This window comes from Streptomyces sp. HSS9-12, assembly GCF_054963655.1.
The window spans coordinates 57,672-111,239 of sequence record NZ_JBUEGC010000018.1 but is presented as its reverse complement, the minus strand read 5'-3'; the positions used below and the strand labels follow the sequence as shown (position 1 = coordinate 111,239).

The window sequence follows — 53,568 nt, the reverse complement described above, 5'->3', positions numbered from 1 at the left end:
GCCGGATCGTCACCGGCGGTGTTCGGGTGGTGCTGGCCATGAACAGGCGGTCCTGCTCACGGTCATGCGCCGCCGCCGCATCACCCACGCGTACTAAGACGTCGTTTCCTTGGGTGCGTGCGGCGTGCGAAGGCGTTCTTGTTTGGGTGTGATCCCTGGGTGAGGATCGGATCCATGAGCCGTGTCTATGACGATGAGCGACTGGCTGGCGCCTACGAGCGTGGCAACGAGATGCCCGAGGCTTCGCTGCGGGCCTGGGTCGAGCTGATCGCTTCCTACGTGCAGCGGTCATCGCCGTCCATCGTCGAGATCGGATCGGGAACGGGCGTCTTCTCGGCCGGGATGGCTCGCTGGATCGAGGGAAGTGAGGTGGTGGCCGTCGATGCGTCCGAGGTGATGCTCGCTGAGGCCCGACGGCATCATCCGCATCCCGCGGTGCGGTATCTGTCGGGGGAGGCGGACGCGGTGCCCGCCGCTGCGGGCGTCTTCGACCTGGCCTTGATGTCCCGCGTGATCCATCACATCCCCGATCGCGCGCGAGCAGCCCGGGAACTGGTCCGCGTGCTGCGCGTCGGCGGGAAAGTGGTCGTTCGCACCACGTTCCGCGAACGGCTGGACGCGCTGGTGTACGATCACTGGCCGCAACTCCGGGCAATCGACGAGCGGCGTTTCCCGGGTGAAGAGGAAGTGGTCGCCGACTTCGTCTCGGCCGGATTCACCTTGGACGAGGTCAACTCCTTCACCCAGCCGATCGCAGCAAACTTGGCGGAGTACCACGCCAGGCTGGTCAGCCGTCCGCAGTCGAAGTTCACCCATCTCACCGATGAGGAGTTCCACCGGGGGCTTGTCCGCCTGGAGGACGCGGCCCGGAGCGAGGCGTTGGACAGGCCCCGGCCGGTCGTCGAACGCTACGACGTGGCTGTGTTCTCCCGCTCGTGACAGGCGCTTCGTCGCTTCAGGCGGCGGTAGCCGATGAGGTTTGCGGCTATGCCGACGAAGGCCAGGAAGTGCTCGGCCTTGCGTTCATAACGGCGATGCAGACGACGGCAGCCGGCCAACCAGGACACTGTCCTTTCGACCACCCACCGGTGGCGGCCCAGCCGCTGTGAAGACTCGACCCCCTTGCGGGCAATGCGGTGACGGATACCCCGCCGACGGAGACCTCGGCGCAGGTGGTCATAGTCGTAGCCCTTGTCCGCGTGCAGTTTCGCCGGCCGTCGACGCCGAGGTCCGCGGCGCGACCGGATGGGCGGGATGCCACGCACGAGTGGCTCGAGGCCCTGGCTGTCGTGCATGTTCGCGCCGGAGATACCCAGAGACAGCGGCAGTCCGTTCCGGTCGGTGATCAGGTGGATCTTCGATCCCAACTTGCCGCGGTCGGTCGGATTCGGTCCCGTCAATGGCCCCCTTTTGTGGCCCGCAGACTGACCGAGTCGATCGCGCACCGCGACCAGTCCAGCTCGCCCCGCGCCCCGAGCTCGTCGAGGATCACGCGGTAGAGCCTGGCCCAGACCCGGTCCCGGCTCCACTGCGCGAACCGGCGGTAGACCGTGGGCCAAGCGGGACCGAACACCGGCGGCAGTTGCCGCCACGTGCAGCCCGAGGTCGCCACGAAGATGATCGCAGCCAAGGCTTCACGGTCACCGGCCCGGCGTCGGCCACCGCCCTGCGGACGCGTGAGCACTGTCGGCGGCACCACCCGCCTGAACAACACCCACAACCCGTCCGGCACCAGCCGCTCAACGAGATCCGTCATGCACGGTTCAACGAACGATCGTGCCAAAAGAAACGACGTCTAACGCGACCACCAGCCCAGGAGCGTGCGAGATTTATGCAACTCGCGTGCCGGCGTTACCGGGCCACTTGCTGAGTTTCCACACGCCTTCGGAGGAGCACGGACGCCCATCGAGGCAGGTCACTGCATGACGGCGCGACTGAAGTCGAGCTGGCAAGCATCGGAGTTCCTTCAAGAGCGGGGTGGGTGAGGCCGGAGCAGGACTGCAGTCCCGTGCGCAAGGCCATAACGACCGATCAGGCGCAGACCCGGACGCCCTGCCCTCGGGCCTGCGCCCGTGCCGGTCATCTCTCCAGAGGCCTGACTCGCCACATGTCCACCTGGCCGTAGACCACGTCAGGCTCCGACGCTTTTTCCGTGACGGCAGATCCAGCAGAGGCCGAAGACCCACGGGAAGAAGCCCGCCGACGAGGACTGCACGACACAATCGAACTACGGTTCCTAAAACCTCATGTCCGCATCAACGCAGGTCACAACCAGCATGCCTAACCTCACGAAAGGAGCCCCGCCCACTTCGCCCGAAGGTGAAGCCGCGCGGCTTCTTCCCTAGTCGGCCGCATAATCAGAGGTTAGTTTGTTGTTCTTCCGGCCGGAGCCCGGCCCCGTCGACCTGGACCATGTCGCCCCCTACACCGCCGACGCACTCGCCATGCTCGACCGATCCGGCGTCGTCTGGCACGTTCCGCGTCTCACTCGCCGGGCATGGTCGACGTCGACGAGCGGATCGCGGCAACCTTCATGCATGCACCGCTGTGCAGACGGCGGGTAACGGCACATGTCGGGACGGGGAAACACCGACGCAAATGTGGACCTGTGTGAGATCGTCTACGGGTGCAGTGCGGCTGGTGACCTTGTGGCGCCCTGGTGTGTGGGGGCTTGCCCGCCGTCCACCTGTCGGCGGACACTACGGCTACGCTTCTCATGGGGGTGAGACCTTGGAGTGGCCAGCCCTTCTGTCGGGTGCACTCAGCGTAATGGCTCCTGGGCTCGTGGACCGATCGGACTCTCTCACCAGCGAAGCACCGGCAATTTCGCGACTCTCAGAGCGCATTCGTGCAAAGTACGAAACCCTCGGCCCTCCCCCAGTTCGGGAGGGCCCGGGAATGGGTAGTTTTCATCACCCTATCGACGTCACCTCTGCGCTAGGTCTGGCGCGCGAGTATGCAGCCCATGGAGACCTAGACCAAGCAGTCCGACTATTTGATCGGGCAAGCGAGCAGGCGCCTGACGACCCCGACGTCCTGATCGAACTAGCCGACACCCTCGCCGCCAATGGCAATCTACTCGAGGCTGAGGTCAAATTCCGGCAGGCATTGACAATGCCGACGGGCCGCCCGGTAGCCCTTCGGCCTCGTACAGGCCTGGCATGGCTATTGCACTCTCGCGGTAAGAAAGAAGAAGCAGAGGCTGTCATGCGCCCTGGCTTGACGCATGAGCATCTGCTTGAGGTGATAAACAAACTCGATGTGCCAACCTCTCCCGCTGTGTATGCGGGTAGTTGGGCCAGCTCGCGTACCACGACTGGCACGCCACAGCAGGACGCGCAGGCCCACCTCACCGACGGTGGCCACTCACTGGAACTCGAACGCGCAACGCTGGAGCGCAGGGTCGAGGACCTACGCGCCTTCGAACGCGAGTACCGCGCGCGGATGACGGCCTACCTCGAAAGCAAATTGCGCGAGCTGGAGACAGCCGACGATCACCAAGCCGACGATTCGCTAGCGTCGCCGCAAACCCGTTCGACCGATCCGCGGCCGTCTCCCTTGCCGTTGGGTTCCTCAGTGTCAGATAACGGTGGGGAGGAGAACATATAGTGGCCCGCCGATCGGCCAATCGATGGAGCGACATGCTTCCCCCGCCCAAGGCCGCCCAAGAGTGGGAGGCACTAAAGCCCGGGTTGGCTGCAGAGATTTTCTCGGAGTCGCTCGCGGAAGAACGACACAGGCGCCGTCTTGAGACAGCCCGCGCAGCCACAAAGATCCTCGGGCAGTTCCTAGCTATCGGTTCGGTTGGCCTGATGGTGATCTTCGCTAAGTACGCATTGGACGTTGGCGAGCCCATAGTTGCAGGCTTTGCGATAGGCGCACCGTCTGTCTCGCTCGCCGTCATTTTTGCTCTGTCCCGCGCACCAGGCAGACGCTTGGAAGAGGGAGTCAGTGCCGCTTCACGCCGGGGCATTTCCGCCGTCTCGGCTGGGCAAGGCCCTCCACTGACTGCCGCCCAATCACCCCCTCCACCGTCAGTTGGCCCGATCCCGTAGGTTGCCTTTCCGACCGGTGGGTGGGAACTGAAGAACCCCGCAGCGCGGCTACCCGTCAAACCGTCCCCGCTCGTCTGAGCACGTGGCCTGTGCGGAAGGCCGCCAGAAGCTTTCCCCTATCGACTCCGCGGTTGATGGAGTCGTGGAGCAGGTTGGCCATGCGACACGTGGGATTGATGGTCAGGGCGCCGTGGAGGACAGGGAGTTCTCCGGAGTGTGGCCGAGGAGGAACGGCATCAGCTCGATGAAATCGCTGGGGCTGGCGATGCGCAGGGGCGTCATGTGGCGGGTCCTTCCATGGTGGTGTCGGGCTGTGGTTCGCCGGGTGTCGTGCTGACGTGCTTTGGCTTGCGGGTGAGTGCGGGGATGAGGTGGTCGCGGACGAGTGTGCCGAGGACTGCGGCCAGGGCTTTGCTGGTGCGGGTGGTCAGGACGGCGTGCCAGGTGCGGCCGGGCTGGAGCCGGGCGTCGTTGGCGGCTTGTGCTTCGGCTTGCTCGACGTCGGTGCCGTCGGGGATCGGCGGCAGGTCGGGGCCTGCGGTGATCCAGGTCTGGATGGCGAGGCCGTGGGGCTGGACGCGGAGGCCGATGCGGTGGCCGTGGGGGTGCTGGTAGGCGGCGGTGCGGTCGGGGGTGTCGGTGTCCTCCTTGCTCCACGGCGGTTCGAGGGTGGGGGCGATCTGGTCGAAGGGCGGCAGGTCGATCTCGTCGCGGGGTCCGGCGAAGGCCGGGCGTCGGCGGCGCGGTGCCGGGGTGGTGCCGGGTCGGTCGAAGGGGTCGGGTTCGGTCACGCGGCGTTCTCTTTGCCCGGATCTGGGTCTCCCACGCCTCCAGATCATGGACGGGAAGACCGTCTACCAACCCATTGGCCAGGCTTTGGGCCTTGTCGAGCTTGACGGCTCTGCACAGTGCTTCGATTTCCCGCAGGGCAGCGTCGACAGCGGACATCCATGACCCATTCTGAAGGACCGTCACGTGGCCCGGAAATCCTATGTGGCGTCGTCTCGCTACGCGGCGGGAAGCGGCATCTCCGGTCGGCCCGGTGCCTCACGGGCGGGAAGGACGGCCGGGCGAGACGGGAGGACGGGGCTCATGGGCGTGCTCAGAACTTCCGGCTTGATGAGGCGAGGATCAGATAGCCGACCAGGAGACGACCGCGATCAGGTCGACGACGTTCTCGACGGTCGCAGTTTCGCCGCCCCTTGACGATGACAGGCACAGCGCGAACACCGCGACCGTGACGACGACGAAGGCCACATCCATCGAGTGCTCCTGGAGAAGACGAGGAAGACGGAGGACGGAGAGGCGATGAAGCGACAATCCGCCTCCCGGACCGTTGGACCCTTCGAAGGAATCGCATCCCAGCAGGGCCACGGCACGCGGTAACAGGTCCCTTACGGGCGCAAGAGCCCTCTTTGGCATCTTCCGTACGCTCTCCGTCAGGTCAGGGCACCCTCTACTGACCGGTGTCCCGGGAGAACCCGCTGTTCATGGCGAACTGCACCTTGGCGATCTTCGATGCCGTCGGCACCTCGCGGACGATGAACCCGAGGGCGGCGTCCGCCCGGCTCGACGCTGATGCTTCCCGGGAATCCAGGGCCCGCAGTCGTGTCATTGATAGTGGATTCGAACTGCTGCCCCTGGGCATCCACGATCCTTTACGCCCCTACCCGCACCGCTGCTTCCCTCGGCGGTCCCCACCACCCCGTGCGGCTGGTCGTCCCGCCCTGCGGGGAGTTCCAGGGCCTCACCGACGAGATCCACGACCTCGACCACGCCGCCTACGCGCGCACCTGCTCCGGGCCCAGCGGTCTATGCACCGGGACGTTATCGTCCTGGCATTCTTCCCGATGAGAACCCCGGCATCGGCAATCCCGGCCACTCTTGCCGGGCTGCCAGGCGCAGGCGACTCGGAACAGGCAACACCCCGCCAGGCATACCAGGTAATGTATATTGATATACAACGCCGTATGCAAGGGGTCGCCATGAGCCGCACCGTGATCGATCTCGACGACGAGGCGCTGGAGGCCGCCGCCAAGGAGCTCGGCACCACGACCAAGCGCGACACCATCAACACCGCCCTGCGGGAGGTCACCGCCCGCTACCGGCGACTGCGCGCTCTGGGAGAAGCCCGCGAACTGGCCGCCGAAGGCGCCCTGGACATCGACATCCTCCTTGACAAGAGCAAGTACCGGCCCTCCGGCGGGCCGGACGGTGCCCACGACGCAGGGGCGCACGAGTGACCGTCGCCGACTACCTGATCGACACCTCCGCCCTCGCCCGTGTCCTCCTCGGCCGGACCACGGCCGAGTGGGACGACAGGATCGGCGCGGGACTCGTCGCCCTGTGCGACATCACCGAACTGGAAGTCCTTTACTCAACACGCTCGGCGGCGGACCGGGAGCGCGTGAAGCGCACGTTGAACGCCCACTACAGCTGGTGCCCCATGCCCGACGGCATCTTCCGGCGAGCATGCGTCGTCCAGGAAATGCTCACCACCAAGGGCGAGCATCGCAGTGCCGGCCCCGTCGATCTGCTGGTCGCCGCTGCCGCGGAAGAGGCGGGGCTGACGCTGCTCCACTACGACCGCGACTTCGAGGCGATCGCCCGTACGACCGGACAGCCGGTACGGATGATCGATCTCAAGGACTGACCGGTCTCAAGGGGCTGATCGGTCTCAGGACTGAGAGACGCCGTCCCACACACAGTAAGCGGGCGCCGGGCACCCCCCACTTTCACAGCCCGTACTGCTCATCAGCTTCCGCCTGCGTTTCGGCTCCGTCCGCAGACTAGCCAGATACACGGTGAACGCGTCCTCGGTCCGCAGCGCACGATGGCAGTCACGTGCACCCAGCAGCAGCCGTGCCAGGCGCTCGTAGGCGCGGTCCCCGGTCGGCTGCTTCAACCCCTCGACCAGCCGCAGGTACACGCCGAGCGCCTCGGCTGGACGCGTCTCACGCGACAGGTCGGCGAGCCGCTCCCACTGCCGGTCGTCGATCCGGCCGACCGCCTCCCGCCGCGCGGCGTCCAGGTCGCCGTCGTCGAGCAGCACGTCGATCAGCACAGGGCCGCCATACCAGCCGCCGCGATCATGACGGGCATCCTCCCTCAAGGCGGACAGCGCCGCCACGCGCTCAGCCTCCCAGCACGCCGCCGACTGGGCAGCACCGCGCAGTTGCTGGTAAGCGGCCAGGGACCGCTCGACACGGAACCGGTCCCGCCGCACCGCGACCACGTCGTCTGGCCGCCCCGCCTTCGCGTACCGGGCGCACACATGGTCGACCAGACGGCCGTCGATGTGCGTCTCGGCGGCGCACTCCCGTAGTCCGCGCTCCGCCCAGGCGAGCGCCTCGTCCGCGCGGCCCGCCGATTCCAGCTCCTCGGCGATGCGCAGATGGGTGGCACCGGACGGGTCGAGGTCCTGCGCGTGCAGCGCGACCAGCGCGTCGATGTCGCCCTCCGCCTTGACCAGGCGTTCCATCAGGTACCGCTCCGCCCAGCCGGACGGCCTGCGCCTGAGCGCCTCGGCCGCCAACTGCCGCATCCGGGCCAGCCCGCACATGCTGTTCGGCTACATCGTCGTGCTGGCGCTGCTTCCGCTGGTGCGTCTGTTCGGTCGTCTTCCGCCGGGCGCGAGCCGCGCTTGGACGCGTTTGCTCAATGCCTTGACGCGCCCGTTCGACCTGATCAACTACTGGGGGGCCGTGGGCGGTGCCCTGGTGTACAACCGCCGCCGCATGGGTGTGAAGTTCGATCGCACCCTTGCCGCCTTGTCCCATCGCCTTGATGCCGAGCCGGAGGAGAAGTTGGCTCGGACGATGCACTTTCCAGTGCGGTGGGATCCGTTCTTCCAGGACGCGATGACCCTCGAGGACGTCTACCGGTATCCCACCCAGCACTTCGACTTCCACTGTGCCCAGCTCACCCTGGGTACCCCCTCCTGACCTGTACCGCGGAGTTGCGAAGCTGCACGACCGGAGGAGGATGAGGACACCACTGCAAGAAGCGGCCGCAGCGCCTCCCTATCCAAGATCACGCTTACCGCTAATGGCGGGACAGCAACTGAACACGGACGACGGAGGCACTGGTGCCCGAACTGCGGGCTGGCCCGGATGCGAAGAAGGGCGCTCACCACTGCGTGGTGAGCGATGCCGAAGGACGGCGCAAGCTGTCTCGACGCATACTCAACGACGAGGCCGAGCTGCTGACTCGATCGGCGACGTGCTCGCTTGGGGCGAGAGCGTCACCTGGGCCATCGACCTGGACAGCGACGGCGCCGCCCTACTGATCGCCCTCCTGGTCAACCCCGACCAGCACCTGCTCTACATCCCAGCCCAGATGCTGGAGTACTTCCCGGCCCTGGAACGGGCCTTCGACTACAGCAAGTCCAGGTCGGCCCTCCTCCTGCTGACCGCGTACCAGACGCCGGCTGCACTGCGTCGCCTCGGCAGGAACCGCCTGGCCACCCCACCTGGCTGGAGAATCGGAAAGCCCGGTACAACACGGACGTCGCGCGGCATCGATCGAGGCCGCCAAGGCACGGCTCCCTGCCAGGCTAACGTCAGTGGTCGCCGGAGCGGCTTGGTGCTGTCATGGGTGAGAGAGAGACGTGGACGAGCCGGCAAGGCGGCGGAAGGCCGGCGCGCCGCGCGTAGTCCCCCCGGGCGGTCCGACCGCGACCGCCCCGTCGCACAGCGGAGGAGGCCGATGCCATGCTGCACCGTCGCACGGTCGGTGACGTGATGACCGAGGAGGTCGTCACCCTCCGCCCTGACACACCGCTCCAGGAGGCCGCCGCCCGGCTGGACGCGAACGACATCGCCGCAGCTCCGGTCGTCGACGACGACGGCGCGCCCGTCGGCGTCGTGTCCGCATCCGACGTGCTGCGGCACGAGACCGGCATGCCCGATGCGCAGGGGCAGGACGGGAACGAGGAACGTGCCTGGGGCAAGGCCCGGGCCCGGACCGCGGGCGCGCTCATGAGCAGCCCCGTCTTCACCGCCCGCGCCGACTGGACGATTCCCCGGGCCGCGCGGGAACTGCGCAGGCGGCACGTCAAGCAGCTCCCGGTGGTCGACGACCACGGGCTCCTCACCGGCATCGTCAGCCGCAGCGACCTGCTCGACACCTTCATCCGCTCCGACGTCGAGATCCGCGGCGAGGTGGAGCGGCAAGTTCTAGGGCGCATCCTCGGCCTGGGCGAGGGCACCGTCGCGGTAGAGGTCCGGGATGGGGTCGTCACCCTGCGAGGGCACCTCCCGGAACCGCGTCTCGTCCCAGTGGTCGTGGGCCTCTGCCACGGCGTCGACGGTGTCGTCACCGTGGACGCTCACCTCACCGCCGCCCGGGCGGGCTAAGACCGGGTCGCAGACCCGGTTCGCTGAGGAGTAGGGCGGGCGCCGGGCCTGTGCCGGTAGAGTCAGGCGGTGGCGGCGCGCGACCGCCGGACTCCGTGAAGGGGGACACTGGCCTACGCCCGGTCCCCGTAGCCGGACAAGACGTCTCCGACTCCTCGTGCAGCAGCCAGCATCGCCCGCTCTGGACGCGGCGTGCGCGTTCACCGTCATGACGAGCTGGCAGCCCCCGTCGGCTCGGTCTACGTGGAAGCCTCGCCGCGCCGGCCAGCTGCATCATGACGATCAGTGCGACCCTGCGTCGGACGATCGTCATCGTGTCTCTCCTTCGTCTGACGAGCGCGGAGCCCTGATTGTCCCGTTCGATCCCAGCGTGCGGCAGTGCCCCTGGCAGGAGGCTGAGAGAGGCCGGGCCCGCCGTGGCCACGCGGAGCGCGGCCACTACCGAGGGGGCTCGGCGCGCGGCCCTCACCAAGTCTTCGTACGGTTGAAGGGGAGATCTCACGGTGGTGATTCGAGGTGAAGGCCAGATGCCGCTGGGCGGGCTCACCCGCCGCCTGAGTACTCCGGCGGCGGTCCGAGACGCCAGCCCCCTGTCGGCAACGCTTTCCTGCGCGGCCCCCGCCACGAGCTCGAGCAGCACCCAGAACGCGACTGGCGAAGGCGTTCGCAGGCATCGGGCTTCCCCCGCCATCGGAAGGAGAGCGCGATGGCTGAGCAGGATCTGGCCAGGTGGTCGGAGGACTTCTCGATGGCGGACACCGCCGTGGCCGGCGGCAAGAATGCCTCACTCGGGGAGATGATCCGCAACCTGTCGCCGCAGGGCGTACGGATCCCGAGCGGCTTCGCGACCACCGCGCACGCATACTGGCACTTCCTCACTGCCAACGACCTGGGCCCCCGGGTGTCGGAGCGGATCGATGCGCTGCATCGCGGCGCCGAGCTGGCCGAGGTCGGCGAGGTGATCCGGCGGATGTTCCTCGGCGCCCAGTTCCCGCCCGACCTTGCCGAGGTCGTCCGCTGCAAGTACCGGGCTCTGGGTGACCGCCTGCGGCGGGCCAACCCGGACGTTGCGGTGCGCAGCAGCGCCACCGCCGAGGACCTTCCCGAGGCCAGCTTCGCCGGGCAGCAGGAGACCTTCCTCAACATCAGGGGCGAGGGGGCCCTGCTGGCGGCCTGCAAGCGGTGCTACGCCTCCTTGTTCACCGACCGGGCCATCAGCTACCGGGAGCACCACGGCTTCGACCACCTGAAAGTGGCTCTGTCGATCGGCGTGCAGCAGATGGTCCGCTCCGATCGGGCCGGAGCGGGCGTGATGTTCACGCTCGACACCGACAGTGGGTTCCCAAGCGTGGTGCTCGTCAACGCGGCGTTCGGCCTGGGGGAGTCCGTCGTGGGCGGTCGGGTCGACCCGGACGAGTACCAAGTGTTCAAGCCGCTGCTCGCCCAGGTCGGCACCACACCGGTGATCTCCAAAGCGGTCGGCAGCAAGCAGACCAAAGTCGTCTACGGCGACGGCGCGCGGCAGCCCACGGTGACCGTGGCGGCTACCGATGAGGAGCAGGCGGCGTGTGTGCTCGGCGATGCGGAGATCCTGCAGTTGGCCAAGTGGGGGGTGCTCGTCGAGGAGCACTACGGGCATCCGATGGACATCGAGTGGGCCAAGGACGGCAACACCGGCGAGCTGTACATCGTCCAGGCCCGGCAAGAGACCGTTCAGGCCCGCAAACCGGCCGCCACCTTGCGCTCCTTCCGGCTGAAGGAGCGCGGCGAACGGTTGACGACCGGCCTGGCCGTCGGCGACGCCATCGCCGCCGGTCCGGTGTGCAACCTGCGCAGTGCCGCCGAGATTGGACGGTTCCAGGACGGTGCCGTGCTCGTCACCGAGACCACCGACCCGGACTGGGAACCGATCATGAAACGGGCAGCCGCCATCGTCACCGACCATGGCGGACGTACCTCGCACGCGGCGATCGTCAGCCGGGAACTCGGCGTGGCCGCCGTCGTCGGCACCACCAACGCCACGAGCGTGCTCCCCGACGGCCGGGAGATCACCGTGTGCTGCGCGGAGGGCGAGGAAGGCGTCGTCTACGACGGCGTCCTCGCCTACGACGAACGAGACATCGACCTGGCCGAGGTGCCGGCCACGGCGACCAGGGTGATGCTCAACATCGCCAACCCCTCAGCGGCGTTCCGATGGTGGCGGCTGCCCGCCGACGGCGTCGGACTGGCCCGGATGGAGTTCATCGTCAACACCCACATCAAGATCCATCCCATGGCGCTGGTGCGCTTCGACGAGCTGGCCGACGAGTCCGACCGTGATCGGATCGCCGAGCTGACCCGTCGCTACGCCGACAAGGCGGAGTACTTCGTCGAGCGGCTGGCCTACGGCATAGCGCGCATCGCCGCAGCCTGGTGGCCCAAGCCGGTCATCGTCCGGATGAGCGACTTCAAGACCAACGAGTACGCCAGACTCATCGGCGGCAGGCAGTTCGAACCCGCGGAGCACAACCCCATGCTGGGTTGGCGGGGAGCCAGCCGCTACTACAGCGAGGGTTACCGCGAAGGCTTTGGCCTCGAATGCCGGGCACTGCGCCGGGTCCGCGACGAAATGGGGCTCACCAACACGGTCGCGATGATCCCGTTCTGCCGCACTCTTGAGGAGGCCGACCGCGTCCTGGAGGCCATGGCAGACCACGGTCTGGTCCCCGGCCACAACGCCCTGGAGGTGTATGTGATGGCGGAGATCCCCTCCAACATCATCCTCGCTGGGGCATTCAGCGACCGCTTCGACGGCTTCTCCATCGGCAGCAACGATCTGACCCAACTGACCCTCGGTGTCGACCGGGACTCCGAGCAGCTGCGCGCGCTGTTCAACGAGCGTGACCCGGCCGTCACCACCAGCATCCGGACCCTGATCGGCGCTGCCCATCTCAAGAGTCGCAAGGTGGGGCTTTGCGGCCAGCGCCCCAGCGACGACCCCGACTTCGCCCGCCTCCTGGTCGACGCCGGCATCGACTCGGTTTCGGTGACTCCTGACAGCTTCCTGCTCGTCAAGGACAACGTCGCCACGGCCGAGCGCGCCCTGCGCCAGTCGGAGCCGCCCCCGACCAGCGCCTCATCCGGTTGACCCGAGCAGCGGACTGCCAGCGCGGGCGGCCATGCGTGCGGCCCAGGTGCGTCACCTTCCCATGCTGGCCGAAGGGCGCCTTATCGGCATGATCTCCTTCGACGACCTGTTCTGGCAGTTGACGCAGGAACTGGATGGGGAATTCCTCAGGTAGTGCCGGAGCCGGGACCACCGGCCAGAGCGGCCACCGGACAGTACGCATGGTGGAGTCACACGGGTGACTCCGCCGCGAGCCCTGCTCAACAGGTGTCTCTGGCATTGGGGAGACCATCGGCCCCGGCAGGGGCCGTACACAGGAGGAGCACAGTGGAGAGGTGGGGGGTGAGCAGTCCACCGCGCGACACGAAGGCAGGAAGGAGCTACGACGATGACCGCCCAGCACAACACCGTCAGCGAAGTGATGACACGCGATGTCGTCACCGTCCGCCCGGACACCCCGTTCAAGGAGATCACGTCCCTCCTGACCACCCACGGCATCAGCGCCGTACCTGTGGCCGACGAGCATGGTGCGCCGATGGGGCTGGTGTCCGAAGCCGATCTGCTCCGCAAGCAGGCAGAACAGCCCGACCAGTACGGTGGGAAGGCAACACCCCCCGGGTGGCCGCACGAGAAGGCCAAGGCACGCGCGGAGAACGCCGCAGGGCTGATGACCACCCCCGTGGCCACCGCTCATGCCGACTGGCCGGTCGCCCAGGCGGCCCGTGCGATGGACCGCCACCACGTCAAGCGACTGGTGGTCGTGGACGAAACAGACCGCATCATCGGCATCGTCAGCCGCCCGGACCTGCTACGCGTTTTCCTGCGTCCCGACGAGGAGATACGCGAGGAGATACGCGACGAAGTACTAACAGCGATATTGCAGCTGAGCGGACAGGAGGTGCAGATCCAGGTTCACGACGGCGTCGTCACCCTGCGCGGCGAGGTCGAGAAACGCAGCACCGCCCAGATCGCCGAACGGCTCGCCAAGGGCGTGGACGGGGTGGTCACCGTGAGGCCGCTGATCGACTACGCCATCGACGACAGGGCCGCTGCGGACTGACCACAGCCACGCATCGAGCCCATCGACTCCCGCGACCAGGTGTTCGTTCACCCGCGGCCCCGTCGGCTGGATCACGTACACGTCCGCACCTAGCACCTGGCCGACGGCCGGACGCAGCCCACCGTCCGGAAACCGCTCCAGCTCGCAGGCCACGGGCTGCACGTCCGGCGCGGCCGCGACGGCACCGGCAAGCGCCTGGTGTGCTGATCCGGACACGATTCGAGGACCGATCATCACTCCTCCCGGGGACAGTCGGTTTTGAGAGGTTCCGGAGTGAACGGCTCTGCCGACCTCCTCTCATCATCCGGCCGTCGACCGCACCCGCCACCCGGATTCGGGACCCGTCAGGAGCATTGACCGTGTCGACCCCGCTCGGACGGCTGCAAGCCGGGTCGGCCGACGGGGCTGTGGCTGAGTGGCTCCTTCGTCCTCTGCCTGCGGCATCGCGTGGCCGCGCGTGGCGCCGCTGTCGTCTTCCGGCCGTGGCGCGGTACTCGAAGAATTCCCTCAGCGTCGGAAGGGCAGGCGAGTTCCATGGCATCTCCTGGCATGCGGGTAGTGGTCGTCGGGGCCACCGGCAACGTCGGCACCAGCGTCGTCCAGGCGCTCGGTGCGGACCCGCAGATCGACTCGATACTGGGGCTGGCCCGCCGGCTTCCGCAATGGTCTCCGGCGAAGACCCGGTGGGCGAGCGTGGACATCGCAGACGACAGCACCGACTTGGCCGGACGCTTCGCCGGCGCGGACGCCGTCATCCACTTGGCGTGGCTGTTCCAGCCCACGCACCACCCGGCGACGACCTGGCGCACGAACGTGCACGGCAGCACCCGGGTCTTCGATGCCGCGGCTGCAGCCGGCGTCCCCGCGCTGATCTACGCGTCCTTCGTCGGGGCCTACTCGCCCGGACCCAAGGACCGGGCTGTGGACGAGTCCTGGCCCACCGACGGCTGGCCGGAGGCGACGCTGTGCCGGGAGAAGGCCTACGTCGAGCGCGTCCTGGACATCTTCGAACTCCAACATCCCGAGATCCGTGTGGTGCGGATGCGGCCGGGCTTCATGTTCAAGCGGGAAGCCGCGTGCGAGCAGCACCGCTTGTTCCGCGGCCCGCTGGTGCCCAAGCGCCTGACCCGCCCGGAGCGCATGCCTGCCATCCCGGCCATCCCCGGCATGCGGTACCAGGCCCTGCACACCGACGACGCGGCCGAGGCCTTCCGGCAGGCCACCGTGCGCCCGGTGCGCGGCGCGTTCAATCTGGCTGCTGAACCCGTTGTGGACGCGGCCATGCTGGCCGAGATGTTCGGTGCACGGACCTTCCCGATGCCGGGCCGACCGGTCCGGGCCGCGGTCTCCGCCGCCTGGCGGACGCATCTGTTGCGCACGCCCCCGTCCCTGTTCGACGCGGTCCTGCACTTTCCGATCATGGACACGTTGCGGGCACAGCGGGAACTGGACTGGACGCCCCGGTACACCGTCCAGGAGGCGTTGCAGGAGTGGCTGGCCGGGCTCCGCGAAGACGCGGGCATGCCCACTCCGCCACTGGCCTCACCGACAGGACGTGCCAGTGAGGCCAAGACCAGGGTCGGCGCCCGACCATGAAGCTGCCCCGGCTCGGATGGCAGGCCGTAAGCAGCAGGGCAGGGCCGGTGCCGGACCAATGGGTGGTCAACCACAGCACGAACGCACCGACGGCGTTGGCGTGACGGCGGTACGAGGTGGGCAGAGACGGCGGCTGCGAGCCTCTGGATCGGGGCATTGGACGCCTGGGCCTGCTGCACCAGGTGGATGATCTGGCGCCGCCATGGCCACCGCCGACCATTCCCACACACCGCAACGACCTGGTGTCCTTGACGTTGTCGCCAGCTCGTTTGACAACGGGCCTCGTCATCGTATGGATGCCGCACGTTTCGGCTACGGCACCTCACTTCGTGCGGGCGACGAGAAAGTCGGCACAGCCGGGCAGCGTGGTGAGCTGAGCGGTGTCCTCGCCGTCGATGCGGAGGCCGGTGCGTTCGCTGAGGGCCTCGATGAAGCTGAGAAAGTCCAGCGAGTCCATCTCGAGAGCTCGCGGAAGGTGTCGTTGGGCTCCAGCTGTATTGCCCTGAGAGGTTGGGGACGCGGCCGGCGGATGGCTGGCCCTTCAGCGCGGTGTGTCCGCGGTGGTGATCGCATATTTCCGCAGGTCATAGGCCATTCGGGTGACGGAGCTTTCTGGGTCCTTCCGGATCCTTCCTGGCCCTTCCGTCCACTCCACGTCCACTGAGCGGCCCGTGGACTGGGCTGCGCGGCAGAGCCAGAGGCTCGCAACGAGCAGAGATCCTGGCCAATCCGGCCGGCCCGCCGGGGGCCAGACCTGCGAGCAGCGGAGTTCCTTACCGGCGCAGCGGGGGCTCCCCCCTGCGCCCGAGGGCCGATCCCGTGGCCGTTCTCGCAGGTCAGCCGCGTACGGGGAGCCTATCCCGCGCACCCGCCCTTCGGAACCGGCCTGTCGGATTCGGCTTCGCCGCCTTCGTGCAGTCGTCTCAATGAGGCGAGGGGGCACCCCCTCCTTCATGGCTCGGCTGCCTCGTGCTCGAGCCCGATCACTCGCCGCTCGGTTGGCGGCGGAGGCGGCGAGTGCGGTGGGGCAGCACGCAGGGTGGCGATGCCGTACGGCGTGGGCACGTGCGCTACTTCCAGCTCAAGGGGCAAGCGGCGCCTCTCGCCTCTGTTCCGCAGCGGTTCTCAGACGCTTCCGATGCCGCCTCTTCGCACAGCGCCGAGCTGAGTGCGGTCGAGGCTGGCGTCGGTGAACTTCTGTGCCACCGCGCACAGTACGCGGGCCATGGTCTGGGCAGGTGGGGTCGCGGCGCGGGTCGCGGCGCGGGCGAGCAGGATGCGACGGGTGGGAGCGGGCACGTCGGAGCCGAAGGGCAGCAGGCGGACGTCGCTGCGGCGGCTGGTGAGGGCGAGTCGGGGAGCGAGGGCGATGCCGAGACCGGCCGCGACCATGGCCTGTGCCTCCTGGTAGTCGTGCGAGGCATAGGCGATACGCGGCTCGAACCCGGCCCGGCGGCAGCTGCGGCGCAGAACGTCGGCGACGGGATGGTTGTCGGCGCGGATGATCCACTCCTGATCGGCGAGGTCGCCGAGGCGCAGCGCCGGCCGGGTGCGCAGCGGGGAGTCGGCGGGCACGACCAGCACGGTCGGGTCGTCGAGAAGGTGCGTGACGGCGAGGGCGTCGTCGTCGACGCGGTTCCACTCGTAGTCCCACAGCAGCGCCTGCTCGACCTCGCCCGTGTGCAGCATCTCGCGCAGCTGGTCGAGGACTCCGGCACGTACCACGATCCGCACGCCGGGGTGACGGTGGCTGAACCGGGTGAGGGCGAGCGGCAGCAGTGAGGCGCTGGCGGTGGGGAAGGAGCCGAGCCTGAGAGTGCCCTGGTCGAGGTCGGCGAAGGACTCCAAATCGGCCTCGGCTGCGCCCAGTTCGCGGCGGATGACCCGGCCCCGCTCGGCCAGGGCGGCGCCCGCGGGGGTGGTGCGGATGCCGCGCGGCAGCCGTTCGATCAAGGGCTGTCCGGCCTCCCGTTCCAGCAGGGACATCTGCTGGGAGGCGGCGGAGGTGGTCATTCCCATGGCCTCCGCGGCGGCGGTGAGCGAGCCGCGCTCGGCGGCCTCGGTGAGCAGTAGCAGACGGCGCACGTTCAGCATGCGAAGAGTTTAGCTGAGCTAAACCGTACTGAAGGAATCTGCCATTGTGCCCAAGTCACGCGTCTGCGAAGGTCGTCGCATTCGCCGAGCGGTTCACCGGATCGCAGCATGCCCGTAACCGTCCGCCCGGCGCTCTCCTTCCCATGAGACACAGGAAGAGCCCGAAGCCGTGCACACTCCCGCGACCCTGGTACGTGGCGGCACCAGCAAGTGCTGGTTGTTCAGCCAGGTCCATGTCCCCACCGACCGCAGCGAGTTGGAGAAGCTGCTGGTCGCTGCTTATGGCTCCACCGACCCGGTGGAGCTGGACGGGGTGGGCGGAGCGACACCGACCACCTCCAAGGCCGCCGTCGTCGGCATCTCACCCGAGCCCGCCGTGGATGTCGACTACCTCTTCGCGCAGGTCGGCATCGGCACCGGCACGGTGGAGTGGACCAGCAACTGCGGCAACTGCGCCACCGGCATCGCACTGTACGCAGTAGCGAAGGGGCTGGTGCCCGTCACCGGTGACCGCACCCGCGTGGTGATGCGGAACAGCAACACCGGCGCGCTGCTGGAAGGCGTGGTGGACACCACGGGCGGCGTGGTGCACGAGTTCGGCGACCAGACCGTGCCGGGCACCCGGGCCGGCGGCGTGGCGGTCGGCCTCACCTTCCTCCGCCCGGCCGGCGGCACGACGGGCTCGCTGCTGCCCACCGGGCGGGCGGCCGACGAACTGCGGCTCGGCACCGCGGCGCCGCAGTGGGTGAGCATGGTGGACGCGGGCGCTCCCGTGGTTCTCGTGGACGCGCTCGGCGTCGGGCGCACCGGCGCCGAGACCCCGGACCAGATGCGCGCCGACGTGCCGTGGCTGCGCGCGGTCCGGCACGCGGCCGCACCGCTGATGGGACTCCTCGAGCCGGGGCAAGAGCCCGGCGACGCGGTACCCAAGGTGGGCCTGATCGGCCCCCCGGTGCCGTACACCACCACCCTGGGCGAACCCATCGCCGCCGAGGACTACGACGTCTCGGTACGCATGCTCACCATGAACGCCCCCCACCCGGCGATCGGTCTCACCTCCGCCGTCGCCGTCGCGGCCGCGGGCCTGCTGGAGGACTCCGTGGTCTCCCGGGCCGCCGCCAAAGAGCGCGGCGAATGGCTGCGCCTGGGCACCCCCGCCGGTGTCGTGGCGGTCCGCTGCTCGGACGTCCGCGACGGCGTCCCGGAGCGGGTCACCGTGCAGCGGGCCGCCCGGCTGCTCGCCGACGCCCGCATCTACGTACCGGAACGGGGAGCACGCAAGGCTTCCTGACCGGGACGCATCCCACCTCGGGCGGCCGGTCCCCAGCCGTCCACACCGGGGTAGCCTCGCGCCCTCGGGGCGCGCACTCCCGTCCCCTCCTGCACCAAGGAACAAAGATGTCTCCTGAAGTGATCTCCATAGGCGCGCTGCTGGTGATGTTCGTGATCGGCACCGTCCTGCCGATCAACCTGGGCATTCTTGCCTTCGTCGCGACCTTCGCGGTCGGCACTGCCTCGCTCGGCCTCACCGAGGACGAGATCTTCGAAGGCTTTCCGGTGAAGCTGTTCGTGACGATCGTGGGTGTCACGTATCTGTTCTCCGTCGCCCGCCGCAACGGCACCATCGACCTGCTCGTCGCGGCCGGCGTGCGGCTGGTGCGCGGGAAGGTCGCGCTCATCCCCTGGGTGCTGTTCCTGGTGGCCGCCCTGCTGACGGCGTTCGGTACGTTCACCCCGGCCGCCGTCGCGATCCTCGCGCCGATCGGCATGAACTTCGCCCACCACTACAAGCTGAACCCGCTGGTGGTCGGCATGATGGTGATCAGCGGCGGCCACGCGGGCGCGTTCTCCCCGCTCGCCGTCTCCGGTGCGCTGGTCCTCGGCCTGGTCGACAAGACTGAACTGCACGTGTCTCCCGTCGCGCTGTTCACCGCCAGCTTCGTGATCAACCTGGTGCTGTCACTGCTCACCTACGCGCTGCTGGCCAAGCGTCCTGTTCCACTGGCCGAAACAGACGACGCGACCGGAGACGACGAGGATCTCGCCGTCTCCGGCAGGCCCGACTGGCGGCAGTGGCTGACTCTGGGCTGCCTGCTCGCCCTCGTCGTCGGGGCGCTCGGCTTCCAGCTGGAGATCGGCTTCCTGGCCCTGGTCGCGGGAGCCCTACTGGCCCTGGTGGACATGAAGCGACAGGAGAAGGCGGTCGACGGCATCAGCTGGTCCACGCTGCTGCTGGTCGCCGGCATGATGACGTACATCGCGATGCTCGAGAAGGCCGGCATCATCGAGGAGATCTCCGAGCACGCCGCGGGCCTGGGCGCCCCGATCGTCGTAGCCCTGCTGCTGTGCTTCACCGTGGCCATCACCTCGGCGTTCGCCTCGTCCACCGCGATCCTCACGGCGATCATCCCCATCGCCGTGCCACTGCTGCTCTCCGGCCACCTCAACGCAGCCGGGCTGATCGCCGCCCTGGCGGTGTCCACCACGATCGTCGACACCTCCCCCTTCTCCACGAATGGTGCCCTGGTCCTGGCCAACGCCCGTGGCGTCGACGCCCGCCGCTTCTACCGCCAGGTGATCAGCTACACCGGCGGCATCGTCGCCCTCGGCCCCGTCGTCGCCTGGGGCGCCCTGGTCCTGCCCTGGTCCTAGAGCACAGGACGGCAACGAGACGTCGGCCGCCCGCTCGGCGCGGTGATCGCGCCGAGCGGGTCTGTACGGTCTTCGACATAACTCCCGGTCAGTGAAGAGCACCTGATGAGCGAAGTGGCGGCCTCCATCGAGGCGGTTGCAGAGCTCCGGCAGGTCGAACTGTCCGCGGACCTGCCGGATGCCCAGTTGATCGGGCAGTTGGTCGACCAGGCCCGCGTGCGGGAGTCCACCCTGGAAGCAGCCTGCGCTGCTCGCCCCGCTAGGTGATACAGCCGGAGACGTTGCCGATATGCGCTCTCATGCTCTCCAAGAACGATGCGGGCCGCGCAGCATTCCACCCGATGTAATAGTTCCTGTACTAGACTGACCTACATGAAGTCTCCTCGCCCCGGTGGCACGGAGAACATCTCCGTCTCGATGCCCTCGGAACTCCTCGGCGCTCTGCGCACGCGCACCGGCAAGCGCGGCCTGTCCGCGTACGTGACCGCGGCCGTCCGGCATCAGCTGGCGATGGACGGCCTCGCCGAGATCGTGGCCGCGTACGAAGCCGAGCACGAACCGCTGAGCGAGGCCGAGGTACAGGCTGCGCAGCGCGAACTGTTCGGTGACGCACCGGCGCCGTACGCGTCCGGCGACAGCGCCGCATGAAGACACCCGCGGCCAGGTCCCTGGTTCTGGACTCCCAAGCCCTGTCGCTGCTCCTGCGCAACGACCGCCAGATGGTCACCCGGATCGAGGCCGCCCGGCGCGTAGCGGTGCCCGTCCTCGTGTCGGCCCTGACAGTGGTGGAGGCCGTCTACGGGAAGACGGATACCGCCCGGCTGCGCTGGGTGCTTTCCCGGCTCCAGGTCCAGGAGGTCAGCCAGGCGGACAGTCTCACCGCGGTGCAGTTGCTGAGCGACACAGGCGGCCTGCACGGCCACAAGTACGCCATCGACGCTCTCGTGGCCGCGATGGCGCTCCGCTCCCCGGCGCCCGTGCTTGTGCTGACCTCGGACCGCGACGACTGGTCGAAACTGTGCGGCGACCGCGTACAGATCAAGGACGTCTGAACCTGGCGCCAGAGGTTCCCGGGTCGCCCGATAGTCAGACCGTTGTTCGGTCTGGTCAGGGCTGCCCAGGGTGACCTTCAGGCTGGCGCGGAGCGCCGCCGAAGGCGCCCCTGACCGACCGGACCAGCCTCACACTCGATCATCGGCAGATGGCCAACTCCCGCAGACATGGCGGCGACGATACCTTCACCCTCCTTGCGGGGTCGGGCCAGTCGGGGTCCAGCGTTTCCATGAGGACGAGGGCCGGTCGCCACACCCGGCCGAGACTGGCGGGGTCACATCCACGGACGGGACCCCTAAGGATCGCTGGAGAGGCGTCCGGCAGCCGGGCCGGGAGAGGGGCGCCGGCCAGGCCGCGCGACTTCCCGCGCCCCGTCTCCGTTGCCTCGCGTCCACTGAGCGTCCACCGGATCTCGCATTCCGGCTCCGCTGCGTAACCTCCAGCAGACAAGCATGTGTTGCATTACCGCAGGTCAGGACCTTGGTCGGGGCAACCACGCACCCGCTGTGGCACCCCAAACGGTACTTGCGAGCAGCGGATTCTCCCCCGGCGACCCCGAGTCGTCACTCAGAGCCACCAAAGTGACGTTTCTGCAGGTCAAAGCACATTACTGGTGGGGCGGGTGGGACTCGAACCCACGACCGACGGATTATGAGTCCGCTGCTCTAACCGGCTGAGCTACCGCCCCGTATCGGCGCGTCGCGCACACTTGTGCGCGCCGTCTGCCGCAGCATAGCTGCTCATAGGATCTGCCGCCCGTGTGGGCTGCGATCACCTCGTCTGGAGGACATCGATCACCGTGTCGGCGGTTCCCGGCTCCATGACGCCATGAAAAAAGGCCCCGCTGGACCGGGGCCTTGTCATGGGCTCCCCCGACTGGACTCGAACCAGTAACCTGCCGGTTAACAGCCGGCTGCTCTGCCAATTGAGCTACAGGGGACTGCTCGCTCGGATCCGCCCGACCGGTTTCCCGGGGGCGCTCCCTCGCTGCGAGCAATACATTAGCGCATGCCAGGGGGTGCTCCGAAATCGGTATTCGCGCAGGCTCCCGCCGGGGGCCAACCTGGCGGGACGGGCGCCCCCGTACGCGTCGATCGAAGGGTGGTAGCCATGCGGTACCGGCTCACGTTCCTCGCCGGAGTGGCCGTCGGTTACGTGCTGGGTGCGCGCGCCGGCCGGGAGCGGTACGAACAACTGCGCAAGACCGCGCGGGAGGTCGCGCAGAACCCGGCCGTCCGCAATACGGCCGAGGCCGCGGTGCACAGCGGCCGTGAGCTCGCCGTGAAGGTGAGCGCCAAGCTGGGCACGCGCCTGCCGGACTCGGTGACCGACCGCGTTCGCTCCCTGCGGAATCAGCGCGGAGCGGAGGAGGAAGACGAGTGGGGCACGAGTAACACCTGAGGCCCCCGCGGCGGCGGCGCGGCGCGGCACCGTGAGGCCGCGGGTGCCGCGGCCGCCCACTCTCGCGGGCCCCGTGGGGGCCGACCCCTCATCGGGACGCTCGGGCCGGCACCTGGGCCAGACGTCCGGCAAGCTCGTCGCCGCCTCAGTCAACGCTGCCTCCTCCCAGCCGACGCGGGAACCGAGCCTGGGCCAAGCCCGGCGCCACCGCGCACCCCCGTTGGTGCGCACCCACACAGCCGCAGGGCCCCGCGAGGCCAACCACGCCTCGGGCCGCCGGGCCACAGGCGGCGCCGCCGGGCCAGGGGCGGAAATCGGCCGTGCGGCCCGTCGCTCGCCACGAGGGGTCCGGCCCTGGCCGCCCGCTCGTCCCAGAGGCAGACGGGCAGGGCTGCATACGGCCTCCGGGCTCGACGTACGGCATCATCGGGGGTCATGGGGATAGTCGCCGGGTTGGACAGTTCGTCCGACTACACACGCATCGTTGTCTGCGACTCGGACACAGGCGACGTGCTCAGGCAGGGATACGCACCGCACCCCGTCGAGGACGAGGGCGACACCGGCGGCAAACCCACCGAGATCGATCCCCAGGCCTGGCTGATATCGCTCGGCGAGGCCGCCAGCGGCGGGCTGCTGGAAGGTGTGCAGGCCATCGGAGTATCCGCACAGCAGAACGCGCTGGTGGTGCTCGACTCCGAGGGCTCCCTCATCCGCCCCGCGCTGCTGGGCAACGACAAGCGCGCGCAGTCCGCGGCCGCCGATCTCATCGATGCGCTCGGCGGGCGCCGGGCGTGGGCGGAGGCCGTCGGCTCCGTACCGTACGCGGCCCAGCCCCTGGCCAAACTGCGCTGGCTGGCCCGGACCGAGCCCGAGACCGCCGCACGCATCGCCGCCGCGCTGCAGCCGCAGGACTGGCTGGTGTGGCAGCTGCTCGGGCGGCCTTTCCGGCGGACCACCGACCGGGGCGGCGCCTCCGGCACCGGCTACTGGTCTGCGGCCACCAGCAGCTACCGCCCGGACCTGGTGGAGCTGGCGCTCGGCCGGCCGATCGATCTCCCGGACGTGCTCGGGCCGGCCGAGCCGGCCGGGACCACACCCGAGGGCCTGCTGATATCGGCCGGTACCGGCGAGACGATGGCCGCGTCCTTCGGCCTGGGCGTCGGGATCGGCGACGCCGTGGTCTCGCTCGGCGCCTCCGCGTCGATCTTCGCCGTGCACCACGAGGCCCTGGCCGACCACTCCGGCACGATCACCTCGTACGCCGACGCGACCGGGCTGCATCTGCCGGTCGTCTACACCCTCAACGCCGTACGCACCCTGCGCGGCACCGCCGAGCTGCTGGGCATGGACCTGGACGAGCTGTCGGCGCGGGCGCTGAAGTCGACACCCGGCGCGCACGGGCTGGTGATGCTGCCGTATCTGGAGGGTGAGCGGACCCCGTATCTGCCCCACACCGCCGGAACCCTCGCCGGGCTGCGGCGCGAGAGCATGAAGCCCGAGCATCTGGCGCGGGCTGCGTTCGAGGGGATGCTGTGCGGGCTCGCGGACGCGCTGGATGTGCTGCGCGCGCGAGGCGTCGCGGTCCAGCGGGTGTTCCTGCTGGGGGCGGCCGCCGAGCTGCCCGCCGTGCAGGCGATCGCGCCGGGTGTACTGGGCGCGCGGATCGTCGTGCCGCAACCCGCGGACTATGCGGCAGTGGGCGCGGCCCGGCAGGCGGCCTGGGCCCTCGGCGTGACGCAGGGGACGCTGTCGCCTCAGCAGCCGCCGCTCTGGCAGGGCGCCGCGTCCCAGGTGTTCGAGCCGGGCGATGAGCTGGCCGTCGGTCAGGCCGTACGGCAGCAGTACGCGGCGGTGCGCGACCAGACCCACCCGGACGCGTTCGCGACACTCTGAACCCGCTGCGTAGGAGGAATGCAAGAGTCTGTTCCGCTTGCGCTGAGGGCGAAGCGGCAATTTACGGGCGTGCAGCGGCACCGGGTGGCGCAATGGGGGAATATGGAATGTCGCCGCGCTCACGCGCGTTCCAGCCCAAGTCGCCTCCCCCACAGGCGAGTTGCGCCACCACCCGGCTTTGCCGAAATGCGGTTGCGCCTCGCAGCCACGGGGCGACAATTCCGATGCGCCACGACTCCTTTCCACCGAAGCCCTCATCGCCGCACCGGCCCCCGCCGCGCCGACCGAAAGACTCCCGCGTGCTGATCCGTCTCCTGCGCCCCTGCCTCCGACCGTACAAACGGGCCATCGCCCTGCTCGTCGTGCTGCAGTTCCTGCAGACGATGGCCACCCTCTATCTGCCCACCCTCAATGCCGACATCATTGACAACGGTGTCGTAAAAGGTGACACCGGTTACATCCTGGGGGCCGGCGGCCTGATGGTCGCCGTCACCCTGCTCCAGGTGATCTGCTCCATCGGCGCCGTGTATTTCGGCGCGCGCACCTCGATGGCCATCGGCCGCGACATCCGCGCATCCGTCTTCGAGCGTGTGCAGAGCTTCTCCGCCCGCGAGGTGGGACATTTCGGCGCGCCGTCGCTGATCACCCGGACCACCAATGACGTCCAGCAGGTGCAGATGCTGGTGCTGATGACCTGCACGCTGATGGTCTCCGCGCCCATCATGTGCGTCGGCGGCATCATCATGGCGCTCGGCCAGGACGTCCCGCTGTCGTCGCTGCTGCTGGCGATCGTGCCCGTGCTGGGCATCGTGGTCAGCCTGGTCGTACGGCGGATGCGGCCGCTGTTCCGCACCATGCAGGAGCGGCTGGACACCGTGAACCGGGTGCTGCGCGAGCAGATCACCGGCATCCGCGTCATCCGCGCTTTTGTGAAGGACGGGTACGAGCAGCGGCGCTTCCAGCAGGCCAACGACGACCTGTCGGATGTGGCGCTGCGGGCGGGCCGGTTGATGGCGCTGATGTTCCCGCTGGTGATGACGGTGGTGAATGTCAGCAGCGTGGCCGTGCTGTGGTTCGGCGCGCACCGGATCGCCGGCGGCGGCATGCAGATCGGCGCGCTGACGGCCTTTCTCTCCTATCTGATGCAGATTCTGATGTCCGTGATGATGGCCACCTTCATGTTCATGATGGTGCCGCGCGCCGAGGTCTGCGCCGAGCGAATCCAGGAGGTCCTGGACACCGAGTCGAGTGTCGTATCGCCCGCCGAACCCGTACGCCGACTGCGCCGGAATGGGCATCTTGAGCTGCGTGGCGCCGACTTCCGCTACCCGGGCGCCGAGGCGAGCGTGCTGCGCGGCGTCGATCTGATCGCCCGGCCGGGCGAGACGACCGCGGTGATCGGCTCGACGGGCAGCGGCAAGAGCACCCTGCTGGGGCTGGTGCCGCGGCTCTTCGATGTGACGGGGGGCCAGGTGCTGGTGAACGGCGTGGACGTACAGGAGCTCGACCCGGCCCTGCTGTCGGAGACTGTCGGCTACGTACCGCAGAAGCCGTATCTCTTCTCCGGGACCGTCGCGTCCAATCTGCGCTACGGCCGGCCGGACGCGACCGACGAGGAGCTGTGGCACGCCCTGGAGGTCGCACAGGCGCGGGACTTCGTGGAGCGGCTGGAAGGCGGGCTGGACGCGCCGATCGCGCAGGGCGGCACCAATGTCTCGGGCGGGCAGCGGCAGCGGCTCGCCATCGGGCGGGTACTGGTCCGCCGCCCGGAGATCTACCTCTTCGACGACTCCTTCTCGGCCCTGGACTACGCCACCGACGCCGCGCTGCGGCTGGCGCTCGCCCGCGAGACCGCCGAGGCGACCGTCGTGATCGTCGCCCAGCGGGTCAGCACCATCCGGGACGCCGACCGCATCGTGGTCCTCGACGAGGGCCAGGTCGTCGGCACCGGCACCCACCACGAACTGATGGACACCAACCCCACATACCGGGAGATCGTGCTCTCCCAGCTCACCGAGCAGGAGGCGGCATGAGCGCCCAGCAGCAGATGACTCCGCGGCGGGGCCCAGCTCCGGCCGCCGGACCGATGCGCTTCATGGGCGGCCAGCCCGCCGAGCGGTCCATGGACTTCAAGGGCTCCGGCAAGCGCCTGCTGGGCCTGATGCGCCCCGACCGGGCCCATCTGTACGCCGTGCTGGCGCTCGGCACCGCCACGGTCGCGTTCTCCGTCCTCGGCCCGAAGATCCTCGGCCACGCCACCGACCTGATCTTCTCCGGCGTCATCGGCGGCAAGCTCCCCGCCGGGACGACCAAGGAGCAGGCGGTCGAGCAGCTGCGGCAGCAGGGCCACGGCACGCTCGCCGACATGCTCGGCTCCATGCACTTCACGCCCGGCCAGGGCATCGACTTCTCGGCGGTGGGTACGGTGCTGCTCACCGTGCTCGCGGTGTACGTGGCCTCGGGGCTCTTCGGCGTCGTACAGGGCCGGCTGGCGGCGCATGTGATCCAGCGGACCGTCTTCCGGCTGCGCGAGGACGTCGAGGCGAAGCTGTCCCGGCTGCCGCTGTCGTACTTCGACCGGCAGCCGCGCGGCGAGGTGCTCAGCCGGGCGACGAACGACATCGACAACATCGGGCAGACGCTGCAGCAGACCATGGGTCAGATCATCAACTCGATGCTGATGATCGTGGGCGTGCTGGCGATGATGTTCTGGATCTCGCCGCTGCTGGCGCTGGTCGCCCTGGTCACGGTGCCGGTGTCGGTGGTCGTGGCGACGGCGGTCGGCAAGCGGGCGCAGCCGCAGTTCGTCGCCCAGTGGAAGACCACCGGCAAACTCAACGCGCACATCGAGGAGATGTACACCGGGCACTCGCTGGTCAAGGTCTTCGGCCGGCAGGAGGAGTCGGCCGCCGCCTTCCACGAGCAGAACGAGGCGCTGTTCCGGTCCGGTTTCAGGGCCCAGTTCATCTCCGGGATCATCCAGCCCGCCATGATGTTCATCGGCAACATCAACTATGTGCTGGTCGCGGTCGTGGGCGGGCTGCGGGTCGCCTCCGGTGCGCTGTCCATCGGCGATGTGCAGGCCTTCATCCAGTACTCGCGGCAGTTCAGCCAGCCGCTGACGCAGGTTGCCAGCATGTCCAACCTGGTGCAGTCGGGCGTGGCCTCCGCCGAGCGGGTCTTCGAGCTGCTCGACGCCCTCGAGCAGGATGAGGAGCCGGCCCAGCCGGCCCGCCCGCAGGAGCTGCGGGGGCGCGTCGAACTGGAGCATGTGTCCTTCCGCTACGAGCCGGACAAGCCGCTCATCGAGGACCTGTCGCTGTCCGTCGAACCGGGCCAGACGGTGGCCATTGTCGGCCCGACGGGCGCCGGCAAGACCACGCTGGTCAATCTGCTGATGCGCTTCTACGAGGTCACCGGCGGCCGGATCACCCTGGACGGCGTCGACATCGCCGCGATGTCCCGCGAGGAGCTGCGGTCCGGCATCGGCATGGTGCTGCAGGACACCTGGCTGTTCGGCGGAACGATCGCGGAGAACATCGCGTACGGCATGGAGGGGGCTGCACGCGAACGGATCGAGGAGGCGGCGCGTGCGGCACACGCCGACCGGTTCATCCGTACGCTCCCCGACGGCTACGACACGGTGATCGACGACGAGGGGACGGGGGTCAGCGCGGGCGAGAAGCAGCTGATCACCATCGCCCGGGCGTTCCTGTCCGACCCCGTGATCCTGGTGCTGGACGAGGCGACCAGCTCGGTGGACACCCGTACCGAGGTGCTCATCCAGCGGGCCATGGCGACCTTGAGCCACGGCCGTACCAGCTTCGTCATCGCGCACCGGCTCTCCACGATCCGCGACGCCGATGTGATTCTGGTGATGGAGAACGGCTCGATCGTGGAGCAGGGCACGCACAAGGAGCTGCTGGCGGCCGGGGGTGCCTATGCCCGGCTGTACGCGGCGCAGTTCGCGCAGGCCGTGGCCGAGGTCGACTCGTAGTGCTTCGTTAGTCCTGCCGATCTTGGCTGGTCGGGGGCATGGTGGAAGGGATGGGGCCAGGGGACCCGGACCGCAGCCAGGCGGCCGGGGTCCCCGAGGGGACCGGGCACCAGGAGAAGTGGCGTCTGGCCCTTGGCCTGCCTGACGCGCTCGCCGACTGGCAGTTGACCGCTGCTGTCGTGGTGGCCGACGCGGGGCCTGTCCCACGTCGCGCTGACCGGCAAGGAGGTCGCCCTACGACGCCGATGGGTTGGCGTTCGACCAGCGAGTTGGGCATCGGTTGCTCCTCCCGAACTCCTGCGGAGTCAGCTCTTGGTGAGGCCGTGCTGCTCGGCCCACTCGGCGGCCACCCGGTCCGGGTCCTTCTTGTCCTTGTCCACCAAGGCGTCCAGGCGGGCCAGGTCGTCAGTGGTCAGTGCCGTCCCGAGGCGGGCCAGGGCACGCCGCACCACGACGTCGTTCTTGCCACTGCGAATCAGGGGGACGACGTGCTGGGCGGGGATGAGGTTCTGAGGGTCGGCGAGCGGGACCCAGCCGTTCTCCTCGATGTCGACGTCGGTGCTGAAGAGGTTCGCGACGTCGACCTGGCCCTTCTTCAGCGCGCCCTTGACCAAAGGCCCGGAGGCGTCCAGGGCCTTGAACTCGCGGAAGGTGACGCCGTACACCTCCTTCAGCCCGACCAGCCCCACCACCCGCGTCTTGTCTTCGGCGGGGCCGCCGAAGACCAGGTCGCCGTCGTACTTCCGGAGGTCGGCCATGCTGCGCAGGCCGCGTTTCTCAGCGGTTTCACGGGTGACGGCGAAGACGTCCTTGTCCTCGGCGGCGGCGTAGGGCAGTGCCTCGATGCCGTTCGGGAGAGCGACGGTGAGCGCGTTCTGCAAGTCGCCGGCCTCCGTTTCCTTCGCCTTGTCGTCGAGGTGGAGAAGGAGGCTGCCCTGGTACTCGGGAAGCAGGTCGATGTCGCCGCCGCGCAGCGCCGGGACGACGATCTCGCGTGAGCCGAGGTTGGGCCTGACGGTGACCTTGACGCCCGCGGCGCGGAGGACTTCGGCGTACAGATAGCCGAGTATCTGGTTCTCGGTGAAGTTCGCGGTGCCGATGACGAGGCCGCCGGCGCTGCTGCCGCCCTCGTCGCCGGTGCCGCCCTGCTCCTTGAGAGAGGTGATGCCGCTGCCGCAGGAGGCGAGGGCGGGGACGGCCGCGGCGGCGAGCAGGCCGCCGATCAGGTTCCTGCGCTTCATGGGGTGAGGCTGCATGTGAATCTCCTGGGATGGTCAGCGGGCGGCGGCCGGGCGGTGGCGGAAGAGCGCGCGGTGCAGTGCGGCGAGAGCCAGGTCGAGGGCGACGGCCATCAGGGCGACCAGCACCGCGCCGCCGAGGACCTGCACCAGGTCGCGCTGGGCCAGTCCGTCGAAGACGTACCGGCCGAGCCCGCCGAAGCTGACGTACGCGGCGATGGTGGCGGTGGCCACGACCTGGACGACGGCGAGCCGGATGCCCGTCATGATCAGGGGGAGGGCGAGGGGGAGTTCGACCTGCCGGAGGACCTGGTGGCCGCGCATGCCCTGGCCGCGGGCGGCGTCCTTCACCTCCGGGTCGATCGCGGCCATCCCGGCGTAGGTGTTCGTGACGATGGCCGGGATGGCGAGGGCCACAAGTGAGACGTACACCGGCCACAGGGACAGGCCGCTGGCCAGGAAGACCAGAGTGACCAGCCCGACGGTGGGCAGGGCGCGGCCGAAGCCTGCGAGGTTGATGGCGAGGAAGGCGCCGCGGCCGGTGTGGCCGATGAGCAGGCCGACCGGGAGGGCGATGACGGCCGCGACGAGGGTGGCCAGCAGCGAGTACTGGAGGTGTTCCAGGAGGCGGGCGGCGATGCCCTCCGGGCCGGCCCACTGGTCGCCGCTGACCAGCCAGCGCGCGAGGTTCTGGAGGAGTTCGAGCACGGCTCAGGCTCCCTTCCGGCGGCGGTTCCAGGGCGTCAGCACGTACTGGGCGGCGACCAGAGCGGCGTCCGCGACCAGCGCCAGCAGCAGGGTCAGGGCGACGCCGACCGCCACCGGGGTGGGGAAGTTGCGCTGGAAGCCGTCGGTGAAGAGCTGGCCGAGGCCGCCGTAGCCGATGTAACTGGCGACGCTGACCAGCGAGATGGACATGACCGTCGCGACCCGGACCCCGGCCATGATGACGGGAAGGGCGAGCGGGAGTTCTACGGTGAGGAGGGTCCGCAGCGGACGTGAGCCCATGGCGATGGATGCCTCGCGGGCCTTGGAGGGGACGGCGTCCAGCCCTTCGACAGTGTTCCGCAGCAGGACGACCAGGGTGTAGACGGTGAGGCCGGTGATCGCGCTGGCGCGGGTGAGGCCGGTGACCGGCAGCAGGAGCACGAAGATCGCGAGGGAGGGAATGGTGAACAGGACGCCGGAGATGCTGAGGATCAGTCCGCGCAGAGGCCCTATGCGGTGGGCCAGTACGGCCAGTGGCAGGGCGATCAGCAGTCCGAAGAAGACCGCGGAGCCGGCCGTGTAGAGATGATCGAGGGTGAGGGCGGTCAGTTGGGCCGCGTGGTCGGGTATCCACGCCCATTCGATGGTCATACGACGGCGTCCTCCGGTGCGGGGACGGAAGCGGCCTCGGCGTGCCACCGGCCGGCGTGCTCATGGATCTCCTGGCGGGAGGTCACTCCGGTGAGGACCCCGTGTGCGTCCACCCGGGCGATGAGCCCGGCGGGCGAGGCCACCGACTCGTTGAGCGCGGACAGCAGGGAATCGGTGTCGCGCAGCGGCCGTACGGGGAGCGTGGGGAGGTCCGCGACGGTGCCGCCGGCCCGCAGTTCCTCGGTGTCGAGCCAGCCCAGGGGCTCGCCGCGCTCGGAGGTGAGGAGCCGCCAGCGGCCTACGCCCTCCCGGGCCTTGGAGGAGGAATCGCCGGTGCGCACCACGGGCGCGGGCCGCTGCGGGAGGTCGGCGAGGCCGGTGAGCGACAGCAGTTTCAGGCCGCGCTCGGTGCCGAGGAAGTCGGCGACGAAGTCGTCGGCAGGGCGGGCGAGAAGTTCGGCGGGCTCGGCGTACTGCACCAGATGCCCGCCCGTGCGGAATACGGCTATCCGGTCGCCGAGCCGTACGGCCTCGTCGATGTCATGGGTGACGAAGACGATGGTCTTGCGCAGCTCCTGCTGGAGGCGGAGCAGCTCGTCCTGGAGCAGCGTCCGTACGACGGGGTCCACCGCGCCGAAGGGCTCGTCCATCAGCAGGACGGGCGGGTCGGCGGCCAGGGCACGGGCGACTCCCACGCGCTGCTGCTGGCCGCCGGAGAGCTGGTGCGGGTAGCGCTTGCCCGCCTCGGCCTGGAGGCCCACCAGCTCCAGCAGCTCGGCCGCCCGGGCGCGGGCCTTGCGACGGCCCCAGCCGAGCAGCAGGGGCACAGTGGCGACATTGTCCAGGACCGTACGGTGGGGGAAGAGACCTGCCTGTTGGATGACATAGCCGATGCCGCGCCGAAGCTCGGCGGGGTCGGCCTCGCGGATGTCTTTGCCCCGCAGGCGGACGGTGCCCGAGGTTGGTTCGATCATCCGGTTGACCATCCGGAGAGTGGTGGTCTTTCCGCATCCCGACGAGCCGACGAGGACGGTGATGCCCCCCTCGGGGAGGTCCATGGTCAGGTCATGGACCGCAGTCGTGCCGTTCGGGAACCGCTTGCTCACCGCGTCGAATTTGATCATCAGCCATCCCTTGCCGGGTCTGCATACGGTCATGCAGAGTTCTTCGTAGCTGAATACTTTGTCAATGCCTCGCGGTGAACCACTCGCTATTTCTGTCCGTCCGGCAAGACGGAGTGTCGGAATTGAAGGAGTCTGCACATTATGTCGTCCCGCATGGTGGACAACCGCACCCGCGCTGCTGCCGTCGTCCTGGACGGCAGCACACTCCTGGTGGCTGACGTCGTACGCCTCGCGGACGGCGCCGTACGGCCCGTACCCGATCCTGAGGCGCTGAAGCTCGCCGAGGTGTCCTGGCACGCGGCCCGGCACCTCGCCCTGAGCGGCCGGGTCTATGGCCGCAGCACCGGGGTCGGCGCCAACCGGCACGAGCACGTTCCGGCCGAGTCCGCCGCAGACCACGGCCTGCGGCTGCTGCGGAGCCACGCCGGAGCCATCGGAGAGCCGCTCCCCGCCCGCCAAGTGAGGGCCATGCTGGCCATCCGCGCCAACCAGCTCCTCGCGGGCGGCGCCGGGCTGCGGCCCACCGTGGTCACCGCGCTGGCCGAAGCCCTGGAGTCCGGTGCCCATCCGGTCGTCCACGAGTACGGAGCCGTGGGCACCGGCGACATCGCCGCCCTCGCCGAGGCCGGTCTCGCCCTGGCGGGGGAGCACCCGTGGTCCGGCGGCCCCGCCCCCGCCCCGATCGCCCTGGACAACAATGACGCCCTGGCGCTGATCAGCAGCAACGCCCTCACCCTCGGCCAGTCCGCCCTCGCCCTCGACGAGCTGCGGCGACTGCTGGCGGCAGCGCAGGCGGTCGCCGCGCTCTCCCTGCTGGCGGTCGACGGCTCCTACGAGGCGTACGCGGTCCCCGTGCACGCCGCTCGCCCGCACCCCGGCTCGCTCGCCTCCGCGGCCCGTATGCGGCGCCTGCTGGGGGCGCCGGAGCGGCCGACACCGCCGCTCGGCCGTATCCAGGACCCCTACGGCTTCCGCTGTCTCCCGCAGATACACGGCCCGGCCGCGGACGCAGCCGACGCACTGGAGCGTGTGCTCACGGTGGAGATCAACGCCGCTTCGGAGAACCCGCTGATCTGCCCCGAGGACTGGAGCGCCTACCACAACGGCAACTTCTACCTCGCCCAGGTCGCCCTGGCTCTCGACCACTTCCGGCTGGCGGTCGTGCAGGCCGCCCGGCTGTCAACCGCCCGGCTCTCGGCCCTGTCCGAACCCAACTACACCCGGCTGCGGCCCTTCCTTGCGGACGGGGAGCCGGCGAGCTCCGGCGTGATGATCCTGGAATACGCCGCAGGCGCCGCACTCGGGGAGCTGCGGGCGGTCTCCGCACCCGCCTCCCTCGGGCACGCGGTGCTCTCCCGGGGTGTGGAGGAACAGGCCAGCTTCGCGTCGCTCGCGGCCCGGCAGAGCCTGCGGGCGGTCGAACCCTTCCGGCTCGTGCTGGGCTGCGAACTGGTCGCGGCTGTACGGGCGCTGCGCCAGCGCGAGCTGCGACCCGACCCGGAACTCCCGGTGGGCCGCGCCTTCGAGATGGCCGCGGAAGTTCTCGACCCGGACGTGCGGGACCGCCCGCTGACGGATGATGTGACCACGGCGGCCGGGTTGCTCGACCGGTTCACCGAGCTGTGAGCGCTGCGTCGGAACGCCGCTGACGCAGACGTGATTTCACCCCTTCTTCCCCCGTAGGGCAGGAACTCCTTCATGCCAGAGATCGCGAACCGTTGCTCCCGCCTCGTCGCCTGAAACCCCTTCCCCCCATCCGGCGGAGCCGGAGTGCGTGGCCTCCATCCGCAGAGCGATGCACCCCGCCGACTGATCGAGCTCAGTCGAGGTAGCCGCGGAGCTGGTCGGCGAAGGCGTGGTCGCGAAGCTTGCTCAGCGTCTTGGACTCGATCTGCCGTATGCGTTCGCGCGTCACACCGAAGATCCGGCCGATCTCCTCCAGGGTGCGGGGCCGGCCGTCGGCGAGGCCGTAGCGGAGCTGGACGACCTTGCGCTCACGCTCGTTCAGCGTGGAGAGGACGGCTTCGAGGTGTTCGCGCAGCAGCAGGAAGGCCGCTGACTCGACCGGGGAGGTGGCGTCGCCGTCCTCGATGAGGTCGCCGAGGGCGACGTCCTCCTCCTCGCCGACGGGCGCGTGCAGCGAGACCGGCTCCTGTGCGAGGCGCAGCACTTCGCTGACCCGCTCCTCGGGGAGGCCGAGATGCCCGGCGACCTCTCGGGGTGTCGGCTCGTAGCCGCGCTCCTGGAGCATGCGGCGCTGGACGCGGATGACCCGGTTGATCAGCTCGACGACATGGACGGGGACGCGGATCGTACGGGCCTGGTCGGCGAGGGCGCGGGACATGGCCTGACGGATCCACCAGGTCGCGTAGGTGGAGAACTTGTAGCCGCGGGCGTAGTCGAACTTCTCGACGGCGCGGATCAGTCCGAGGTTGCCCTCCTGTACGAGGTCGAGCATCGTCAGGCCGCGGCCCACGTAGCGCTTGGCTACGGAGACGACGAGGCGGAGGTTGGCCTCGATGAGGCGGCGCTTGGCCAGCCGGCCGAGGACCACCAACCGGTCCAGGTCGACGGCGAGTTCGGAGTCGAGGTCGGGGGTGTTGCCGAGCTTCTCCTCGGCGAACAGGCCTGCTTCGACACGGCGGGCGAGCTCGACCTCCTCGGCGGCGGAGAGCAGGGGGATGCGGCCGATCTCGCGGAGGTACTGGCGGAACAGGTCGGAGGACGGCCCGCTGGTGTCGAGCCGTGGGGGTGGCGCGTCGGCTTCGGTGTCGGCTCTGGCCTCGGTGCCGGTGTCGGTGTCGGTTTCCGCGTGGGTTTCGGCTTCGGCGGGCTCGGGGGTTTCGGACACGCCGGAGGCGCTCGCGGCGATCTCCTCCATCAGGAGCGCGACGGCGGGCAGTTCGGGAGTCTGAGGCGGCTGCGTCAGGGCCTCGGGATGGTGCGAGGCGATGGCCTGCGGGGGCACGGTCGTGGTCGGGCCGGTCAGGGTCTGGCTCTGCACGGGGGCGACCTCCAGGGTGATCGCTGCCGGATTCTGGGCGGCATGCGGCACCGGAACGGTTGCGGCCGCGCCGCCGTCCGTCCCGTACGCCATAAGCGGTTCCGCGGGGGCCTCCGGCACCGTCCGGCCGGATCCGCCGCACTCGGAGGACTCAGGCACCTGGAACAGTGTGGGGTACGACACAGTCTCGCCACGAGGGGCGTGCGCGTACTTTCTGAGTCCGGATCGTAACTCGGTGCGACGGCCCTCGCCGGGCCGGCCAAAGGCGGCGGATGTTGTCTACCCGCCTGCCCGCTGGGAAATCCCGGCGCGGAGCGCCGGTCAGAGGGCGGCGGCGCCGCGGTCCCGTAGGGACTGGCCGTATTGCTGGAGGACCCACAGGTCGTTCTGGACGGCCTGGAGATGGGCCGGGTCGGCATGCGTCCCCAGCCGCTGCAGCGTCCCACGGATGTCGCTGATGCGCTGGTTCACCGCGGCAAGCCGGACGGCCACCAACTGCACGCCCGCATAGATCTCGTCGGGTTCGCGCCGTGTGTGCGGCGGCTCGACCGCCAGCTCGGTGATCAGGGCGCGCACCGAGTCGTCCGGCGCCGCGTCGCGGACCCGCGCGAGATAGCCGCCGTCCGCGGTGGCCACTCCCCCGGCGGCCTCGATGGCCTGGCGTACGACCGCGTACGGCGGGGCGGTGAACTCGTCCGCGCCGAACGCGTCGAAGGCCGGAGAGACCAACTCCGGGTATTGCAGGGCGAGTTTGAGCAGCTCCCGCTCGACCCGATGGGCGGGGCTGCGCAAGTTCAGCGCCGGGCCGCGCGGGCCCGGGGCCGCGCCGGCGGGCTGTCGCCGGTCCGCGGATGCGCCGGCGCCCCGCCCGGGCTGCGCCGCGGCGGCGTCCGTACGGCCGCGCTCGAGACCGCCCGGACCGCTGCTCTGCCGGCTGCGCGCGAGCGCCCGCACCCGTCGGACGATCGACTGCTCCTCCGCCTGCGTGGCGATGCCCACCATTCCCACGAGCCGGATGGCGTACCGGTCGCGCAGGCCCGGGTTCTTGATCGAGGCGACGATGGGCACCGCTTCGTCCACGGCACCTACGCGGCCCTCCTCGGTCTCCAGGTTGTACCGGGAGATGACCGACCGCAGAGCGAACGCGAAGAGCGGGGTGCGGTTCTCGACCAGTGCCTGGACGGCTTCGTCGCCCTCGGCCAGCCGCAGTTCACAGGGGTCCATGCCGCCGGGCGTGATGGCGATGGAGGTTTCCGCGGCGAACTTCTGGTCGTCCTCGAACGCACGCAGTGCGGCCTTCCGCCCGGCGGCATCGCCGTCGAAGGTGAAGATGACCTCAGCGCCCGCATTGTCCATCAGCAGCCGCCGCAGGATCTTGATGTGGTCGCCGCCGAAGGCGGTGCCACAGGTGGCGATGGCGGTGGTGACCCCGGCGAGGTGACAGGCCATCACGTCCGTGTAGCCCTCCACCACCACGGCGCGGCTGGTCTTGGCGATGTCCTTCTTGGCCAGGTCGATGCCGTACAGGACGTGCGACTTCTTGTAGATCGGGGTCTCGGGGGTGTTCAGGTACTTCGGACCGTTGTCGTCGTCGCGGAGCTTACGGGCGCCGAAGCCGACGACCTCGCCGGTGATGTCGCGGATGGGCCACATCAGCCGGCCGCGGAATCGGTCGATGGGACCGCGGCGGCCGTCCTGGGCCAGGCCGGAGAGAATCAGTTCCTTGTCGCTGAAGCCGCGGCCGCGCAGAAAGCGGACGAGGTGGTCCCAGCCGGCCGGGGCGTAGCCGACGCCGAAGTGCTGCGCGGCGGCCTGGTCGAACCCGCGGCTCGCCAGGAACGCCCGGCCGATCTCGGCCTCGGCGCTCTCCAGCTGCTCGATGTAGAACTGCGCGGCGATCTTGTGGGCTTCGACGAGCCGGATGCGCTCGCCCTGCTGCCGGGCCGGGTGGTAACCGCCCTCCTCGTAGCGGAGCGTGATCCCGGCCCGAGCGGCGAGCCGTTCCACGGCCTCGGAGAAGGAGAGGTGGTCGACCTTCATCACGAAGTCGAGGGTGTCCCCGCCTTCCTGACAGCCGAAGCAGTAGAAAAGCCCCTTGCTTGGACTCACCTGAAAAGATGGGGACTTCTCATCATGAAAGGGACAAAGCCCTTTGAGATTGCCGCCGCCGGCGTTACGCAGCTGGAGGTACTCGGACACCACGACGTCGATCGGGACCGCGTCCCGTACCGCCTTCACATCGTCGTCGTTGATCCTGCCTGCCACGCGTGAATTCTACGGTGGCGGTAGGACATCCCCGGCAGCGCCGGCAGTACGGGCACGCCTGCCGCGGCCCTGATGCCCATCAGTCGTCGAGCATCTTGAGGAAGCGGTGGTGGCGTCCGGCCGGTTCCAGGTCGAAGGCATCCCCGACCGGCCTGAAGCCCTGACGCTGGTAGAAGCCGGCGGCGGCGGCGCGGCCGTTGCACCAGACGTACGGGGCGCCGCGCTTGCGCAGTTCCTCGATGCCCGCCTGAAGGACCGTGAAGCCGAAGCCGAGACCGCGCACCCGCGGGGCGCTGGCCAGGCCCCGGAAGCGGAAGCCGGGCAGCCCGGCTTCTTCGCGTCCTTCGAGCGGGTCCGGGAAGAAGGTGACACAGGCGGCGACGGCTCCCGGGCCGTCGTAGGCGGCGATGTGGAAGGCGTCCGGGTCCGAGTCCTCGGGGAAGACCGCGGTCTCGCGCGGCAGGCCCGGGCGCAGCACCTCCCAGCGCAGCTCGAAGATCTCCGAGACGGGCACGACTGCGGTGGGGATCGCCATGGGCCGAGGATAGTACCGAGCACCCAGGGCCCCAGGGGCCCTGGGTGAGGGGCGAAAGCCCGGCGCAGGTGACCGCGCCGCAGGCGCGGGCCTACGGCAGCAGGTCCGGCGGGCGGCTACGGCAGCAGGTCCGGCAGGGGGATGCCCGGGTCGGCGAGGGCGTTCGGGTCCAGCCAGGTGCCCGAGCGGATGAGCTGCTGGATGACATCCGTGACATCCCAGACATTGACGTTCATGCCGGCCAGCACCCGCCCGCCGCTCAGCCAGAAGGCGATGAACTCGTGCTTGCTGACGTCCCCCCGGCACACCACCTGGTCGTAACTGCCCGGAGGCGCGTAGCCCGAGTACTCCATCCCCAGGTCGTACTGGTCGGTGAAGAAGTAGGGCACGCGGTCGTACGAGACCTCCTGGCCGAGCATGGCGCGGGCCGCGGCCGGGCCGCCGTTCAGCGCGTTGGCCCAGTGCTCGACGCGCAGCCTGGTCTCCAGGAGCGGGTGCTGGGCAGCGGCCACGTCCCCGGCGGCGAAGATGTCGGGATCGGAGGTGCGCAGCGAGGCGTCGACGGCGATGCCTCCGCCGAGTTCCCGGTCGACGAGCTCCAAGCCGGCCGACTCGGCGAGCGCGACGCGCGGAGCGGCGCCGATCGAGGCGAGCACGCCATGGCAGGGGTGCTCCTCGCCGTCGTCGGTGCGGGCGGCGAGCACCATGCCGTCCTGGCCGGTGATATCGGTGAGCCGGGCGCCGAAGTGGAAGCGGACCCCATGCTGCCGGTGCAGCTCGGCGAAGACGGCGCCCATTTCGGGGCCGAGTACGGAGTGGAGCGGGGTCGGTTCGGGTTCGACGACGGTGACCTCGGCGCCGTACCCGCGGGCCGCGGCCGCGACCTCGAGGCCGATCCAGCCCGCGCCGGCGATGAGGAGGTGACCGTTGTCGCGGCCGAGGGTGGCGAGGACGCCGCGCAGCCGGTCGGCGTGGGCGAGGCGGCGCAGATGGTGGACGCCCGCGAGGCCGGTTCCGGGGATGTCGAGGCGTCGGGGTTCGGCACCGGTGGCCAGGAGCAGCTTGTCGTAGTGGATTCGCGTGCCGTCGCCGAGGGTGACGGCCTTGGCGGCGCGGTCGAGGTGTACGGCCGGCAGGCCGAGGTGGAGTTCGATCTCGGCCCGGGTGTACCAGGCGGGCTCGTGGACGAAGACGCTGTCGCGGTCGTCGTTGCCGATCAGGTAGCCCTTGGACAGCGGTGGGCGTTCGTACGGGTGGTCGCGCTCGTCGCCGATGAGAATGACGCGTCCGGTGAAGCCTTCCGAACGCAGGGTTTCCGCGGCCTTGGCCCCTGCAAGTCCTCCTCCGACGATGACGAACGTCTCGTGTGCGTCGACCACTGGTGCCTCCTCGCTCCCGGCATGAGCCTGACTTCATGGTCCCCCGCGCGGCTCGCCTCAGGCGAGCCTCCCGCACGCGGGCGTCAAGCGGGAAGAGGGAGTACGGCCTGGCACCCGTTCCACGTCAGCGGCCCGAAGTGAGGCGGGCGTGCAGGCCCCGGGCCGACGCGTCGGTCAGTGCCGCGATCTGGTCGACGACCACCCGCCGCCTGGCCCGGTCGTCCCCGGCCGCCGCGTACAGCGCTCTGAACTGCGGGTCCAGGCCGTCCGGGGCGCGGGCGCTGAGCAGCTCGGCGAGCTCGGCGAGGACCATCCGCTGGTCGGCGCGGACCCGCTCCTGCTCGGCGCGCTGTATGACGTACAGGTCGGCGACCGCTTTGAGAACGGCGCATTCCAAACGGGTGGCGCGCGGTACAACCAGCTCAGCGGTGTAGCGGGTCAGGCGGCCGGAGCCGTACGCCTCGCGGGTCGCGCCCTCGGCGGCGAGGCAGAAGCGGCCGATGAGCTGGCTGGTGGCGTCCTTCAACCGGGCCTGGGCGACGGCCGAACCGTCGTAGCCGTGCGGCCACCACTCCTGGTCGAGAAGGCGGTCCAGCGCCTCGGCGAGCTCATCGGGCTCGGCGCCCGGCGGGGCGTAGCGGCCGATGGCGACCGCGAAGATCTCCTGGCGCTCGGGTTCGGCGAGCAGCAGATTGGGGTCGAGGTGCCCGGCGTGCAGGCCGTCCTCGACGTCGTGAACCGAGTACGCCACATCGTCGGACCAGTCCATGACCTGGGCCTCGAAGCAGCGGCGGTTCGCCGGCGCGCCCTGCCGGAACCAGGTGAAGACGGGGATGTCGTCCTCGTACACCCCGAACTTCGGGGAGTCGGGGTCGGTCGGGTGCTCACCGCGCGGCCAGGGGTACTTGGTGGCGGCGTCCAGGGCCGCGCGGGTGAGGTTGAGGCCGACGCTGACGAGCTCGTCGTCGCCGTCGATCGGGCCCTGCCCGACGAACGAGCCCTGCCGTACGAACCGCTTGGGCTCCAGGCGGGACAGCAGCCGCAGCGACTGGGCGTTGCCCTCGAAGCCGCCGCAGTCCTTGGCGAAGTCGTTGAGGACCTGCTCGCCGTTGTGGCCGAAGGGCGGGTGGCCGAGGTCGTGGGCGAGGCAGGCGGCCTCGACGAGGTCGGGGTCGCAGCCGAGGGCCGCGCCGAGCTCGCGGCCGACCTGGGCGCATTCGAGGGAGTGCGTCAGCCGGGTGCGCGGGCTGGCGTCCCAGGCCGCGGAGGTCCTTGCGGTGGCGAGCTCGTTCGGCGCGGTCCCGGGGGTGACCACCTGGGTCTTGCCGGCGAGGCGGCGCAGCGCGGCGGAGTGCAGGACGCGTGCCCGGTCGCGCTGGAAGGCGGTGCGGCCGGGGCGCTTGTCGGGCTCCGCGGCCCAGCGTTCGGTGTCGGCCTCGGAGTAGGGGCCGTACTGCTCCTGCCAGCTGCCCCGCGCGGTGGTGGTGTCCGCCCGGTCGTCGCCTGCCATTCCAGCCATTCCTGCCATACAGGGACCGTAACGGGCCGGGGCGGCCGGTGCGGGATTCGTCCCCTCAAGCTGCGGGATTCGCACCTGAAGCAGTCGCCGGCCGGCGCTCCGCCGGTTTGGTGACGGGGGCGGCCAGGGCCTGGTCGTAGCGGTGCAGAACGAGCCGGGCGAGGGCGGGGTGGGCGCCCAGGGGTGCGGTCGCGATGCCGGGGGACGCGGCCGCGCTCTGGGTGGCGAAGCGGCCGGGCGCGGTGAAGTAGGAGGCCACGGCGATGGTGCGGCGGCCGCGTTCGCGGAGCGCGGTGACGGCCTCGGGGACGGTGGGGGTGGCGGCGGAGGCGTAGGCGGGGAGTACGGGGACGCCACCGAGCCGGGCGCTGAGCAGCGCGGCCGTCCGGGTGGTGTCGGCGGCCGAGTCGGGGTCACGGGAGCCGGCGGCGGCCAGCACGATCCCGCTGCGGCGCGCCCCGCCCGCCCGGGCGGTGGCCGCGTGCCAGCCCGTCTCGACGAGCCGGTCGTGGAGCGCGTCGGTAAGCAGGGGGTGCGGGCCGAGCGGGGCGGCGATCCGGCCGCGCAGCCGGGGGGCCGCGGCGAGGGCCTGGGGAAGATCCTGCTTGACGTGGTAGCCGCGGCTGAGGAGGAGGGGGACGAGTACGACGTCACCGTGCAGGTCGGCGAGGGCGTCGGTGAGCAGCGGCGCGTTGAGCTCGATGTGCCCGAGCCGGACCGGCAGGTCGGGGCGCAGGGCCCGGACGCGGTCCAGGAGGGCGGTGACGGTGCCCAGCGCCCGGGGGTCGCGGCTGCCATGGGCGACGGCGACAAGCGTCGGGGGGCGGCGGGGCGCGGTCCCCGGGCGCCTCAGGCTGCGGGCGCCCGCCAGCTGGAGCTGGCTTCTGAGCTGCGCGGTTATCTGTGTCATGAGCTGCGCCGTGCTGTCGAGGGGGACGGATCCCGGAGGTGGTGGGTCAGGTGTCGACGCCGTCATGAACAGATGATGGCGAGCGGGGGTTGCAGGGTGATTGCGGCGGAATGACAGCTGGTTTCGGACGCCTCACCGCGGGCGGCGGGCGCTTGGGATCCGCGAACCGACAGGGGCCTGTCGATCGTCGATCGACGTGGGTCGAGAATGATCAGCGACAGGGGAGGGCGCATGGGTGGGCTTCGGGAGCGGTTGCCGCTGCGGGCACGGGGGCGGCTGCCGCGGACGCCGGCGGGCAGGCGGCGGGCCGTACGCGTCGCGGTGCTGGGCTGCGTACTGGCGCTGCTGCCGGCGACGTGGATGAACGCGACGGCGTCGCCGCGGGTGCGGGACCTCCCTCAAGTGCCGCCCGCTCCGGTGGCCGTCGTCTTCGGCGCCGGTCTGTGGGACGGCGACCCGTCGCCGTACCTCGCGCACCGGCTGGACGCGGCCGCCGAGCTGTACCGGGCCGGCACGATCCGCGCGGTCCTGGTCACCGGGGACAACAGCCGCACCGACTACGACGAGCCGGATGCGATGCGAGCGTATCTGACCGCCCGCGGCGTGCCAGACCGTCGGATCGTCAGCGACTACGCCGGCTTCGACACCTGGGACTCCTGCGCGCGGGCCAAGCGGATCTTCGGGGTGGACCGGGCAGTGCTGATCAGCCAGGACTTCCACATCCGGCGGGCGCTGGCGCTCTGCGGGGCGGCGGGGATCGACGCGTACGGGGTGGGGGTGGGCGAACCGCGAGATGTGACGTGGTTCTACGGGGGTGTACGGGAGCTGGCCGCCGCGGGCAAGGCGGCGCTGGATGCGGTGGTACGGCCCGATCCGCACTTTCTCGGGCCGAGGGAGCCGGGCATCGCCAAGGCGCTGAGCCCTCACGGGCGGTGATCGTCGGCCGCCCCGTGGCCGGGGCGGCGCTTTCCCGCCCACCCCTGGGCCTGTCACCGGGTCCTGCGCCGGGGCCTTTTCACCCAGTCGCCCGCTCGGGACCGGCCGCCGCGCCGGCGCAGAGCCGCTGCCGGGCGGCCCGACGCTGCCGCGCCCCAATCCAGGCGCTTCGCGCCGGATTTCTCCGCCCACCCGACCCGAATAGTGCACTGGTGCTCCGCGAAACCGCGGGAAGCCCGCAGGCTGCCCGAGGGCGGCCCCGCGCCGGCGGCGCCTGGCCTGGTGGTCCGGCGGGAGACCCGGCCGGGGAGGGCGCACCTCACGGGGGCGCGGGGAGCCCGCTGAGGTCGGCGTGCGGCAGGCGTAACCGCGGAAGCGGACCGGCGTAACACGGCCGTCGCATTCTGGGCACCATGAACGCCGCGACCCCGACCGCCTTCACCGCCGTCCCGACCACCGCCGCCACCGGCGACCCGTCCGGCGGCCGGGGCGGCGCGGCCGCAGTCGACACCCACTGCCCCTACTGCGCCCTGCAGTGCGGCATGACGCTGCGCCCCACCCCCACCTCCAGCGTCGAGGTCCTGGAGCGCACCGCCTTTCCCGTCAACCGGGGCGCGCTGTGCGGCAAAGGCCGCACAGCGCCCGCCGTGCTCTCCTCCCGGGTGCGCCTGACCGAGCCCCTGGTGCGGTGCCCTGACTCCGGGCGGCTCGAACCGGCCACCTGGGAGGAGGCCCTGGAGCGGATCGCCGTCGGCCTGGTCCGTACGCGAGCCGCGTACGGCCCGGACGCCGTCGGCGTCTTCGGCGGCGGCGGCCTCACCAACGAAAAGGCATATCTGCTCGGCAAGTTCGCCCGCCTTGTCCTGCGCACCTCGCAGATCGACTACAACGGCCGCTTCTGTATGTCCTCCGCCGCCGCCGCCCACCAGCGCGCCTTCGGCCTGGACCGCGGTCTGCCCTTCCCCCTGGAGGACATCCCCCGCACCGGCTGCGTCATCCTCGTCGGCTCCAACCTCGCCGAGACGATGCCGCCCGCTCTGCGCTACCTCTCCGAGCTGAAGGAGAACGGCGGCAAGCTGATCGTCGTCGACCCGCGCCGCACCCGCACCGCCGAGCAGGCCGACCTCCACCTCGCGCCCCGCCCCGGCACGGACCTCGCCCTCGCCCTCGGCATGCTGCACCTGGTGGTCGCGGAGGGCCGGGTGGACGAGGGGTTCATCGCGGACCGTACGAGCGGCTGGCCGGAGGCGCGGGCAGCGGCCATGGCGCACTGGCCGGAGCTGGTCGAACGCATCACCGGCGTTCCGCTTCCCCTCCTCCGGGAAGCCGTCGCCCTGTTCTGCGACGCACCGAACTCGATGGCGCTCACCGCCCGCGGCCCCGAGCAGCAGGCGAAGGGCACGGACACGGTCGGCGCCTGGATCAACCTGTGCCTGGCGACCGGGCGGGCCGGGCGGCCGCTGTCCGGTTACGGCTGTCTCACCGGCCAGGGCAACGGTCAGGGCGGGCGCGAGCACGGCCAGAAGGCCGACCAGCTCCCCGGCTACCGCAAGCTCGCCGACCCGGCGGCCCGCGCCCATGTCGCTTCCGTGTGGGGCGTGGACCCGGACGACCTTCCGGCGCCCGGCCGCAGCGCGTACGAACTCCTCGACGCGCTCGGCCGGGATGTGAAGTCGCTGCTGCTGATGGGCTCCAACCCGGTGGTGTCCGCCCCGCGCGCCGCCCACATCGAGGAGCGGCTGCGCTCACTGGACTTCCTCGCGGTCGCCGACGTGGTGCTCTCGGAGACCGCCCAACTCGCCGATGTGGTGCTGCCGGTGACCCAGTGGGCGGAGGAGACCGGCACCACCACCAACCTCGAAGGCCGGGTCATCCTGCGCCGCAAGGCCGTCGACCCACCGCCCGGTGTGCGTACGGACCTGGAGGTGCTGAACGGTCTCGCGGCCCGCCTGGGCTGGGAGAAGGGGTTCCCCGCCGACCCGGAGGAGGTCTTCGAGGAGCTGCGCCGCGCCTCGGCCGGCGGCCCGGCCGACTACTCCGGCATCACCTACCGCCGGATCGCCGAGGAGGACGGCGTCTTCTGGCCGTGCCCGGACGCTCCCGCTGTGGGGTTGGCAGCGGCTGAGACGGCCGTGGCACTGGTCCCGCCCGCCCGCCCCGAAGAAGCGCCGGGTGGGCGGGAAAAGGCCCCGGCGGTACCCGAGCCGGCTCCGGACAACCCGGCGGACCACGAGGCAGCCGCGGCAGTCCCGGCGGGCCCGGCGCCTGATGAGACGCCTCTCGGCCCGTGGCCCGACGACCCGGCGGGCGACTACGGCCCGCCGGACCACGCAGCGGACCCGGCCGATGACCACCGCGCCGAGCCCTCAGCGGCAGACAACCGCACCGGACGCCACCCCGGCACGCCCCGCCTCTTCCTCGACCGGTTCGCCACCGACGACGGCCGCGCCCGGTTCGTACCGGTCTCGCACCGCCCGGCCGCCGAGGAGCCGGACACCGACTACCCCGTGCTGCTGACGACGGGCCGGGTGGTCTCCCAGTACCAGTCGGGCGCGCAGACCCGCCGTGTCGACGAGCTCAACGCGGCCGCGCCGGGCCCGTTCGTCGAGCTGCACCCGCTGCTCGCCGACCGCATGGGTGTGGCCGAGGGCGACCCGGTGGCGGTGGTCTCCCGCCGCGGGCGCGCCGTCGCCCCGGCCCGGGTCACCCGTGACATCCGGCCGGACACGGTCTTCATGCCGTTCCACTGGCCGGGCGAGGGCCGCGCCAACACCCTCACCAATCCGGCGCTGGACCCGACCTCCCGGATGCCAGAGTTCAAGGTGTGCGCGGTTCGCGTGGAGGCGGCAGCAGGAGGTACGGCGCGCGCTCAGTGATGCCAGGCCTCCCCGCCGGTGCTGTGGATCACCCGCTGCAGCACCGTGAGGGTGGTGAGGTACTCCTCGTACTCCATCGTCCTGTCCTCCCCTTGGCCGTCCGACGAGGACGAACGCAGAAGCTCAACCAGAGGCGAGGTCAAGCGAAGGGTGTCAGGCGCCGTAGGCGTCGACTTCCTTCACATACGCCGCACGCGCGGCCTCGTCCAGGAAGGACGCCTGGAAGGAGTTCCGCGCCAGCGTGCGCAGCGTCTCCTCGTCCAGGCCGAGCGCTTCCCGTACGGCGGTGAAGTTGTCCTCCACATACCCGCCGAAGTAGGCGGGGTCGTCGGAGTTGACGGTCACCAGCAGCCCGGCGTCGATCATCGCGGGCAGCGGATGGTCCTCCAGCCGGTCGTACACACGCAGCCGGACGTTCGACAGCGGGCACACCGTCAGCGGCACGTGTTCCGCCGCCAGTCGCGCCACCAGCGCCTCGTCCTCCATGGCGCGCACCCCGTGGTCGATCCGGTCCACGCCGAGCACATCGAGCGCTTCCCACACATACGAGGGCGGCCCCTCCTCCCCCGCGTGCGCGACGCACTTCAGCCCGGCCTCGCGGGCGCGCGCGTAGACCTCACGGAACTTCGACGGCGGGTTGCCGACCTCCGCCGAGTCCAGGCCGACGGCCGCGATCCGGTCCAGATACGGGCGAGCGCTCTCGAAGGTCTCCAGCGCGGACTCGGCGCTCAGGTTCCGCAGGAAGCACATGATCAGGCGGGTGGTGATGCCGTACGTCTCGGGTGCCACATCCAGGGCCCGCGTCAGGCCGCCGATCACGGTGCCGATGGGCACCCCACGGGCGGTGTGCGCCTGCGGGTCGAAGAAGATCTCGGCGTGCCGTACGCCCTGCGCCCGCGCCCGCTCAAGGTAGGCGTGCGTGAGGTCGGCGAAGTCGTCCTCCGTACGCAGTACGGCCATCAGCGCGTAGTAGAGGTCCAGGAAGGACTGCAGATCGGTGAAGGAGTACGCGGCACGCAGCTCGTCCTCGCAGGCGTACGGCAGCTTGACGCCGTTGCGTGCGGCAAGCGCGAAGGCGAGCTCGGGCTCGAGGGTGCCCTCGATGTGAAGGTGCAACTCGGCCTTGGGCATCGGGCGATCCTCGCCGTAGCGCCGGCTGCGCCAGTCGCCGCTGGGGATCAGAGTGCCGGAGGCGCGGAGCCGGCGCGCGACCGGTTCCGCGGCCAGGTACACCCAGGCGCGGTCGGTGCGGCCGTCGGCGAGCCGGACTTCGCGCGCGACCCGCTCGTAGAGGTTGTGGGGGTTGCCCGGGGAGTAGTCCTCCAACTGGTCGAGCTCCGCCAGCAGTCGGTCGTAGTGCTCGGCCGCCGGTACCACGAGCTCCCCGTGAATCTCCCCTTCCGGGTCGGCGACGGCATACGGCCAGCCGGGCCCCTCGTACAGCACCGCGCCCCGCAGGCGCGCGGGCTCCTCGGCCGCCGTCCGTCCGCCGAGGAAGCGGTCGTGGTTGGCCTCGCCGGGACGCAGCGTTCCGTAGACGAAGACGGGACGTCGCTGGTGCTCCGCGGTCACGCGAACTCCTTTCCTCAGGGGCGTCCGAGCAGGTCCTATCACGCCGGGCCGCGGCCCCACGAGCGGGCCGTTCTTGCAGAGCGGCGGCCCGTCCGCGGCGCTCAGCCCGTACGAGTGCCCGCCTCCCGGACTTCTCCGCGCCTGCGTACGCGCGCGGCGAGCAGGCTGCCGAGGAAGCCCGCGACCAGCCCCCACAGCAAGCCCAGCCCCGCCATCCCCAGCAGGTTGGGCCGCAGCGCCACCTGCCCGCCGAGCGCTCCCAGGTCTCCGACGCCCAGCAGCGACAGGCCGTAGTGGGCGAAGATCCGGGTGAGCTGCCCGATGACGAACAGGGTGATCATCAGGGCGAGCCCAAGGCCCACCGCGGTGTGCCAGTGTCGCGTGCCCGCCGGGGAACACCTGGCCGCCGCGAAGCCCGCCGCGAGCACCGCGACGGCGGCGATGACCACCAGCCACCACATCCGTGCGTCGTACTCGGCGAGGGTGCCCACGGTCACGGTCCGGTCCCCGCCTTCGGGCGTACGGAGCACCCGGTCGAGCACATGCGGCATCGGCAGCCCGATGGGCGTGTCCACATGCCCTTTCCAGGAAGCCCCGAGGCCCAGACCGAGCGCCATCCACGCCAGGTTCGGCAGGGCCAGCAGCAGTACGGCGAAGGTCTCCGCGGGGTGTCCGTGGGTGAACGCGACGATCACGCCGACGACCAGCCCCACGGCCACGTACGCCAGAAGCAGCAGCACCATGGCCAACGCGTGCGGCCGGACAGCCTGCTGAACTCCTCGCAGCCCCGAGGGCAGCACGGCCTTGCGGGAGACGACCACGGCAAGGGCGAGCACCACCACCAGCCACAGCAGTCCGAATCCGAGCGTCGCCGGGACACTGGCGTGGAAGCCGATGGTGGGGGTCGCCCCCAGGGCCCGGGCGATCTCCTCGGCGAGCTTGTTGTCCAGCGGGATGAGGAAGGTGTGGCGGGCGGCGAGCGCGAGGAGGAGGAGCCCCAGCAGCCACAGTGCGGCCGTGCGGACGACCCTGGCGAGGGTCTCGCCGCCGGAGGTCACGGCGCGCAGGCGCAGCAGCAGAAGAAAGACGGCGGCGACGACCAGGGCCCCGGCGAGGGACACCGAGAGCGGTACGCCGTCGAGCCCCGCCTGTGTCTCCGCGATGATGCCCGCCTGGCCCGACATGTCCACGGAGCCGCCGACCGCGATCACCACCACGGCGGCTACCAGGCGGGGGAATGCGTCCCCCGGCAGGTCGGGGGCGCCTGCGGCCCACAGACCGAGCGAGGCGACGACCAGCATCGCGAGCATCCCGGCGACGACCGTGGCCAGGGCATCCAGCCAGCCGTACGCCTCCGCCTTCATGTAACCCGCCGGAGCGGGACGTCGCGTCTGGCTCACGCTGTCTGCCTCCTGCCGCTCGAGGGTGGTTGAGGGCGCCACACAGCACGGGGCGGTAACTGATGGTTCGCCCGCTTCATCCCACCGTAAGCAGCATGGCGTCGCGCCGCTTGCCGGGAGTACGGGGTTCGGAGGCCTGGCGTTCGGAACGCGGGTGACCTTTCCGGCAGGGCGCTCCCACCCGAGGCGCAGGCCGCGGGAGCCGGCTGGTGCCGCGTCAGCCAGGGTTTGCCCGGTAGCGAGGTGACCTGGTGCGGTCAGCTGCAAGGCGCCGGATCGGCCTCGTAGTGGGCCTACCCGGTCGATCGGGCAACGCAGCAGATGGCCGTGCCAGGGCGGCGAGCGGGGCAAACCCTGGCTGACGCGGCACTAGCTCAGCACTAGCTCTCGGTGGTCTCGCCCGCGACCCACGTCAGGTAGTCGGCGCTGCCCCGCACCACCGGTGTCGCGATGATCTCCGGGGTCTCGTAGTCGTGCGCTCCCTTGATGTACGACTCCAGCGCCGCGTACCGGTCCGCGCTCGTCTTGAACAGCACCTGCCACTCCTGCGCCGTCTCGACCGCCCCCTTCCACCGGTAGACGGACGTGATCGGCGCGCCGATCTGCGCGCAGGCCGCCACGCGCGCGTCCACGGCGCCCCGCGCCAGCGCGTCTGCCTTCTCGGCGCTGTCCGTTGTGGTCAGTACGGTCAGGAACTCGGCCACGGCTGCTCCTCTGCCTCGTCGGAAGGGACGTCGAGTCGGCTCCCCCACGCCCCGGCGAGCGGCGAGCATACGGGGGGAGCACCCGTATGTCCGCACCCCTGAGCCGCGTGTACCGCGGGGTGAGGGTTTCTGAATGCGGGGTTGCCAACCCTTGACAGCCATCCCCGGCGCATTCCAGGATCTCCGGCGTGAACCTGTCTGACAGCCAGACAAGCTCTGGCGGCGCACCCAAGCGGATCAGCGCCATGGAAGCGGTGCTGACCCATCTGCGCGGTGCCATCGAGCGGGGCGAGTACGCGATCGGCGAGAAGCTGCCCTCCGAGGCGGAGCTCTGCCGTCGCCTGGAGGTGAGCAGGCCCGTCCTCCGCGAGGCCCTGCGCGCCCTGCAGACGATGGGCCTGACGGTCTCCCGCACCGGAAAGGGCACCTTCGTCGTCTCCAGCGGTCCGGTGGAGGACCCGACCTTCGGCGACTACGCGGCCAGCGACCTGCTCGAGGTACGCCGCCACGTGGAGATCCCGGTGGCCGGGTACGCGGCCCTGCGCCGTACTCCCGAGGACCTCGACCACCTCTCCCATCTGCTGGACCGGATGGAGCAGGAGACCGACACCACCGCCTGGGTGGCGATGGACACCCTCTTCCATCTCGCCGTTGCCCAGGCGGCGCAGAACCCTGTCTTCCGCAGGGTCATCGAGGAGATCCGGGACGCCCTGGCCCGTCAGTCCGCATTCCTCAACGAACTCGGTGGACGGCGCGAGCAGTCCAACCGCGAACACCGGGCGATCGTCGAAGCGCTCATCGACTGCTCCGAGCACGACGCCGTGGAAGCCATGAAGCACCACCTCGAACGGGTCGAGATGACTCTCGACTCGATCGTGCGCCCCCACCGCACCGACCCCCTTACGGAAGGCGGAAACCAGGCGTGAGCGAGCAAACCCTCCAGCACGCGGAACGGCAGCAGCGAGCCGCCGAACATGTCGATGCCGGCGACGCCGGATACAGCAAGTCCCTGAAGTCCCGGCACGTCAACATGATCGCCATCGGCGGCGCCATCGGCACCGGGCTGTTCCTCGGCGCGGGAGGCCGGCTCGCCGGCGCCGGGCCGTCCCTCGCCCTGGCGTACGCGGTCTGCGGCGCCTTCGCCTTCCTCGTGGTGCGGGCCCTGGGTGAACTCGTCCTGCACCGCCCCTCCTCCGGGGCGTTCGTCTCCTACGCCCGTGAATTCCTCGGCGAGAAGGGTGCGTTCGTCGCCGGCTGGATGTACTTCCTGAACTGGGCGACCACCGGAATCGCCGACATCACGGCGGTGGCGACCTACACCCACTACTGGGGCATGTTCACCGACATCCCGCAGTGGGTGATCGCCCTGATCGCGCTCGCGGTCGTGCTGACCGTGAATCTGATCTCCGTGAAGATCTTCGGCGAGCTCGAGTTCTGGTTCGCGATCATCAAGGTCGCGGCGCTGGTCTGCTTCATGGCGATCGGCATCTTCCTGCTGGTCACCCGGCACCCCGTCGACGGCCACGCCCCTGGGCCGCCCCTGATCACCGACAACGGCGGCATCTTCCCCAACGGGATGCTCCCTATGCTGCTGGTCATCCAGGGTGTCGTCTTCGCGTACGCCTCGGTCGAGCTGGTCGGTGTCACGGCGGGCGAGACCAGCGAGCCGGAGAAGATCATGCCCAAGGCGATCAACTCCATCATGTGGCGCGTGGCCCTGTTCTACGTGGGCTCGGTGGTGCTGCTGGCGATGCTGCTGCCCTGGAACGCGTACTCGGCCGGGGAGAGCCCCTTCGTGACCGTACTGTCCAACATCGGGGTGCCCGCGGCGGGCGGCGTGATGAACCTGGTCGTCCTCACCGCCGCGATGTCCAGCCTCAACTCCGGGCTCTACTCCACCGGACGCATCCTGCGCTCCATGGCGATGTCCGGATCGGCGCCCAAGTTCACCGGTGTCATGAGCCGGAGCCACGTCCCGTACGGGGGCATCCTGCTCACCTCGTCCATCTGTGTGCTGGGCGTGGGCCTCAACTACGTGGTGCCGAGCCAGGCGTTCGAGATCGTGCTGAACTTCGCCGCGATCGGCATCCTGAGCACCTGGTCCATGATCATGATCTGTCATCTGCTGTTCTGGCGGAAGGCCCGCGCGGGCCAGGCCGTACGCCCCGGGTACCGGCTCCCCGGCTCGCCCTGGACCCAGATCGCCACGCTGGCCTTCCTGGTTTCCGTGCTGGGCCTGATGTGGGCCGACGGCGGACCCGGGCGGATCACCGTCATGTCCCTCCCCGCGGTCGCGGCGGCGCTGGTCGTCGGCTGGTTCCTGGTACGCCGCCGGGTCGGCGCCGTACGGGCCGCCGCGGAGGCGGAGCGCACCGAGGACGAGCGCTGGGTATGAGCAGCACCGTCGTGCAGGGCGGCTCCACCGGACGTATTCCGGGGGAGCCGCCCGCGATCCGGGTACCGGTCCATGTCCCGCTCGCCCATGTGGTGCGCGGAGGCGTCATCGGAGTCGTATCCCTGCACGGGCTCACCCGGGCCGTCGCCCAACTGGCAGCGGCCGCGCCGGGCACGGCTGAAGCCCGGGTAGCGCAGGCCATGCGCGAACACCCGGAGATGGCCTCCGGCACCGGGCGGGACGTCGCCCGGCTGATGCGCGCGGTGCCGGGCCTGCTCGCCAAGGACGGTTTCGAAGGCGTGCAGGTCGCGGCGCTGCCGGACGGGCGGGCCGTGGGCGTGAAGATCGCCGATGGGGCCGACCGGGCCCGGATGCCGGTCACCGCGGCGGCCCTCGCCCGCTGTGGGGTCGACGCGGCGGTCCTCGCCGAGTTCGCCCGTACCCCCGTCATCGGCGGTGACACGACCGTCGGCAGCTTGCAGGCCGCCGGCCCGCTCGCGCTCGACGCGGCCCCGGCGTGACGCGCTTTCTGCCCTCTGTCCGACGGGACCAGCCCGCACCACACCTCACGAAGGAAACGCTGCGCCATGACTGCCGGCCACCGCCGCGAACACGACCTGCTCGGCGACCGGGACGTGCCCGCCGACGCGTACTGGGGCATCCACACCCTGCGCGCCGTGGAGAACTTCCCCATCACCGGTACGGCGATATCCGCGTACCCGCATCTGATCGACGCCCTGGCCGCGGTCAAGGAGGCAGCGGCCCGCGCCAACGAGAACCTCGGACTGCTCGCCCCCGAGAAGGCGTCGGCGATCGCCGCGGCCTGCCGGGAGATCCGGGACGGCCGGCTGCACGACCAGTTCGTCGTCGATGTGATCCAGGGCGGCGCCGGGACCTCGACGAACATGAACGCCAACGAGGTGATCGCCAACCGCGCGTTGGAGATCCTGGGCCACGCCAAGGGCGACTACCGCCATCTGCACCCGAACGAGGACGTCAACCTCAGCCAGTCCACCAACGACGTCTACCCGACGGCCCTCAAGGTCGCCACGGTCTTCGCCGTACGGGACCTGCTGAAGGCCATGGCCCTGCTGCAGGAGGCCTTCGCCGCGAAGGCCCTCGAGTTCCGCGACGTCCTCAAGATGGGCCGCACCCAGCTCCAGGACGCCGTGCCCATGACCCTCGGCCAGGAGTTCTCGGCGTACGCGGTGATGCTGGAGGAGGACCGCAGCCGCCTGGCGGAATCCATGGAACTGATCCACGAGATCAACCTCGGGGCGACCGCGATCGGCACCGGCCTCAACGCCCCCGCGGGTTACGCCGAAGCCGCCCGCCGGCACCTCGCCGACATCACAGGCCTGCCGCTGGTGACCGCCGCCAACCTCGTTGAGGCCACCCAGGACTGCGGCGCCTTCGTCCACCTGTCCGGCGTGCTCAAGCGCATCGCCGTGAAGCTCTCCAAGAGCTGCAACGACCTGCGCCTGCTCTCCTCCGGGCCGCGCGCCGGCCTCGCTGAGATCAACCTGCCTCCGGTACAGGCGGGTTCGAGCATCATGCCCGGCAAGGTCAATCCGGTGATCCCCGAGGTCGTCAACCAGGTCGCCTTCGAGGTCATCGGCAACGACGTCACCATCACCATGGCCGCCGAGGCAGGACAGCTCCAGCTCAACGCCTTCGAACCGATCATCCTGCACTCGCTCTCGGAGAGCATCACCCATCTGCGGGCCGCGTGCCTCACGCTCGCGCGGCAGTGCGTGTCCGGCATCACGGCCAACACCGAGACGCTGCGCGCGACGGTGGAGAACTCCATCGGTCTCGTCACCGCACTCAACCCGCACATCGGCTACACCGCAGCCACCGGCATCGCCAAGGAAGCCCTCGCCACCGGCCGCGGAGTCGCCGAACTCGTCCTGGAGAAGGGCCTTCTCCCGCCCGACCGGCTCGCCGCCCTGCTCCGCCCGGAGGAGGTCGCCGGCACCGGCCCAGCCGGATCCCTTTAGACGTCCAGAGAGGGACGCGATCAACGCGCAGCGCCTGCCGTATCAGCGGCGGTTCACCCGGGGCAAGGTCGTCCAGGAATCCACCGAT

At 70.1% G+C, this 53,568-nt stretch carries 45 protein-coding genes, 2 tRNA genes and 4 pseudogenes; 26 read left to right on the top strand and 25 right to left on the bottom strand.

Features of this window, described 5'->3' with window-relative positions:
• Window positions 1–117: 117 nt before the first annotated feature.
• Window positions 118–939 (top strand): class I SAM-dependent methyltransferase, encoded by an 822-nt coding sequence (locus ACY34J_RS12455; RefSeq protein WP_462728423.1) that lies wholly within the window; start codon window positions 118–120, stop codon window positions 937–939.
• Here the strand turns inward: ACY34J_RS12455 and ACY34J_RS12450 are convergent.
• Window positions 909–1,756 (bottom strand): IS5 family transposase gene (locus tag ACY34J_RS12450; protein ID WP_462728422.1). Its coding sequence is split into 2 segments (ribosomal slippage): window positions 909–1,399 and window positions 1,399–1,756, totalling 849 coding nucleotides; the frame shifts between segments, so codons are not numbered across the junction. The two genes, ACY34J_RS12455 and ACY34J_RS12450, sit on opposite strands and share 31 nt — an antisense overlap.
• 1,142 nt (window positions 1,757–2,898) lie before the next feature.
• Between ACY34J_RS12450 and ACY34J_RS12445 the strand changes: the two genes are divergently transcribed.
• A complete protein-coding gene (locus tag ACY34J_RS12445) occupies window positions 2,899–3,609 on the top strand; it encodes a tetratricopeptide repeat protein (protein ID WP_462728421.1) in 711 nt (236 codons plus the stop codon).
• Between the two features lie 724 nt (window positions 3,610–4,333).
• Here ACY34J_RS12445 and ACY34J_RS12440 read toward each other — a convergent pair.
• The 3 genes from ACY34J_RS12440 to ACY34J_RS12430 form a co-directional block, all read right to left on the bottom strand.
• Window positions 4,334–4,846, bottom strand: a complete 513-nt coding sequence (locus ACY34J_RS12440; RefSeq protein WP_462728420.1) for a hypothetical protein — start codon at window positions 4,844–4,846, stop codon at window positions 4,334–4,336.
• Between the two features lie 340 nt (window positions 4,847–5,186).
• A complete protein-coding gene (locus ACY34J_RS12435; RefSeq protein WP_462728419.1) occupies window positions 5,187–5,318 on the bottom strand; it encodes a hypothetical protein in 132 nt (43 codons plus the stop codon).
• A 193-nt stretch (window positions 5,319–5,511) separates the two neighbouring features.
• Window positions 5,512–5,670: a hypothetical protein gene (locus ACY34J_RS12430; protein WP_462728418.1), complete on the bottom strand. Its 159-nt coding sequence runs from the start codon at window positions 5,668–5,670 to the stop codon at window positions 5,512–5,514.
• Window positions 5,671–6,040: 370 nt separating this feature from the next.
• Between ACY34J_RS12430 and ACY34J_RS12425 the strand changes: the two genes are divergently transcribed.
• Together ACY34J_RS12425 and ACY34J_RS12420 are read left to right on the top strand one after the other, a co-directional pair.
• On the top strand, window positions 6,041–6,298 hold the full coding sequence (locus ACY34J_RS12425; RefSeq protein ID WP_462728417.1) for a type II toxin-antitoxin system VapB family antitoxin: 258 nt from the start codon (window positions 6,041–6,043) through the stop codon (window positions 6,296–6,298).
• On the top strand, window positions 6,295–6,708 hold the full coding sequence (locus ACY34J_RS12420) for a PIN domain-containing protein (protein ID WP_462728416.1): 414 nt from the start codon (window positions 6,295–6,297) through the stop codon (window positions 6,706–6,708). The genes ACY34J_RS12425 and ACY34J_RS12420 overlap by 4 nt, the downstream gene beginning before the upstream one ends.
• Window positions 6,709–6,732: 24 nt before the next feature.
• Here ACY34J_RS12420 and ACY34J_RS12415 read toward each other — a convergent pair whose 3' ends face one another.
• On the bottom strand, window positions 6,733–7,617 hold the full coding sequence (locus tag ACY34J_RS12415; protein ID WP_462728415.1) for a hypothetical protein: 885 nt from the start codon (window positions 7,615–7,617) through the stop codon (window positions 6,733–6,735).
• Here ACY34J_RS12415 and ACY34J_RS12410 point away from each other — a divergent pair.
• The 4 genes from ACY34J_RS12410 (at window position 7,616) to ACY34J_RS12395 (ending at window position 13,578) form a co-directional block, all read left to right on the top strand.
• Window positions 7,616–7,999, top strand: a complete 384-nt coding sequence (locus tag ACY34J_RS12410; RefSeq protein WP_462728414.1) for a hypothetical protein — start codon at window positions 7,616–7,618, stop codon at window positions 7,997–7,999. The genes ACY34J_RS12415 and ACY34J_RS12410 overlap by 2 nt on opposite strands.
• A 768-nt stretch (window positions 8,000–8,767) precedes the next feature.
• Window positions 8,768–9,412: a CBS domain-containing protein gene (locus ACY34J_RS12405; RefSeq protein ID WP_462728413.1), complete on the top strand. Its 645-nt coding sequence runs from the start codon at window positions 8,768–8,770 to the stop codon at window positions 9,410–9,412.
• 706 nt (window positions 9,413–10,118) lie between these two features.
• Window positions 10,119–12,539 carry a phosphoenolpyruvate synthase gene (ppsA, locus tag ACY34J_RS12400; RefSeq protein ID WP_462728412.1) on the top strand — a complete coding sequence of 807 codons (2,421 nt, stop codon included), beginning with the start codon at window positions 10,119–10,121 and terminating at the stop codon, window positions 12,537–12,539.
• Window positions 12,540–12,906: 367 nt separating this feature from the next.
• A complete protein-coding gene (locus ACY34J_RS12395) occupies window positions 12,907–13,578 on the top strand; it encodes a CBS domain-containing protein (RefSeq protein WP_462728411.1) in 672 nt (223 codons plus the stop codon).
• A gap of 45 nt (window positions 13,579–13,623) precedes the next feature.
• On the opposite strand, the pseudogene ACY34J_RS12390 reads toward ACY34J_RS12395, so the two are convergent.
• A pseudogene (locus ACY34J_RS12390) lies at window positions 13,624–13,812 on the bottom strand (ribose-phosphate pyrophosphokinase-like domain-containing protein); the annotation flags it as partial.
• Window positions 13,813–14,112: 300 nt separating this feature from the next.
• Here ACY34J_RS12390 and ACY34J_RS12385 point away from each other — a divergent pair.
• A complete protein-coding gene (locus tag ACY34J_RS12385; RefSeq protein ID WP_462728410.1) occupies window positions 14,113–15,174 on the top strand; it encodes an NAD-dependent epimerase/dehydratase family protein in 1,062 nt (353 codons plus the stop codon).
• A 322-nt stretch (window positions 15,175–15,496) separates the two neighbouring features.
• On the opposite strand, the gene ACY34J_RS12380 is transcribed toward ACY34J_RS12385, so the two are convergent.
• Both ACY34J_RS12380 and ACY34J_RS12375 read right to left on the bottom strand, forming a co-directional pair.
• Window positions 15,497–15,631, bottom strand: coding sequence for a phosphopantetheine-binding protein (locus ACY34J_RS12380; protein ID WP_462728409.1), 135 nt, complete (start codon window positions 15,629–15,631; stop codon window positions 15,497–15,499).
• Window positions 15,632–16,299: 668 nt separating this feature from the next.
• Window positions 16,300–17,268 (bottom strand): LysR family transcriptional regulator, encoded by a 969-nt coding sequence (locus tag ACY34J_RS12375; protein WP_462728408.1) that lies wholly within the window; start codon window positions 17,266–17,268, stop codon window positions 16,300–16,302.
• Between the two features lie 169 nt (window positions 17,269–17,437).
• Between ACY34J_RS12375 and ACY34J_RS12370 the strand changes: the two genes are divergently transcribed.
• The 5 genes from ACY34J_RS12370 to ACY34J_RS12350 all read left to right on the top strand — a co-directional run bounded on the left by ACY34J_RS12370 (window position 17,438) and on the right by ACY34J_RS12350 (window position 20,972).
• The gene (locus ACY34J_RS12370; protein ID WP_462728407.1) at window positions 17,438–18,559 is read left to right on the top strand and encodes a PrpF domain-containing protein; all 1,122 of its coding nucleotides are present in this window, start codon (window positions 17,438–17,440) and stop codon (window positions 18,557–18,559) included.
• A 107-nt stretch (window positions 18,560–18,666) separates the two neighbouring features.
• Window positions 18,667–19,920: an SLC13 family permease gene (locus ACY34J_RS12365; RefSeq protein WP_462728406.1), complete on the top strand. Its 1,254-nt coding sequence runs from the start codon at window positions 18,667–18,669 to the stop codon at window positions 19,918–19,920.
• Window positions 19,921–20,025: 105 nt separating this feature from the next.
• Window positions 20,026–20,187: a hypothetical protein gene (locus ACY34J_RS12360; protein ID WP_462728405.1), complete on the top strand. Its 162-nt coding sequence runs from the start codon at window positions 20,026–20,028 to the stop codon at window positions 20,185–20,187.
• Between the two features lie 105 nt (window positions 20,188–20,292).
• On the top strand, window positions 20,293–20,568 hold the full coding sequence (locus ACY34J_RS12355) for a hypothetical protein (protein ID WP_462728404.1): 276 nt from the start codon (window positions 20,293–20,295) through the stop codon (window positions 20,566–20,568).
• A complete protein-coding gene (locus tag ACY34J_RS12350; protein ID WP_462728403.1) occupies window positions 20,565–20,972 on the top strand; it encodes a type II toxin-antitoxin system VapC family toxin in 408 nt (135 codons plus the stop codon). Before ACY34J_RS12355 ends, ACY34J_RS12350 begins: the two co-directional genes overlap by 4 nt.
• Before the next feature lie 612 nt (window positions 20,973–21,584).
• On the opposite strand, the gene ACY34J_RS12345 is transcribed toward ACY34J_RS12350, so the two are convergent.
• Together ACY34J_RS12345 and ACY34J_RS12340 are read right to left on the bottom strand one after the other, a co-directional pair.
• Window positions 21,585–21,661, bottom strand: a tRNA-Ile gene (locus ACY34J_RS12345).
• Window positions 21,662–21,840: 179 nt separating this feature from the next.
• A tRNA-Asn gene (locus ACY34J_RS12340) sits at window positions 21,841–21,913 on the bottom strand.
• A 170-nt stretch (window positions 21,914–22,083) separates the two neighbouring features.
• Here ACY34J_RS12340 and ACY34J_RS12335 point away from each other — a divergent pair.
• The 5 genes and pseudogenes from ACY34J_RS12335 to ACY34J_RS12315 all read left to right on the top strand — a co-directional run.
• Window positions 22,084–22,374, top strand: coding sequence for a YtxH domain-containing protein (locus ACY34J_RS12335; protein WP_462728402.1), 291 nt, complete (start codon window positions 22,084–22,086; stop codon window positions 22,372–22,374).
• A gap of 435 nt (window positions 22,375–22,809) precedes the next feature.
• Window positions 22,810–24,267: an FGGY family carbohydrate kinase gene (locus ACY34J_RS12330; RefSeq protein ID WP_462728401.1), complete on the top strand. Its 1,458-nt coding sequence runs from the start codon at window positions 22,810–22,812 to the stop codon at window positions 24,265–24,267.
• A gap of 299 nt (window positions 24,268–24,566) precedes the next feature.
• The gene (locus ACY34J_RS12325; protein WP_462728400.1) at window positions 24,567–26,300 is read left to right on the top strand and encodes an ABC transporter ATP-binding protein; all 1,734 of its coding nucleotides are present in this window, start codon (window positions 24,567–24,569) and stop codon (window positions 26,298–26,300) included.
• A complete protein-coding gene (locus ACY34J_RS12320) occupies window positions 26,297–28,264 on the top strand; it encodes an ABC transporter ATP-binding protein (RefSeq protein ID WP_462728399.1) in 1,968 nt (655 codons plus the stop codon). Before ACY34J_RS12325 ends, ACY34J_RS12320 begins: the two co-directional genes overlap by 4 nt.
• Before the next feature lie 38 nt (window positions 28,265–28,302).
• Window positions 28,303–28,449, top strand: a pseudogene (locus ACY34J_RS12315) (hypothetical protein); the annotation flags it as partial.
• A gap of 120 nt (window positions 28,450–28,569) precedes the next feature.
• Here the strand turns inward: ACY34J_RS12315 and ACY34J_RS12310 are convergent.
• From ACY34J_RS12310 to ACY34J_RS12295, 4 genes are read right to left on the bottom strand one after another with little or no spacing between them, the layout of a single operon-like run.
• Window positions 28,570–29,505 (bottom strand): ABC transporter substrate-binding protein, encoded by a 936-nt coding sequence (locus ACY34J_RS12310; protein ID WP_462728398.1) that lies wholly within the window; start codon window positions 29,503–29,505, stop codon window positions 28,570–28,572.
• A 33-nt stretch (window positions 29,506–29,538) separates the two neighbouring features.
• Window positions 29,539–30,210 carry an ABC transporter permease gene (locus ACY34J_RS12305; protein ID WP_462728397.1) on the bottom strand — a complete coding sequence of 224 codons (672 nt, stop codon included), beginning with the start codon at window positions 30,208–30,210 and terminating at the stop codon, window positions 29,539–29,541.
• A gap of 3 nt (window positions 30,211–30,213) precedes the next feature.
• Window positions 30,214–30,861: an ABC transporter permease gene (locus ACY34J_RS12300; RefSeq protein WP_462728396.1), complete on the bottom strand. Its 648-nt coding sequence runs from the start codon at window positions 30,859–30,861 to the stop codon at window positions 30,214–30,216.
• The gene (locus tag ACY34J_RS12295; protein WP_462728395.1) at window positions 30,858–32,018 is read right to left on the bottom strand and encodes an ABC transporter ATP-binding protein; all 1,161 of its coding nucleotides are present in this window, start codon (window positions 32,016–32,018) and stop codon (window positions 30,858–30,860) included. Before ACY34J_RS12295 ends, ACY34J_RS12300 begins: the two co-directional genes overlap by 4 nt.
• A gap of 108 nt (window positions 32,019–32,126) precedes the next feature.
• Here ACY34J_RS12295 and ACY34J_RS12290 point away from each other — a divergent pair, with 108 nt between their 5' ends.
• Window positions 32,127–33,611: an aromatic amino acid ammonia-lyase gene (locus tag ACY34J_RS12290; RefSeq protein ID WP_462728394.1), complete on the top strand. Its 1,485-nt coding sequence runs from the start codon at window positions 32,127–32,129 to the stop codon at window positions 33,609–33,611.
• A 193-nt stretch (window positions 33,612–33,804) separates the two neighbouring features.
• Here ACY34J_RS12290 and ACY34J_RS12285 read toward each other — a convergent pair whose 3' ends face one another.
• From ACY34J_RS12285 to ACY34J_RS12260, 6 genes are all read right to left on the bottom strand, one after another.
• Entirely contained in the window at window positions 33,805–35,148 is a 1,344-nt protein-coding gene (locus ACY34J_RS12285) for an RNA polymerase sigma factor (protein ID WP_462728393.1), read from the bottom strand.
• Between the two features lie 162 nt (window positions 35,149–35,310).
• Window positions 35,311–37,254 (bottom strand): DNA primase, encoded by a 1,944-nt coding sequence (gene dnaG / locus ACY34J_RS12280; RefSeq protein ID WP_462728392.1) that lies wholly within the window; start codon window positions 37,252–37,254, stop codon window positions 35,311–35,313.
• A gap of 79 nt (window positions 37,255–37,333) precedes the next feature.
• A complete protein-coding gene (locus ACY34J_RS12275) occupies window positions 37,334–37,789 on the bottom strand; it encodes a GNAT family N-acetyltransferase (RefSeq protein WP_462728391.1) in 456 nt (151 codons plus the stop codon).
• Window positions 37,790–37,905: 116 nt separating this feature from the next.
• Entirely contained in the window at window positions 37,906–39,168 is a 1,263-nt protein-coding gene (locus tag ACY34J_RS12270) for an NAD(P)/FAD-dependent oxidoreductase (RefSeq protein WP_462728390.1), read from the bottom strand.
• Between the two features lie 124 nt (window positions 39,169–39,292).
• Window positions 39,293–40,687, bottom strand: a complete 1,395-nt coding sequence (locus tag ACY34J_RS12265; RefSeq protein WP_462761956.1) for a deoxyguanosinetriphosphate triphosphohydrolase — start codon at window positions 40,685–40,687, stop codon at window positions 39,293–39,295.
• Between the two features lie 55 nt (window positions 40,688–40,742).
• Window positions 40,743–41,663 carry a sirohydrochlorin chelatase gene (locus ACY34J_RS12260; RefSeq protein WP_462728388.1) on the bottom strand — a complete coding sequence of 307 codons (921 nt, stop codon included), beginning with the start codon at window positions 41,661–41,663 and terminating at the stop codon, window positions 40,743–40,745.
• A 165-nt stretch (window positions 41,664–41,828) separates the two neighbouring features.
• Between ACY34J_RS12260 and ACY34J_RS12255 the strand changes: the two genes are divergently transcribed.
• The gene (locus tag ACY34J_RS12255; RefSeq protein ID WP_462728387.1) at window positions 41,829–42,533 is read left to right on the top strand and encodes a SanA/YdcF family protein; all 705 of its coding nucleotides are present in this window, start codon (window positions 41,829–41,831) and stop codon (window positions 42,531–42,533) included.
• Window positions 42,534–43,075: 542 nt separating this feature from the next.
• Window positions 43,076–45,409 (top strand): molybdopterin oxidoreductase family protein, encoded by a 2,334-nt coding sequence (locus ACY34J_RS12250; protein WP_462728426.1) that lies wholly within the window; start codon window positions 43,076–43,078, stop codon window positions 45,407–45,409.
• On the opposite strand, the gene ACY34J_RS12245 is transcribed toward ACY34J_RS12250, so the two are convergent.
• From ACY34J_RS12245 to cutA, 5 genes and pseudogenes are all read right to left on the bottom strand, one after another.
• Window positions 45,403–45,552, bottom strand: a complete 150-nt coding sequence (locus ACY34J_RS12245) for a hypothetical protein (protein ID WP_462728386.1) — start codon at window positions 45,550–45,552, stop codon at window positions 45,403–45,405. The genes ACY34J_RS12250 and ACY34J_RS12245 overlap by 7 nt on opposite strands.
• Window positions 45,553–45,562: 10 nt before the next feature.
• On the bottom strand, window positions 45,563–46,540 hold the full coding sequence (locus ACY34J_RS12240) for an adenosine deaminase (RefSeq protein ID WP_462728425.1): 978 nt from the start codon (window positions 46,538–46,540) through the stop codon (window positions 45,563–45,565).
• Between the two features lie 39 nt (window positions 46,541–46,579).
• Window positions 46,580–46,981: pseudogene (locus ACY34J_RS12235) on the bottom strand (gamma-glutamylcyclotransferase family protein); the annotation flags it as partial.
• A gap of 101 nt (window positions 46,982–47,082) precedes the next feature.
• Complete coding sequence (locus ACY34J_RS12230) at window positions 47,083–48,381, bottom strand: streptophobe family protein (protein WP_462728385.1); 1,299 nt, start codon at window positions 48,379–48,381, stop codon at window positions 47,083–47,085.
• Between the two features lie 380 nt (window positions 48,382–48,761).
• A complete protein-coding gene (gene cutA, locus ACY34J_RS12225) occupies window positions 48,762–49,085 on the bottom strand; it encodes a divalent-cation tolerance protein CutA (protein ID WP_462728384.1) in 324 nt (107 codons plus the stop codon).
• 188 nt (window positions 49,086–49,273) lie between these two features.
• Here cutA and ACY34J_RS12220 point away from each other — a divergent pair, with 188 nt between their 5' ends.
• The 4 genes and pseudogenes from ACY34J_RS12220 (at window position 49,274) to aspA (ending at window position 53,480) form a co-directional block, all read left to right on the top strand.
• Window positions 49,274–50,011, top strand: a complete 738-nt coding sequence (locus ACY34J_RS12220; protein ID WP_462728383.1) for a FadR/GntR family transcriptional regulator — start codon at window positions 49,274–49,276, stop codon at window positions 50,009–50,011.
• Window positions 50,008–51,480 carry an amino acid permease gene (locus tag ACY34J_RS12215; RefSeq protein WP_462728382.1) on the top strand — a complete coding sequence of 491 codons (1,473 nt, stop codon included), beginning with the start codon at window positions 50,008–50,010 and terminating at the stop codon, window positions 51,478–51,480. The genes ACY34J_RS12220 and ACY34J_RS12215 overlap by 4 nt, the downstream gene beginning before the upstream one ends.
• Window positions 51,481–51,578: 98 nt before the next feature.
• A pseudogene (locus ACY34J_RS12210) lies at window positions 51,579–52,001 on the top strand (asparaginase); the annotation flags it as partial.
• Window positions 52,002–52,067: 66 nt separating this feature from the next.
• Window positions 52,068–53,480, top strand: coding sequence for an aspartate ammonia-lyase (gene aspA, locus ACY34J_RS12205; protein ID WP_462728381.1), 1,413 nt, complete (start codon window positions 52,068–52,070; stop codon window positions 53,478–53,480).
• The last annotated feature ends 88 nt before the right edge of the window (window positions 53,481–53,568 follow it).

What these genes read in the sequence shown, in the direction of transcription:
- aspA (WP_462728381.1), top strand. Translation starts at nt 52,068, where the DNA reads ATGACTGCCGGCCACCGCCGCGAACACGACCTGCTCGGCGACCGGGAC.
- ACY34J_RS12435 (WP_462728419.1), bottom strand. Translation starts at nt 5,318, where the DNA reads ATGGATGTGGCCTTCGTCGTCGTCACGGTCGCGGTGTTCGCGCTGTGC.
- ACY34J_RS12320 (WP_462728399.1), top strand. Translation starts at nt 26,297, where the DNA reads ATGAGCGCCCAGCAGCAGATGACTCCGCGGCGGGGCCCAGCTCCGGCC.
- ACY34J_RS12240 (WP_462728425.1), bottom strand. Translation starts at nt 46,540, where the DNA reads ATGCCCAAGGCCGAGTTGCACCTTCACATCGAGGGCACCCTCGAGCCC.
- ACY34J_RS12295 (WP_462728395.1), bottom strand. Translation starts at nt 32,018, where the DNA reads ATGACCGTATGCAGACCCGGCAAGGGATGGCTGATGATCAAATTCGAC.
- ACY34J_RS12425 (WP_462728417.1), top strand. Translation starts at nt 6,041, where the DNA reads ATGAGCCGCACCGTGATCGATCTCGACGACGAGGCGCTGGAGGCCGCC.
- ACY34J_RS12355 (WP_462728404.1), top strand. Translation starts at nt 20,293, where the DNA reads ATGAAGTCTCCTCGCCCCGGTGGCACGGAGAACATCTCCGTCTCGATG.
- ACY34J_RS12430 (WP_462728418.1), bottom strand. Translation starts at nt 5,670, where the DNA reads ATGACACGACTGCGGGCCCTGGATTCCCGGGAAGCATCAGCGTCGAGC.
- ACY34J_RS12360 (WP_462728405.1), top strand. Translation starts at nt 20,026, where the DNA reads ATGAGCGAAGTGGCGGCCTCCATCGAGGCGGTTGCAGAGCTCCGGCAG.
- ACY34J_RS12385 (WP_462728410.1), top strand. Translation starts at nt 14,113, where the DNA reads ATGGCATCTCCTGGCATGCGGGTAGTGGTCGTCGGGGCCACCGGCAAC.
- ACY34J_RS12380 (WP_462728409.1), bottom strand. Translation starts at nt 15,631, where the DNA reads ATGGACTCGCTGGACTTTCTCAGCTTCATCGAGGCCCTCAGCGAACGC.
- ACY34J_RS12350 (WP_462728403.1), top strand. Translation starts at nt 20,565, where the DNA reads ATGAAGACACCCGCGGCCAGGTCCCTGGTTCTGGACTCCCAAGCCCTG.
- ACY34J_RS12265 (WP_462761956.1), bottom strand. Translation starts at nt 40,687, where the DNA reads ATGGCTGGAATGGCAGGCGACGACCGGGCGGACACCACCACCGCGCGG.
- ACY34J_RS12445 (WP_462728421.1), top strand. Translation starts at nt 2,899, where the DNA reads ATGGGTAGTTTTCATCACCCTATCGACGTCACCTCTGCGCTAGGTCTG.
- ppsA (WP_462728412.1), top strand. Translation starts at nt 10,119, where the DNA reads ATGGCTGAGCAGGATCTGGCCAGGTGGTCGGAGGACTTCTCGATGGCG.
- ACY34J_RS12330 (WP_462728401.1), top strand. Translation starts at nt 22,810, where the DNA reads ATGGGGATAGTCGCCGGGTTGGACAGTTCGTCCGACTACACACGCATC.
- ACY34J_RS12275 (WP_462728391.1), bottom strand. Translation starts at nt 37,789, where the DNA reads ATGGCGATCCCCACCGCAGTCGTGCCCGTCTCGGAGATCTTCGAGCTG.
- ACY34J_RS12335 (WP_462728402.1), top strand. Translation starts at nt 22,084, where the DNA reads ATGCGGTACCGGCTCACGTTCCTCGCCGGAGTGGCCGTCGGTTACGTG.
- ACY34J_RS12310 (WP_462728398.1), bottom strand. Translation starts at nt 29,505, where the DNA reads ATGAAGCGCAGGAACCTGATCGGCGGCCTGCTCGCCGCCGCGGCCGTC.
- ACY34J_RS12260 (WP_462728388.1), bottom strand. Translation starts at nt 41,663, where the DNA reads ATGACGGCGTCGACACCTGACCCACCACCTCCGGGATCCGTCCCCCTC.
- ACY34J_RS12365 (WP_462728406.1), top strand. Translation starts at nt 18,667, where the DNA reads ATGTCTCCTGAAGTGATCTCCATAGGCGCGCTGCTGGTGATGTTCGTG.
- ACY34J_RS12250 (WP_462728426.1), top strand. Translation starts at nt 43,076, where the DNA reads ATGACGCTGCGCCCCACCCCCACCTCCAGCGTCGAGGTCCTGGAGCGC.
- ACY34J_RS12405 (WP_462728413.1), top strand. Translation starts at nt 8,768, where the DNA reads ATGCTGCACCGTCGCACGGTCGGTGACGTGATGACCGAGGAGGTCGTC.
- ACY34J_RS12375 (WP_462728408.1), bottom strand. Translation starts at nt 17,268, where the DNA reads ATGCTGAACGTGCGCCGTCTGCTACTGCTCACCGAGGCCGCCGAGCGC.
- ACY34J_RS12290 (WP_462728394.1), top strand. Translation starts at nt 32,127, where the DNA reads ATGTCGTCCCGCATGGTGGACAACCGCACCCGCGCTGCTGCCGTCGTC.
- ACY34J_RS12395 (WP_462728411.1), top strand. Translation starts at nt 12,907, where the DNA reads ATGACCGCCCAGCACAACACCGTCAGCGAAGTGATGACACGCGATGTC.
- ACY34J_RS12415 (WP_462728415.1), bottom strand. Translation starts at nt 7,617, where the DNA reads ATGTGCGGGCTGGCCCGGATGCGGCAGTTGGCGGCCGAGGCGCTCAGG.
- ACY34J_RS12300 (WP_462728396.1), bottom strand. Translation starts at nt 30,861, where the DNA reads ATGACCATCGAATGGGCGTGGATACCCGACCACGCGGCCCAACTGACC.
- ACY34J_RS12410 (WP_462728414.1), top strand. Translation starts at nt 7,616, where the DNA reads ATGCTGTTCGGCTACATCGTCGTGCTGGCGCTGCTTCCGCTGGTGCGT.
- ACY34J_RS12255 (WP_462728387.1), top strand. Translation starts at nt 41,829, where the DNA reads ATGGGTGGGCTTCGGGAGCGGTTGCCGCTGCGGGCACGGGGGCGGCTG.